We start from the raw sequence: 57,671 nt of genomic DNA, 5'->3' as shown, positions 1-57,671 counted from the left end.
AATGCCGATGGGATTAGCAGATTGTTCGGCTTGGCCAAAGGAAAAACTCCAGCTTGAAATAGAACGCTTGACACCACAGATAGCGAAATGGGAACACCTTTATCGTCAACAGGGAATCAGTGAAATAGATGATGAGATTTATGATCAACTATTGGAAACCTTAACGCACTGGCAGGATTGTTTGAAGCAGAAACAAGACAATACCCTTGCTGTACCAGCCTTATCAAATAAGACAGTATCGGACAAGGCTTCTGTGATAGATAAATCATTCTCACCGGTGGTGCCACATAAGGAGGGTCTAACTAGCGAAAGACAGTTTCACCCCGTCCAGCATACAGGCTTGCATAAACTAAAAGGAATAGAGGAAGTTCGCCGATGGTTACAAGGACGCTCAGCCGTTTGGGTACAGCCCAAAATTGATGGAGTTGCAGTTACGTTGGTTTATCAAAATGGTCTCTTGGTCGGATTAATCAGCAGGGGGAATGGTGCAGAAGGAACAGATTGGTTGGATAAAAGTGAATTTATTTCCAGTATTCCTAAACAGATAGAAAATGCACCGGATCATATGGTGTTACAGGGAGAACTCTTTTGGCAACAGAATAACCATCGTCAATCTATTGCAGGTAGTCAGAATGCACGCAGCAAGGTAGCAGGGTTGATGATGCGTAAAACTCCTTCATCGGAACTCAGCCAAATAGGGATATTTATATGGAGCTGGCCGGATGGGCCAGATGAGATGGCAGTTAAACTAGAGAAACTGACATCAATGGGATTTCCCGTTACACAGCAATATAGCCATCAAATTTTCAGTGCAGAAGATGTGGAGAAAAAGTGGAAAATGTATTTTACCCATCCTCTCCCTTTTGCCACAGACGGTGTTGTTTTAAGGCAGGAAACTGAACCTGCTGGCAGACAATGGCGTGCTGGTTCAAACAGTTGGTCGATTGCGTGGAAGTATCCTTTGCAACAGAAAATGACAACAGTAAAAGATGTTCAGTTCAAGATAGGTCGGACAGGAAAAATATCTGTTTTACTAGAGCTGGAAAAAGTGCAATTAGACGATAGACAGATTAATCGTGTTCATATTGGTTCAGTAAGACGTTGGCAGCAATGGGATGTTTATCCGGGAGATAAAGTGACTGTAACACTGGCGGGGCATGGCATACCAAAACTCGATAAAGTGGTATGGCGCATTGCGGAACGTCAAAATATTCAGCCTCCTAATATGCAGCAGTTTCATTCGCTCAGTTGTTTTGTATTGAATAACCAAGATTGCCAACAACAGTTTATTGCTCGTCTGACATGGATGGGAAAAAAGTTGAAAATGAAGGGTGTTGGACAAGGTATATGGGCTGCTTTAGTAAGGGATGGACGGGTAACACATCTGGCGGGCTGGTTGGCATTGAATAAGAAGCAACTTGCTGAAATACCTAATATTGGCTCTAAACGTGCGGCGCTAATTTTCACCCAATTCCAGCAGGCACAAAGACAGTCAGTCTCATTATGGCGTGAAGCGATAGGGATGCCTTATGCCAATAGATTTATGGATGAAGTAAATCAGTACAGGGATGTACAATTATCAGAAACAAGAATCGGCAGTACTTTAACAGCAAAACAAAGAACAAAAATTGAGGAGTTTTTACAATACCCTGAAGTTAAAGAACTGGTTGAAGCATTAACGTTACAAGGAATTAATATTAATGTGCATGGAATGGCTTTGCATGACGTTGATTTACATGCAGTACCTTCACAGGAAGCGGTTTTTTTGCCGTAGTTCTCTTTGTCGGGAAGTTGGGAAATGTAGAACGGGAAAATGCAGAAAAGAAATCGGTAGACAGGTAAACATGCAAGAGCGAAGGAGCAAGCACTTGCTCCAAACGCCCAGATTAATATCAATGGTCAGCACCATCATAATTGAAGATAGGTAATCCAAGACGATAGCGAATAGCAATCAAACGGGCGGTTAGGCCTGTGATAAGGGTGATGATAATTACGCTGTTTGGATGCAGTGGCGTCTGTAGTAACGCGATATATAACCAAGCAGCCGCAAAAGAGACACCAGCGTAGATCTCTTTCTGGAACACTAATGGAATGGTGTTACAAAACATATCGCGCAGTACTCCACCAAAAACACCGGTAATAACAGCGGCAATGGCGGCAATGATTGGGCTGTAGTGCATATCCAATGCGATTTGTGCGCCAATAATTGAAAAAACAATTAAACCAATCGCATCAAGAATAAGAAATAAACGTCGAAGGTGTTTCATCATTGGGGCAACCCAAATGGTGACTACTGCGGCGCAGGCAACAGTCACAATGTATTCTGGGTTTTTAACCCAACCAAGCGGATAGTGGCCCAGAATAATATCACGAACGGAACCACCACCAATGGCTGTTACAGAAGCAATAATAATTACGCCGAACACATCCATTTTTCGACGACCTGCGGCTAAGGCACCTGTCATGGCTTCAGCCGTGATACCAATGATATAAAGGACACTGAGTAGCATAAATTTTAATTAAATGGAATATAACGTGAAGTAAAGAATAATGCTGAAATAATAACGTCTCGATTGAAATTTTTTAGTTAAATTTTAATAGCATTAGTTTTTATTATCCGAAACCTCAATTATTAAGGTAGGAAAATGATTTTTAAGGAACGTCAGATTACATTCGACAACCGTAGCCATCAGATAACTAATATAAATATCTGGACCCCTGATAGCCAGTGGTTAGTCTATGATGTACGTCCTAACGGGGCAGACTTTACTGGCTTAACGATAGAAAAAATTCATATAATTAATGGGCAAACAGAGATTATTTATCAGGCAAAAGACGGTGCGCATGTTGGTGTTGTAACAGTTAGTCCGCAGGAACCTACTCGTTATGCGTTTATTCATGGCCCGGAAAATCCCGATGCTCACTGGCAATACGATTTTCATCATCGCCGTGGTGTCATTGTTTCCGATATTCAGCCAAATGTTACTGTTAATATTGATGCGTTGGACATTACCTCACCTTATACAGCCGGAGCCTTGCGTGGTGGTACACACGTGCATGTTTTTAGTCCTGATGGCAGCCGTTTAAGCTTTACCTATAACGACCATGTTATGCATGAGTTGGATCCTGCACTTGATTTACGCAATGTAGCGGTCGCTATTCCACTAAGAGCGGTGATATCAGCCAAAAAACATCCAAGAGAATATGATGGAAGCTATTTTTCGGTGGTAGTGAGCCGCACTACAGCATATCCACACCCTGGTAGTGATGAGATCAATCGTGCATATGAAGAAGGGTGGATTGGGCAGCAGGGTTATCTTAAAAAGAATGGGCAATGGCAGCGTTGGGCTCTGGCTTTTATTGGTGATACATGCGCTGAAAATGGTGAAAAGATCCCTGAAATTTACCTTGTTGACCTACCTGAGCATGATGAAGATTATGCGGTTGAAGGTAACCAGCCATTAACCGGAACGGAAACGACCTTACCTGCACCACCTGCGGGAGTGAAACAGCAACGTTTAACATTTACCCACCGTAATCGTTGGCCGGGAGTGGTCAGTACTCCCCGTCATTGGTTAAGAACATCTCCAGATGGCAATAAAATTTGTTTTCTGATGAAAGATGATAAGGGAACTATCCAGTTATGGTATGTATCCCCAAAAGGGGGAGAACCAATACAGGTCACGCATAATGCATATGACATACAATCTGCATTTAACTGGGATAGCCGGGGCCGATTTATTGCTTTTGTCTGTGATAACAGTGTCATGCTTTGTGATAGCCAAAATGGTGAAGTTCAGCGGCTAACGGCACGTACTGACCTTGCTCCATGTGCAGATGCAATAGTGATCTCACCTGATGATCGACATGTTGCTTTTATGCGCGACATTAATGGCTATCGTCAGATCTTTATTGTCGAGACAGGCATCGCTGCACCATCTTTGTGCAGTAACGATGCCTGAAAAAACATATGAAGACGATTTTCAGCACAATGGATACTGGTAGAGTTGGGATTGATAGAGCAATGAAGAATCAGTCCGCACCATTTATGGGCTCATCTGATATCTGTTGTGTATGAGTTGAATTTTTTTCCAGTTTTTCAACACGAAGCTTAGGTGATTTTCTTGTTTGATCCTGATTTGAGAAAGCATAATCATAAGGGAGCAAAAGAGTATCTAACAGGGCTGATAAGGGTAGATCTACTGCGAGCAAAGGTTTCAGAAACCATCCCGTTTTATCATCTTTTAACATGTTAATATTAGCCTGTGCCCCAGAATAATATCCTTGATTGGGGCCACTATGTGTCATGATACTGGAACAGCCTGTAAGCAGAGACCATCCAAGTATAGTAGCGGATAATAGAAGCAGTTTACTGTTTTTCATCATTTCTATTCCATGAACCCAATGAGTTAATTTGCCGATATCCAAGTTCTTATATCTACTTTAGCGTTACTTTTCCTAATCATAAAGATAACTCTATATGATTATTTACTATAGTCAGGTTATATTCAGTTTGCTATAGCGCTTATTGTTAAATGCAATAATTTTTTTCGTCAGAAGATTTTTAAATTTTTTTATATTTTTATTTTTTTTAATAAAAAGTTAATAAAAAGTAAGAACATATATAAATTATTACTTGTAAATCTATCAACATTATAAGCAATTACTCAAATGAATATTTTTCATTGCTTAAATTAGTCACTGAGTTTGAGGAAATAAGGTTTGGGCATTAGGTGTAGATGACTACTTTCTGTGAGATGTGAGGGATTAAAGACAATGTTAAATAATTAGGCATATGTGTTTCATTCATTAAATGTGCTTTAGATCACATAATACGTGGCAATCATCTTAATTTCACCTAGTAGAGGCAATTTAAAGTTAAAAAATCTTATCTATTCAGGCCATTAGATTTTTTATTTTCTGGTTAAATATGCCGAGTTCAGGGAAAGTGTATAAACAAGGATTGTTTTCCTTTCCTGCTATGTGTGAAGAATTCTTTTGGGATTCTAATAACTACTGTCCTGTTCTCAGGTAAAAAGTCCTCGTTATCATTTTACTCCCTCACCTTAAATGAGGGAGCTTTTTTATTATTTTGATTAGCGATCTGTTTCTTTATGAGCGATTTCAATTTCTTCGGATAAAATTCGAACACCTTCTTCGATTTTCTCTAAATCAGGTACATAGTTCATACGCATACATTGATGGGCGTGAGGCCAGTTGTGTTCCAAGCCAGGGAAAAAGTAGTGTCCCGGCACCATCAACACTTTTCGTTTTTTTAATCGCTGATAAAGGACTTCTGTCGTAATAGGCAGATTTTTAAACCATAACCAGAGGAATATTGCTCCTTCTGGTTTATGAATAAGGCAGTGTTCTTCTGACATATAACGGCGGATGATCTCAATTACGCGATCTACCCGTTTCTTATAAAATGGCTGAATAACATTCTGGGATAAACGGAACAGATCATTACGGCGGATCATTTCCAGCGTAATAGCAGAGCCAACCCCGCCTGGTGCCAGACTAATAACGCCATTCATGTTACTGACAGCATGGATAATTTTCTCAGTAGCAATGATGATTCCACAGCGAGTACCCGGTAGCCCCAGTTTGGATAGGCTCATGCATAAGATAATATTCGGATTCCAAAGAGGCGTTGCATTACTGAATACAATACCTGGGAACGGTACACCGTAGGCATTATCGATCAGCAGAGGGATTTGGTGTTGCTGTGCCAACGCATCCAGGCGCAGTAATTCTTCATCAGTGATGACATTACCTGTTGGATTAGTTGGACGGGAAACACAGATCAAGTTGATATCTTCAGAAATATTCAGATGATCAAAATCAACCCGATATTTAAATTGGCCATTGGGTAGTAATTCAATATTGGGTTTATTGGCAACAAATAAACCTTCATCCAGGCCAGAATCAGAATAGCCAATATATTCGGGTGCAAGAGGAAACAGAACCCGTTTCATTGAACCATCTTCAGCACGTCCCGCTAATAAATTGAACAGGTAGAAGAAGGCGCTTTGGCTGCCATTAGTCAGGGCAATATTTTGTGGGTGGATTTCCCAACCAAGTTTTTCTTGTAATTCTTGAGCCAATGCTGCGATTAAGGTGTTTTTTCCCTGTGGCCCATCATAGTTGCACAGTGTTTCGGTCAATTGACCGTTTAACGCTAGATCTGTCAATAGTTGTTGGAAATAGTCATCCATTTCAGGAATATGAGCAGGATTACCACCACCTAGCATAATCGCGCCGGGTGTTCTCAAACCTTTGTTGAGATCATTCATCAGGAGAGTAATTCCTGAATCTTGCGTGAACTTGTTTCCGAATTGAGAGAATTTCATAACAGCAGCTATGTCTTTTTTGTAGGATAAGAGGACACCATACCCCGCACCTTATTACATTGTCACCTGTTTTTATGCATTGATTTTCAGTTTTTCGGTTTTCAATTTTTCGACATTTTTAATTTTCCGACATAGACAGTTTGCGATGTGATCATCGACTAAACCCGCAGCCTGCATAAAGGCATAACAGGTAGTGCTGCCGATAAATTTAAATCCGCGTTTTTTCAGTGCTTTTGAGAGTGCATCAGAATGGTCGGTTTTGACAGGCACTTCTGCCCGTGTTTTCCAGTGGTTAACTTGCGGATCGTTATCAACAAATTGCCAGATAAACTCACAGAAATCTTCTTTCTGTTCGGCCATTTTCAGGTACGCACGAGCATTATGAATAATGGCATTGATTTTAGCGCGGTTGCGGACAATAGCAGGATCTTGCATCAGTTTCTCGACATCATCTTCATCCATTTCAGCAATTTTGACAGGATCAAATTGATGGAAACATTTTCGATAACCCTCTCGTTTTTTCAGAATGGTGAGCCACGATAAACCTGCTTGTTGCCCTTCAAGGCAAATCAATTCGAAAAGCTGTAGGCTGTCTTTTAGCGGTTTACCCCATTCATTGTCGTGATAAGCCAGATAATCAGGATCAGATGTAACCCAGCCACAGCGAGTTATTTCCTTATTCATGAATTGCACGTCTCCACAGATAATGGTGAATAATTACGCTAATTTTAGCTGTATAAATATACAAATAAAGTGGCAAGGGTAAGATTTTTTTATACTGTGACAAAATTGGGCGTGATCAATGCTGTATATCTTACAGTCAGAAGGTATACTGAACGCTTTCGTTTAAATTTATATGTATCGCGTGCGAATTCAACATGCAAAAGTTTGATACCAAAACCTTTCAGGGGATCATCCTGACATTACAGGATTACTGGGCGCGTCAAGGCTGTACCATTGTCCAACCATTGGATATGGAAGTCGGCGCAGGAACTTCTCACCCTATAACCTGCTTGCGTGCTTTGGGGCCGGAGCCTATTGCCGCAGCTTATGTGCAACCATCCCGTCGTCCAACTGATGGGCGTTATGGTGAAAACCCAAACCGGCTCCAGCACTACTACCAGTTTCAGGTTATCATCAAGCCATCTCCAGATAACATCCAGGAGCTTTACCTGGGTTCCCTGAAAGAGTTAGGGCTTGATCCTACCGTTCATGATATCCGCTTTGTTGAAGATAACTGGGAAAACCCGACATTAGGTGCTTGGGGACTGGGATGGGAAGTTTGGCTGAACGGCATGGAAGTGACCCAGTTCACTTACTTCCAACAGGTCGGTGGTCTTGAATGTAAACCAGTCACTGGCGAGATTACTTATGGTTTGGAACGTCTGGCAATGTATATTCAGGGCGTAGACAGTGTGTACGATCTGGTGTGGAGTGATGGTCCGTTGGGTAAAACCACGTATGGCGACATTTACCACCAGAACGAGGTTGAGCAGTCTACTTACAATTTTGAACACGCTGATGTCGATTTCCTGTTTACCTGCTTTGAGCAATACGAAAAAGAAGCGCAGGAATTACTGGCGTTGGAAACTCCACTGCCACTTCCTGCTTATGAGCGCATTCTAAAAGCGGGTCACACCTTCAACTTGCTGGATGCCCGTAAAGCGATTTCCGTGACTGAGCGTCAGCGTTATATTCTGCGCATCCGTACTCTGACCAAAGCAGTTGCTGAAGCTTACTATGCCTCCCGTGAGGCGCTTGGCTTCCCTATGTGTAACAGAAAATAAGAGGCCATCATGACTCAACAGACTTTCCTTGTGGAAATCGGCACCGAAGAGTTGCCACCAAAGGCACTGCGTTCATTGGCTGAATCCTTTGCGGCCAATTTTGAAGTAGAACTGCAAAACGCCAATCTGGGTCATGGTGAAGTTAGCTGGTTTGCTGCTCCTCGTCGTCTGGCGTTGAAAGTGGCAAATCTGGCGGCGGCACAGGCTGATCGTGAAATAGAAAAACGTGGCCCTGCTATTGCTCAGGCGTTTGATACGGAAGGAAAACCAACCAAAGCAGCGGAAGGTTGGGCACGCGGTTGCGGTATTACCGTTGATCAGGCTGAGCGTATGGTAACTGATAAAGGTGAATGGTTACTTTATCGTGCTCAGGTTAAAGGCCATGAAGCGAAAGAATTGCTGGCGGATATGGTAAGCAGTGCGTTGAGTAAATTACCGATCCCTAAACTAATGCGCTGGGGAGATAAAGAAACCCAATTTGTCCGTCCAGTACATACCATCACTATGCTTCTGGGTAGTGAAGTGATTGAAGGCGAAATTCTGGGTATCAAATCTGATCGTATTATTCGTGGTCACCGTTTTATGGGAGAGGCGGAGTTTTCCATTGATAACGCAGAGCAGTATCCGGCAATTTTGCAGGAGCGTGGTCGGGTCATTGCGGATTATGAAACGCGTAAGGCTTTGATCAAGCGTGATGCAGAACAAGCAGCGACACAGCTTGGTGGTGTGGCAGATTTGACTGACAGTTTGCTGGAAGAAGTCACTTCATTAGTGGAATGGCCTGTTGTTCTGACAGCAAAATTTGAAGAAAAATTTCTTGAAGTGCCTGCCGAAGCGCTGGTTTATACCATGAAAGGCGACCAGAAATATTTTCCGGTTTACGATAAATCCGGCAAGTTGATGGCGAACTTTATTTTTGTTACCAATATTGAATCTTCTGATCCTCAGCAGATCATCACAGGCAACGAAAAAGTAGTGCGTCCACGTCTGGCAGATGCTGAATTTTTCTTCAATACTGACCGTAAACAACGTCTGGAAGATAACCTGCCACGTCTGGAGACCGTTCTGTTCCAGAAACAACTGGGTACACTGCGCGATAAAACAGACCGTATTCAGGCTCTGGCTGGCTGGATTGCTGAAAAGATCGGGGCAGATGTTACTCATGCGACCCGCGCAGGTTTACTGTCTAAGTGTGACTTAATGACTAACATGGTTTTTGAGTTCACCGATACGCAGGGTGTGATGGGAATGCACTATGCTCGTCATGATGGCGAAGCTGAAGATGTGGCTCTGGCACTGAATGAACAGTATCAGCCGCGTTTTTCTGGTGATGATCTGCCATCTACCGGAGTTTCCTGTGCCATAGCGATCGCCGATAAGATGGATACGCTGGCAGGAATTTTCGGCATCGGTCAACATCCTAAAGGGGATAAAGACCCCTTTGCACTGCGTCGGGCCGCGTTGGGTGTGCTGCGTATTATTGTTGAGAAAAAACTGCCTCTCGACCTCCAGACTTTGTCTGAGGAAGCTGTGCGTCTGTATGGTGACAAACTGACCAATGAAAACGTTGTCGATGATGTGGTTGAGTTTATGCTCGGTCGTTTCCGCACCTGGTATCAGGAGCAGGGCTACAGCGTTGATACTATCCAGGCCGTACTGGCACGTCGTCCGACTCAACCGGCAGACTTTGATGCCCGTATGAAAGCGGTCACGCATTTCCGTACATTAGATGAAGCAGTTTCTCTGGCGGCAGCGAATAAGCGTGTTTCCAACATTCTGGCAAAATCAGAAGAGAAGCTGAATGACACTGTTCAGGCTTCAGTGTTGAAAGCAGCGGAAGAGATCCAACTGGCGACTCACCTTGTTGTATTGAAAGAGAAGCTGGTACCTCTGTTTGCAGAAGGTAACTATCAGGATGCGCTGGTTGAACTGGCTTCTTTGCGTGAAGCTGTGGATGCATTCTTCGATAATGTAATGGTGATGGATGAAGATCTGCAAGTAAGAGCAAATCGCCTGACGCTATTGAGTGAACTGCGCGAGTTGTTCCTGCGGGTAGCGGATATTTCACTGCTCCAGTAATTGCTGATAAGTTTTATTGAGTTAGTGTAAGTACCTTTAAAGCTAATTACTATTAAGACAGAGCCTCGCGGATCATAGCGGGGCTTTTTGCTATCTGAAGATATTACAATGTGTAAACTTTGGACGGAATATCATCAAATAACCACTTATCTTTAAAAAGATATTGACGATCCGTGATGTCGGCAGTAAGATGCGCTTCGTTTTCGGCGAGTAGCGCAGCTTGGTAGCGCAACTGGTTTGGGACCAGTGGGTCGGAGGTTCGAATCCTCTCTCGCCGACCAGCATTCTGAAACCCCGCTCTTTGAGCGGGGTTTTTTCATATGTAACAAATGAAAAATAAACCGCATTCTTACTTTTAAACAGGCTCAAATGTGTTTTTGCCTCGTGCATATTTACTTGAATAGTCATGCCTTTTTACTTTTACTTAGCCACTAATTTACTTAGCCACCCAGTATGAACTATGCCCAATTTGGGCAAAATAGCACCATGAAATTCCATCGTTTTCATAAATAGAATTTTCATATTAAATGACTAATTTAATTGATGATGTTATTAATTTCATCTGAATTGAATAAATTTAAAACATTTATTTCTCTTGATTCGATTCGGCACCTTGTTCCACGTCACCCTTCTGATAATTTTTTCTGTTCATTATTTAAGTATCCGGTCACAAATTTAAAATTATAATTTATAGAAATTAATTCTTTCAATAAGGGATATTTCCAGTTTTTTTATCTATATCTGTGTCTGGTGTCATGTTTTTTAACCAGAGTTGTTAGCGTTTTTTTTCTTTTATGTTTTTTTGTTGTTGCATGTGGCATGGTGATTATATTGACGTCAGGAATAACAATTGATTAATTGATAAGCGACAAAAATAACACAAGCCGGGGCAGTGATATTCAGGCAGGAAACTCTGGACTTGGCTAAGGCACAATAAACATCACAAACGGAGTTTAAGTAATGATTATCTCCAAAAAGAAAAAGCCCGGTTTATTGAAATTGGGTATTGGTCTTGTTTCATTGGCTGTAGCAGCCAGTGTGCAGGCAAAAACACTGGTTTATTGCTCTGAAGGTTCACCTGAAGGCTTTAACCCGCAGTTATTCACTTCTGGTACAACTTTTGATGCAACTGCCAGACAAATTTATAATCGTCTGGTGGACTTCAAATCAGGTACAACAGAGATTATTCCAAGTTTGTCTGAACGGTGGGAAATCAGTGACGATGGCAAAACCTACACATTCTATTTGCGCAAGGGCGTAAAATGGCAGAGCAGTAAAAATTTCAAATCCACACGTGATTTCAACGCCGATGACGTTATCTTTACCTTTATGCGCCAAAAGGATAAAAATCACCCGTACCATAAAGTATCCGGTGGCAGCTATGAATACTTTATCGGCATGGATATGGGGAATATCATCAGCAAAATAGAGAAAGTGGATGACTATACTGTCCGCTTTGTGCTGTCCCGTCCTGAAGCGCCTTTTCTGGCTAATATAGCTATGGATTTTGCCTCAATTCTCTCCAAAGAATATGCTGATGCCATGATGAAGGCTGGTACGCCGGAAAAAGTGGATCTGAATCCGGTGGGTACAGGGCCGTTCCAGTTAGTGCAATACCAGAAAGACTCCCGCATTCTCTATAAAGCGTTCAAAGATTATTGGCAAGGGCCGGCGAAAATTGATCGGTTGGTCTTCTCCATTACCCCTGATGCTTCTGTACGTTATGCAAAATTGCAGAAAAATGAATGTCAGGTCATGCCATACCCGAACCCGGCTGATATTGCGAGTATGAAGCAGAATAAGGATATTGTACTGAAAGAACAAGCAGGGCTGAATGTGGGTTATCTCTCTTATAACGTCTCCAAGAAGCCAATGGACAACCTCAAAGTTCGTCAAGCGTTGACGATGGCGGTGAACAAAGATGCCATCATCGCGGCTGTGTATCAAGGCGCCGGTCAGAAAGCGAAAAACCTGATCCCTCCTACGATGTGGGGCTATAACGATGACATCAAAGATTACTCCTATGATTCGGTGAAGGCTAAAGAACTGCTGAAAGAAGCGGGTTTCCCGAATGGTTTTGAAACTGATCTTTGGGCAATGCCGGTACAGCGTCCTTATAACCCGAATGCCCGCCGTATGGCGGAAATGATTCAGGCTGACTGGGCTAAAATTGGTGTAAAAGCCAAGATTGTCAGTTATGAATGGGGCGAATACCTGAAACGAGCCAAAGATGGCGAACCTCAAAACGTCATGATGGGATGGACGGGGGATAACGGTGATCCTGATAACTTCTTTGGAACTCTGTTTAGTTGCGCAGCCAAAGAACGAGGTTCCAATTATTCAAAATGGTGCGACCAACAGTTTGAGGACATTATTCAGCCAGCACGTACAACGGCTGATATTGTCAAACGCACAGAGCTTTATAAGCAGGCTCAGGTAGTAATGCATGAGCAAGTCCCTGCATTGATTATTGCCCACTCTACGGTTTACGAACCTATTCGTAAAGAAGTGAAGGGTTATGAGGTCGATCCACTCGGCAGGCACCTCTTTTACAATGTAGATCTCGAATAATCCTGTTCTTGATTTGTTTTGATTGAAATTTGTTGTGATTGACCATCCCCCCGAATATTTCCGGGGGGATGGTTGCGTTTCTCTGGTGGGCAAGCAGGTCTGTGTATGACATAAACAGCCTGAGAGCTGTAACTGATAACTAAAAAGAGAATTCAGGATATGCTGCAATTTATCCTCCGGCGTCTGGGGCTGGTGATCCCGACGTTTATTGGTATTACCCTGCTGACTTTCGCCTTTGTGCATATGATCCCCGGTGATCCGGTACTGATTATGGCGGGAGAAAGAGGTGTCTCTGCCGAGCGCCATGCTGAACTGATGGCAGCAATGGGGTTAGATAAACCTCTTTGGGAGCAATATCTTCATTATGTCAATGGCATACTGCATGGTGATTTAGGCATCTCCCTGAAAAGCCGTATTCCGGTGTGGGATGAATTTGTTCCCCGATTTAAAGCAACATTGGAATTAGGCATTTGTGCCATGTTATTTGCCATCTCTGTCGGTATTCCTGTTGGCGTGCTGGCAGCGGTCAAGCGTGGTTCTGTCTTTGATCATACCGCTGTAGGCCTATCACTGACGGGTTATTCAATGCCTATTTTCTGGTGGGGCATTATGCTTATCATGCTGGTTTCCGTTCACTGGAACCTGACCCCGGTTTCCGGCCGAATAAGCGACAGTGTATTTCTTGATGATAGCTATCCCCTGACCGGCTTTATGCTGATTGATACCCTGATTTGGGGGGAAGATGGTGACTTCATTGATGCTGTGATGCACATGATCCTGCCTGCTGTTGTATTGGGTACGATCCCATTAGCCGTGATTGTACGTATGACTCGTTCTTCCATGCTGGAAATATTGGGTGAAGACTATATCCGTACTGCACGGGCAAAAGGCCTGAGTCGTATGCGTGTCATTATTGTCCATGCATTGCGTAATGCGTTGCTGCCTGTGGTCACCGTGATTGGCCTGCAAGTGGGTATTATGTTGGCGGGCGCTATTCTGACTGAAACCATTTTTTCATGGCCGGGATTAGGGCGTTGGTTGATCGACGCTCTCCAGCGCCGTGATTATCCAGTGGTGCAAGGTGGCGTATTGCTGGTGGCAACAATGATCATTCTGGTCAATTTTGTGGTTGATCTGCTGTATGGCATTGTCAATCCACGTATTCGGCACAAGAGATAAGGAGCGCATGATGACTCAACTAACAGAGCCACAAGCAACTGAGCAAATAACATCAAGTGCACCTAAGCTGATGACGCCGATGCAGGAGTTCTGGCATTACTTTAAACGTAACAAAGGTGCCGTCATTGGTCTGGTCTATATTGTTTTGATGCTGTTGATCGCGTTGCTTGCAGGGGTATTGGCACCACATGGACCGGCGGAACAGTTCCGTGATTCCCTGTTGAACCCGCCGGTATGGCAGGAAGGGGGAAGTTGGCAATTTATTCTCGGTACTGACGATGTTGGGCGCGACATCCTTTCTCGCTTGATGTACGGAGCACGTCTCTCCTTACTGGTTGGTTGTTTGGTTGTTGTAATGTCGCTGGTGATGGGGATTATTCTGGGATTGCTGTCGGGCTATTTTGGTGGAATTGTTGATACTGCCATTATGCGAATAGTCGATATCATGCTGGCCTTGCCAAGCCTGTTATTAGCATTGGTATTGGTGGCTATCTTCGGCCCATCTATTGTCAATGCGTCACTGGCGCTGACATTTGTTGCACTGCCTCATTATATTCGACTGACAAGGGCGGCAGTATTAGTTGAAGTGAATCGTGACTATGTGACCGCTTCTCAGGTTGCTGGTGCGGGGGCAATGCGTCAGATGTTCATCAATATTTTGCCAAACTGCCTTGCTCCCCTGATTGTACAGGCCTCATTAGGGTTCTCGAATGCGATTCTCGACATGGCTGCCCTGGGTTTTCTGGGAATGGGGGCACAGCCACCAACACCAGAGTGGGGAACTATGTTGTCAGATGTCTTGCAGTTTGCCCAGAGTGCGTGGTGGGTCGTGACTTTCCCTGGGTTAGCTATCCTTTTGACGGTACTGGCATTTAACCTGATGGGGGATGGGTTGCGTGACGCGCTCGATCCTAAGCTCAAGCAGTAGGGGTATGAAATGGCATTGTTAAATATAGACCAATTATCGGTGCACTTCGGTGATGAAGATACACCATTCCACGCCGTTGACCGTATCAGCTACAGCGTTGAGCAGGGCCAGGTTGTCGGTATTGTTGGGGAGTCTGGTTCGGGCAAATCTGTCAGCTCACTGGCGATTATGGGGTTGATAGATTATCCGGGCAAAGTCATGGCAAAGAAGTTGGAGTTTGATGGCTGTGATCTGACAAAAATTTCCGAAAAAGAGCGCCGCCAATTGGTTGGTGCAGAAATTTCGATGATTTTTCAGGACCCAATGACCAGCCTTAACCCTTGTTACACTGTGGGATATCAGATCATGGAAGCGCTGAAAGTCCATCAGGGAGGAAACCGGAAAACCCGTTATCAACGAGCCATTGATCTGCTGACTCAGGTAGGAATTCCTGATCCAGCCTCTCGCTTAGATGTATATCCGCATCAATTATCAGGTGGAATGAGCCAGCGTGTGATGATCGCGATGGCGATTGCTTGTCGTCCGAAGCTGTTGATTGCTGATGAACCGACAACAGCATTGGATGTGACTATTCAGGCACAAATCGTCGAATTGTTACTGGAGTTACAGCAGCAGGAAAACATGGCACTGGTCTTGATCACCCATGATTTGGCTCTGGTTGCGGAAGCTGCTCAGCATATTATTGTGATGTATGCAGGGCAGATAGTGGAAATTGGTAAGTCGGATGAAATATTCAGAGCACCACGTCATCCTTATACACAGGCATTGTTGCGGGCATTGCCAGAATTTGCGGTAGATAAATCCCGTCTGGCTTCGTTGCCGGGCGTTGTGCCGGGTAAATATGACCGTCCGACAGGATGTCTGCTCAATCCTCGCTGCCCTTATGTCAATGAGCATTGCTGCCAAGTAGAGCCGGAATTGAAAGTTGTTGGAGAACGTCAGGTTAAATGTCATATGCCACTGGATGATGAGGGGAGGCCGACAGTATGAGTGCTCAAGAAGTAGTTATTCAACAACAAAACGGGCAGAAAAAAGACACGGTTCCTTTGCTAAAAGCCACTGAACTGAAAAAATATTATTCGGTTAAAACAGGCATATTTTCACCGGAGAGGATAGTAAAGGCACTGGATGGTGTCTCATTTGAACTGGAGAAAGGTAAGACACTGGCAGTTGTTGGAGAATCAGGTTGTGGGAAATCCACCTTAGGGCGTTTGCTGACCATGATAGAAAAACCAACAGAAGGCGAACTTTATTATTTGGGGCAAGACTTACTATTACCAGATAAGGCAGCACCAGATAAAAAAGCAGAAAAACTCCGACGCCAGAAAATCCAGATCGTATTTCAGAATCCTTACGCATCCTTGAATCCGCGTAAAAAAGTGGGTCAGATTCTGGAAGAACCTTTGCTTATCAATACATCACTGGCACCGACTGAACGCAAGGGAAAAGTTCTGGAAATGATGGAAAAGGTGGGATTAAAGCCTGAACATTACCAGCGTTATCCTCATATGTTTTCTGGCGGCCAGCGTCAGCGCATTGCGATTGCTCGTGGGTTGATGTTAAATCCTGATGTGGTGATTGCGGATGAGCCAGTTTCTGCTCTGGACGTTTCCGTACGGGCGCAGGTTTTGAACCTGATGATGGACTTACAGCAGGAATTGGGGCTGTCATATGTATTTATTTCCCATGACCTCTCAGTGGTTGAACATATTGCCGATGAAGTCATGGTTATGTATTTGGGACGTTGTGTTGAAAAAGGTGCGAAGGAAGCGATTTTCAATAACCCACGTCATCCTTATACGCAGGCATTGTTGTCTGCAACGCCGCGATTGAATCCGGCACTGCGGCGTGAACGTATCAAACTGACAGGGGAATTGCCAAGCCCGATGAATCCACCTCCGGGGTGTGCTTTTGCAGCCCGTTGCCGTCATGCATTTGGCCCATGCACTCAATTCCACCCTAAACTAAAGCAATATGGTGAGCGACTTGTTGCCTGCTTTGCCGTTGAGCAAAATACAAATCCACCTGCATAATTGTGTCAGATCGTAGTATAACGTTATCTGATTCATATCGAATGGACTTCAAGTGACTGTACAACGTTAAATGAGTCACTCCCCGGAAGCTGAAGGTTATAGGATAAGGTTACAGTCATAAAACCTATGTGACCGGGGAGAATGAATATAGTTAATAAAGCAGTAACTTGAAGATGAAAGGGATGAACGTCACAAAAAGCAAATACTATATTGCAGTCATTTATCTCACTTGCATTTATCAAGACAAGACGATAGCAAGAAAAATCAAGTATACTCAGTCGCATTATTAAGGTGTGGTAGCCAGTCTTTGGTCAAGTATTGGTTTGGATAAAATGAAATTGCGAGTCAAACGTTCGTTAACCATTAAACAAATGGCGGCAGTGACAGGAGTCACTTTGGTCACTCTTGCTATTTTCATTACTATCCAATTATCGCATTTGTTGCAGCAACGAAAAGATGATTATATTAACCAGCTCAATAATGCAGCAGTTCAGATCCAGGCTCCTTTGACAGATGCTTTGCTGAGATCTGATCTCAATAAAGCGAAAACGCTACTGATTGGGTTAAAAACGTCGGGCATCTTAGGGCGAGCTGAACTGATATCGCAGAATAACTCCCGGATTATGAGTTTGGACTTCGCGACTCATCGGCCTATACCTGAACTGGCAAAGCGGGTTTTTGGTATTCCGGTTGAGTTAAATATTCCTTTACATGTTTATGGTATTTCATCAAAAGACATAGCATCGCAGGGGCATCTTATCTTGCAGGTTGATTCCAACCGTGTGTACCGATTTGCTTTGAACACACTGGCATTAATGTTAACCACTTATTTATTGCTTGCACTTATTCTTACCGTGTCGATAAGTTGGTGTGTAAATCGTATCGTCATACATCCGTTGCGTGACATCGCACGAGAACTGAATGAAGAGCATGTTCCTGCCCCTATGCCTTGTCCCAAAAATCACCAAGATGATGAATTGGGGTTGTTGATGAAAGGTTATAATCGTCAAGTTAATAAGCAAAAACCTCCATCAAAATGAAACCTTATAAGGTGAATAAAGGTCTAATTTTCGGTGATAATATCCAGAGGCCTTTTATTGGTTCAAACAAGGATAAAACTAAATAGGTAGGGGTAAGTAAGAATGCAAGGCAAGAAAATCGGATATCTTATTGGTGGCACCATTCTGGCTACGACTTACTTTGCTCAGGCGGAAACCTTACAGCCTGATCCAGCCTGGCAACAAGGCAAACTGGAAAATGGGTTCAGTTGGCAAATCCTGCAAACTCCACAACGTCCCAATGACAAAATACAGTTGCGTTTAATGGTGAAAACGGGCTCTTTGGCAGAGAAAAATCAGCAGCAAGGTTACACCTACCTTATTCCCAAGATCGTCTTATCTTCCAGTAAAGATTTATCTTCACAAAAATTAGAAAATCTGTGGTACAACGCAGTAGATAGCAAAAACCCCCTTCCCCCTGCCATAGTTTCATATGATTTTACTCTCTATAGCCTGAGCTTACCCAATAACCGCCCTGAATTATTACAGGATGCGCTGATCTGGTTATCCGATATTGCGGGAGGGGCAGTATTTACGCCACAGACTTTGGCTCAGGCTATGAAAACGTCTGAACATCTGGTATCGACTTTGCCAGCAGATGTCCAGGATCCGGCATGGCGTATGCGCCTGCAAGGTTCGACCCTGCTTGGTCATGATCCCGGAGTGCATGTATCAACATCTGTAGATGTGAAAAAAGTCGAAGAATTCTATCGGCAGTGGTATACGCCGGATGCAATGACATTATATGTTGCCGGCAACGTTGATAGTCGGGTATTGCCAGAACGGCTTAATCAGATATTTTCATCATTAGAAGGCAAACGTCAGACACCTGTTGTTGTTCCCAGTCTGTTGCCAGTAAAAGCAGAAGTATTGGGAGTGAAAAGTGATAAAGCTAAACAAGATCGGCTTTCTTTAGTTTGGGATTTGAACTGGCAACCGATTAATAACTCTCAGGCATTACTTCAGCATTGGTCAAACGAACTTGCCCGCGAAGCTTTTTACCGTTACTTACAATTGTGGCTGAAAGAAAAGCAAAATGACGCAAAATTAGATCTGGATTGTCGGGTCGTTTACCAGCGGGCGAATTGCTATCTGAATCTGGACACATCATCGGATAAATTGACGGAATCCACACTTTACCTGGCCTCCGCGCTGGTGTCATTACGTGAAAACGGATTGCCACAAAAACAATTCGATGAACTGTATAATCAGAAACGCCTTCAGCTTCAGCACCTCTTTGCAGCATATGCGCGTACAGACACGGATATATTGATTAACCAGCGTCTGCTTTCCCAACAAAATAATGTGATAGATATTGCCCCTGAGCAATATCGCAGATTGCGGCAGATGTTTTTGTCTTCCCTTACGCCACAGGTTTTGAACAAAAAACTGAAAGAGATGTTATCTCAGGAAACGGCATTTATTCTGGTGCAACCTAAAGGTGAAGCGGCTGTTGATGTGAATCAGCTCAGGAACAGTTTTAATCAGATTATGAGACCAGGACCGCTGCCGGAAGAGCCGAAGACTGGGGTAGCTGAGGCCCAAAAAACTGAAGGTTAGTCATTATAATGATAGTTAATTTGGACAGTTTTTTGGCAATCCTTGCAATAATAGCGAGGTAAATAAAGCTGCTAAAACAGAACGTTATTATACCGTGGGATACGTGCCGCAGAATGACAAGGCCACAGCCCCGCCCGCAATACACCTTAAAGGCCAGTGGCTTAAGGCGGCAGGGTTTGATAAGGGCTGTACCCTCACGGTCAAAATTATGGACGGCTGTCTGGTGCTCATCCCTGACAGTGATGACACCCGCGCTATCCGGCAACAGTACCCGCGTCAGCAAGACCAGCTCAGTGAGATCAAGCTGAGAATGCGGGAACTGCTTGGCCGTCATGCGGCCCGCATCATCATATTCAAATAAATGCTGGCCGAGTTGGCCTAACCGGTGGCACCAAAAATTCTCCCTGGTTTATCCGCCACCGACTTATTTGGCAGCACGGTCACGCTGTTCAATCGCATGACGCAGGCGGTCATAACGGCCGAGCAGAGCGTTAAAACGGTCATCGATTCCTTTCATCAGTACAGGCGGAACAGCTTCACCTTTTTCCGCATGGGTGCTCAACTGGCGCAACAGCTCTTCCAGCGGTACTTCGCTGCCGTGGCTGCGCTGGATGTCGTAAATAGCAGTCTTAAGATAAGAGAGGGTAAAACTGCCACGGGTGCGTTCCTGCAACAGAATTTTGTCCGCCAGTTGCTGGAGTTGATCACGAGTGGTGTACCAACTGCCTTTCAACGGTACGCTGTCGATACGGGCAGTCATTTGTTGTTGCCAGTGACGGGTGGCGTTAACCTGCTCTGCCGATTGGGGCCACTGTTTCTCAGCGGTTGTTGTTACTGTCCGGGCAGCCTCCCATGTGGCGAGTGGAGATGTCTCTGCCAAACGATCAAGTTGGAATGAGTAGTCTGTTAAGGCCGGCTGGTAAAGCCACGCCAACCGTGAGCCTGCGGGTTGTTCTGTAATGGCATTCAGTTGCTGTTGTAACGGTTTGTAGAGCAGCAACCAGCACCCTATCAGTACCAATATCCCCAACAATGCCCCAAGCCCAAAGCCCTGCCATGCTGTCAGGCCGCGCGGCGGTTGTTCAGGAAACTGCACTTTGACCCTCTGTTGGTTATCCGTCGGAATACTTTCAGGATGCGTCGGTAGAGAAGATGGTGATGTTTCCGGCTCTGATTCGGATTTAGACAAGTAGACCAGTGGTGGCATCTGTACCGGTTGTTGTACCGGTTTCGCGGCCTGGCGTGGTTTTTCCAGTTTTTTCGCCGCGTTCTGGAAGAACCACAGTAAGTTCTCCACCCTCGGTAGGCGTTTCAGATCGGATTGCTGTAATCGGTCAACAATAAGCTGGAGTGCACGCTCGGCACGATAAATCATCCGCAGGTCACTGGCGGCAAAGTCCAGTTGACGCAGTATGCTACCGGTACGGTTGTGGAACCATTCCAGCAAATCAGTACGTACCTGCGGTTGCGGCGGCCACAAAGCATCCCATTCACTGACGATAACACCCGCCAGCAATTCACAGCCCTCGGTGAATCCCGCCAGTCCGTTTAGCTGCATTCTGGCTAATGTGTAATAAATTGCCGTCTGTAAATCGACGCCATTGGTTTTGAACAAGGTCAGTGACAGCGATTCCACCAGCATCCAGTTCACTTCCGGTTGTGACGGATGACTGGTTTTATTGATTTCGTCGCGGATAACCGCGAATTCCGGCAAGTTCAGTGGACTGCCACCCGCCCGGATAATGAGATTTTCAGGGTGCCCGCTCATGTCTGTTTTTTCTCCTTAAAAAACCCCTGCCCGAAGGCAGGGGGAATTTTGCTTTCAAGACTGACCCACACTTTCACCTCAATAGAGGGTGTCCGGCAGTTTGAACTGGCTGAACAACCCACCGGCAAACGGATTGTCCGATTCATCCACGTAGATGCGGTAGGTCACCTCACCCCCCTCTACGCTAAAGCGTACGTCGAAGGAACCCGGTTGAACGTTGGTCAGCTTGCCGCTGTTAATCAACCGTAATTGCGCCCACGGCCCCACATAGCTGACAGAACGCGGTGCCTGGTTGCTTCTGTCCGGCATCAGAGTCAGCTTACTTTCTGTACCCGCACGCATGGTGTTCGGCCATATCAGACGCGCAACATTACTGCGGCCGTGGGTATAATCCACCAACTGACCATCAAGGTTCAGCAGAGCTCGGCGTTTGTTGCCGGTCAGATTCACTGGCTCAATGGCAAACTGGGTTCCCAATCCGTTTTGTGGTGAGAAGAAAGTGGTGCGAATGCGGTTCGCATTCTCCAATTGTTTCAACACGTCAGGGCGGATCAATTCACGACCATCCGTACCCGTAGTGAGGTTGTTCGCCACAAACGGTTTCAGGCTCTGCTTGTAGAAAGTATCCAGTGTGCCGTCTGGCCGGAAGAAGCGCTCAAATTCGCTTAACGGTACTTCTTCTTTAGCATCTGGATTGAACGGGTAACGGCCAGCCAGATAGGTGTTGTACTGTTTGACGACAGTATTTTGCCATTCCACTTCCAGTGAGCGTACCGCCTCCATCATCACCACACGCCACGCCTGATTAGCTAGCTCCCCAACCCAACGATCCAATGGCTCAGGCAGATTTTTCGCCATTTGCTGTACTTCAAAAATCGCATCACTGTTGTTCTTATCCAAACGCATCTGAACTGCTTGCAGTGCCGCTTTACCGGGAGTTGGTGAATTCTGGATAGCCAGCAGATAACGATGCAATGCCATCAATTTCTGGTAGACGCTTTGCAATGTACTGCCCTTATCACCATGCTCAATCAATACACCGGTTTCCTGTGCAAAACCACGGCTGATATCTGTCAATAAGCTGTAATCCTTCTTCTCCAACAACGCATTTCTTTCCGTGTTGCCCAATGAGCTGTCGATCATCGGCGGATTGGTGTTATCGCTCAGGATTTGTAACGCCCGTTTGATCGGCTGTTCACCACTAATCACCTGTTCAATCGCACTGATAGCCTGTGGCAAATCCTCAAAATCACGGACTTCGAGGTTGTTCATTGCTGCCCGCCATGTTGCGGTGTAATCTGCCAGATACAGTTCAGTGATTTCACTCTCGATCCTTTCTCGATCTGCTTTACTGTAATTGTCCTTACGCTGTGACGGCTCCGACTCTTTGTATTGTTCTTTATTCTTCGATAAGTTCAGCACCCAACTATCCATCTCGGTCAGCTCTACCAACTTATCACTCTGCTGGACGAAGTAATCCATAAGGCCATGACGGGTCAGGAACTGAGGTATCACCAACCGTTTTTCGTTACTGGCGACAAACACGCTGTCAAAACTTGGGCCAATCTGATCACGCAGATTGATAGGCGCTGACAGAGTATCCTGAGCCTTGATACGCAGGTTCTGATAAACCCGTTGTTTGACGGAGAGCGTACTCAGTTCCTGCTGAGCCTGTCGGATTGGTTTCGCAAACGGAACGAAGCTATCAATGGCCTCCCTATCGCCTGCATCACGTTTCTCTTTCCATTTAGAAAGATCCAACGCGTAATTCAGGTGGGTCAGCAGGGCATCCTGCACATCACGCTGGCCATAGAACGCTTTACTCCAGCGCTCACGCATATACTGTGCCACCAACCCTTTATTACGTTTACTCTCATCTTCCATCATGCGCATGACACGCAGAATTTCGAGTTTTTCCTCACTGCCTGTCGGTGCCTTATTCAGGTCATCCAACAGAACACGCATCAGGGATGGCAGGAAATGCTGCTCCAGCAGATTCAGATACGTGTTTTCCACTTTCTTCCCTACACGGCTGCCCTGATACAACCCCATATCCGTCAGGAAAGATTTGTTCTCATAATAGTTGCCGTAAGCCAGTGTTGCGTCACGGATCGGGTTCAGCAATGGTAGTTGGAGACTACCGTAGTTGTCATCGCCTTTCGGAGCAGGTACAGAGAGGAATTTTTTCGCCTCTGCCAGTACCTCTTCCCCGGCCCGATAGTTTTTCTGGTAGAAGTAATGCCAGCCCCCCCACATTGTCAGTATGACCAGTGCACTAACCGTGGAGAAGGTGTACAACTGGCGGCGATTGCGACTCAGCCAGATACGGTTTTCTGCCGCCAGATTCGGTTCTGCCAGCAATACGTCTTCAAACAGGGATTGAGTGAAGTATGGCAAAGTGTCACCCGTCGGCCATGTCGGAAACGCCTGCGTACCGAGGTGATACTGCGCCGAGGCCGATTGAGTAAATATATCGTCCATCTGTCCCACCTGATGGGCGGAAGTCAGGTAAACTCCGCGCAGCTTCGGACGATGGTTTTCGTCGTTGTACAGGATGTCTTCCAGCATCTGCACGATATAACTGTGCAGGCCCTGAATCTGACGGGTGAAACTGAACAATGCGCTGCGCTGGTTGGCATCAACACTGTTCAGCATCATGTCCGGCATTGCACCGTTCAGGTTGTTCATCCACTGTTGCCAGAATTGTTCCAGCTCACTGCGCCATGCTTTTTCATCACGGCTGCTAAGGTGATTGTTGAGACTGAAAGTCACACCGAGGATCTGATCACGCTGTTTGCGATCCAGTGACTGGTACATTGCCTCAAAGCCGTGCAACAGGTCAATCTTGGTCATTACCAGATAGAGCGGCAACTGACTGTGGAAAGTCAGACGGATTTCTTGCAAACGTTGGTGGATTTCCCGTACGTAACGATCCCGTTGTTCGCGGTTATCCGTCAGTAAACGCAAGGTATCTACGGTCAGAATAATCCCGTTAAGCGGCTGACGCTGGCGGTTTTCCGATAACCAGTTCAGCAGGGCTTCCCACAAGCGACTGTTGATCTGCGGTTTGTCACTGTTCAGCGGAATAGGCTGGTCAATCAGACGGCCTCTGGGGTCAATGATGACGGCTTTTTCCCCCAACCAGCAACGCAGCAACAGAGGGATTTCCCCGTCCTGACGCAGATATTCTGGTGCAGCAATTTCAGACAGTTTGTAACCTTCCTTAATCAGGGAGGTTTTACCGCTCTGTTGGCTACCGATCACCATGTACCACGGACGTTCATACAGGTAGTTGTAAGAATCCAGGTGGCGCTGTAACTGAGATTTCCAGTGATCAAGGTAACGGTCTTGGTATTCAATATCTACACGTACCGGATCAACCACTTTCAGTTCAACGTCAAGGTTCAGTTTTTCAAGCTGACGCAAGCGACGCCATGCTTTCATGCCGATCCAACCTAGCACAGCCATAATGATAATGGCCGTCGCCAACCAACGGGCAGCAAGGCTTTCCAGCGGGTAATCTTCACGTATTTTCCATTCCGGTCCCCACCACCAGACCGCTATCAGAAGCAGACAGGGAATAAGCGCCAGAATAAGTGCTGTTGTTGCCTTAAGGCGTGGCATGGATTTAAATTTCCCTAGCGCCGGCAAAACCGATTTCAATTGAGAGATTGATGACAAAGAGGGCCATTTCATGGGTTAACGCTCCTGTTTGAAGCAGTATCCTTATCAAGCGAAGGGATTTTTTCAGCCAGTAAAGTTAGCAAGCCGGGTTCCCATTGAGTCAATAACATGTGTTGTCCAGTGTGTAACAAATTCCGGTAATGTTGCTGTGCCAGTGCCGTCATGCCGGCTTCTTCAAGAAGTTGAGCATTGAGCAACTGACCATAGAATTGATCACGGGGTTCCGTGAGTTGTTGCTGGTGCTCTTCCAGCATCTTTAGGGCGGCTTCCAGCCCTTGTTGCTGGAAACATTGCCAGATAGCCTCCTGATCAGCGGACATCGAACCGCCTCCGGTTGATGCAGTCGGTTCAGGTGCCAGCCAATTCAGGGTCTCTGTAGAAATGAACGGACTCATATCGGAAAAATTTAAGGTTTTTAATATGGGTAACCGTTCTAAAAACGCATTCAGTTCGTTACGAATGGCCTGTGCAACATTTTTATAGCCCAGTTGTAACGCTGCCTGAGCTGCAATGGCGTGCCCATCCAGCCAGTAAGGTGCAAGCGTCAGGCTCTGCTCAATCTGAGTCAGCAGCTTGTTATCCGCTGTTGGCAACCTTGACAAATAATCAGCAGTGCGATCAGCAGAAGTTGGTGCCAACGGTGTTTTGCCCGTGGTATTCGCCATGGGTGCCGTCGTGATGGTATGCCAGACGGCATGTCGGCGCAGACAATAACCGATAGGTGATTCTGGATATCGTTCACAAAGCAAATCAGAAACCGTCATCAGAGTCTGCTTCCACGCTTTTTCGCTGGAGCTATTGACGTCCACTTCCGGCATCGGTGCAATTTCATTTACCGGATGTGAATCTGTCTGATGTGAACCTGTCTGATATGAATGTGCTCCAGTCTCCGCTTTGGGTGCCGTTGATACCGCAGAAACAGGCTGTAATGGTGCTGTGTCTGTTTCTGGCTGACGGTTATAACGGGTACGCAGTTGATCAATTTCTTTTGCCAGATCAGGTTCACTGGCGTGCCAGCACTGTGCAAGATGAGCTAATACTCCTTGAGCATCATTCCGTTGATTTTTGCTGGATTGCTCTGTAAAGACTGTCTGAGCAGAATCAAATCGTTTGATCACCTGCTGTGCAAGACGGCGCTTTAACAACGGCTTGCTTGGCCATGCTTTTTCCCAGTAGTTTTTCACGTATTCAGTCAGCAGCTCCATCGCCAAGAGCAATTCAGCAGGATGCCCTGCGTGTTGCAGCGTTCGCAGCAAGTGCACCATCAACCGAAAATCTTTGCTGGTTTCGCTGAAAAGTTGCAGAGCCTGTCGCTGGATTTCTCCAATATCCAGCGAGCCATGCGATAGCGAGCCGAATTTAATCATTTCACCATCAATAAATTCCCATGCGGGCTCATTGTCATCCAGAGCTTTGCCAATTTGTTCGTCGGACAGTGGGGCCAGCAGGGAGCCGAACCAGTCGAATTGTGTTCTGATATCCATGTCGATTACCAACGACAGGCTTCGCGCAATGGTTTCGCGGCCTGCTCCAACTGAGAAATGTTAAAGGTTATCTGGCTACCTTGATTTGGTGTGATAGTCATCTGGTCGCTGCCCATTAAGCGTTTGATTTCATCAATCCCCGGCAAGCCACGGCTGGATTCCCATAAGTAACCACGTTCCCGCAGGAACCATTCGGTTTTAAACTGGGTTTTGTTTGTCATGATAGTGACCTCCCCCGACTCTGCCGGTTTAGGCAGAGCTACCTGCAAACGGGTGATGCGATCAATACAGCTCAACATCAAGACAGGACGCGGTGGCGGAACCCCGATTGCAGGGGTAGTCAGGACTATCCGGGTTGTACCGTTTTCCCCCTGCGTGACGATGAAACCAGTGGAATAATCGGTACGTTGCATTTCCTGCTCCATCGCTTGCCGCCACAAAGGTCCCATGTTTTCCAGTGTCACTGGCAAGGCATTGACCTTAAGGTTATCCAACTCCTTGTCATAACATGCCAGCCGGATAAGAGGAGATGGCTCGAAACGGCATTGTTGCAGTGCATCTAATTGTTTTTCCTGTTGTACAACCACTTCTTGTACAACCACTTCCTGTGGCTTGGACTCTGCGATTTCTTTTTCCCCTGCCATTTCCGCAAGTTTGGGATCGCCTGCCAATGACGCAAGTAATGAACTGATAATTAAAACAATATTCATAATCTACACCCGTATTTTGCCAGTTTGTAAACCAACGTGCGCTGAGCAATGCCCAGACTTTGAGCAATCAGTCTGGTGTCATTGCCGTACTGACGCTGACGTTGAACCAACACGGCACTTTCAAATTCTTCTATGGCCTTTGGCAGATTATCGATGTGACTGTAATCCACGGAGATACTGCCTGCCCTTGAGTTTTTCGATTCACTCAGGGAGGCAAGCAGTTCATCCAATTGTTTTTCTTTTTGGCGCTGGACCTGAAATACCTGACGGATCTGGCGTAACTGCCCACGCAGTTGTTCAAGCTCCTGCAACTTTTTCAGACGGTGCTGCATAACATGGCAATAGATGCCGAACATGTTTTCATTGTTGGTAAAATGGCTGACATTTTCGGCAAAAATGGCAATCACACCGCAAGCTTGTTCGTTGTGGTCAAACAGAGGAATACCATACAACCCGCAGTTATGCGGCAGCTCTGCAATGAATGTGCGGAAGTGAATATCGTCAATACGTGCCCCGTGGTTAAGGGAATCCCATAACGTTGGGGTTCCCTTACGCAACACTTGTATCAATGGGTTATTAACATCATCAATATCCACATGCAGCTTGCGAGAGTTGGTTTGCTGATGTTCTGGTAAGTTCAGATCTGGCAGACTAATGTTTGGCAGATTGATGTTTGGCAAATTACAGCATTCCAGCCTGTTTTCATTGATGTTAAGCAGGAAAACCAAAAGGGCATCAAAACGCGAGCTTTGGCTCACCAGCAAAAAATGGTCAACCAGTTGTTCAATGGTGTTATGTTCCAATAACGCTAACGCGCTTTTCAGCCTCTGTTTCATTATTCTGCCTCCTCAACCTCTGCGTGGAACTCATGCTCTGCCACGGTTAACCGAATGGCACTGATTGGGGTGCCTGTTGCCATTTTCTGCAATAGCAATAGTGAAACCGGTGGCAACAGTGCGCCATCAATGATGGATTCCAGCATACGGGCACCGTTTTCCGCACGGGTAGCGCGTTGCAGGATCTCTTCTGCCACATCATCGCTGATGGTGACTTCCGCGTTGAAGCGCTGTGACAACAGGTTGTCCAGTCTGTCCAACTTGGCCCGAATGATAGTCTTCAGCGTTTCATGGCCAAGCGGCAAGTAAGGGATCACTTCCATACGAGCCAGCAGGGCAGGTTTGAAGAATGCCGCCAGTTCCGGGTAAAGCTGATCATTGATCTGCTCTGGTTGCTCGGCGTAATCAACAATGGTTTGGTAACCCAGATTGGAGGTCAGGAAGAACACAACGTTTTTACAGTCGATGATACGGCCTTCACCATCTGCCAGTTCACCTTTATCGAATGCCTGATAGAACAGATTCAAGACATCAGGGTGAGCTTTTTCCACTTCATCCAACAAGACAACGGAATAAGGTTTCTGACGGATAGCTTCGGTCAACACGCCGCCTTCTCCGTATCCCACATAACCCGGAGGAGAACCGATCAGACGTGAAACCGTGTGTTTCTCCTGAAACTCAGACATATTGATTGTCGTGAGGTACTGACGGCCACCAAACATCAGTTCGGCAAGTTGCAATACTGTTTCGGTTTTGCCGACACCACTTGGCCCTACCAACAGGAATGCTCCCAGAGGACGCCCCGGACGACGCAGATCAGCACGCGCGGTCAACAGGTGTTTATGCAGGTATTGAATAGCAATCTCCTGCCCTTTGATGCTTTGGCCCAAATGGATAGGTAATTCAGTCACAATTGATAATTCGCTCTGTGACAGACGGTTCAACGGAACCCCTGTCCATTCCGCGATAACAGCGGCAATCTGGGTTTTGTCCACATGCGGAGAAACCAGTGTTTGTTGCTGCTGAAGTTCAGCCAATTGTGCGTTGAGTTGAGCCAGTTTTTCGATCAAAGCTGGTTCATCGGCGGGTTCTGTCGCAGGTTTTTCTGCTTCATCACCAGATAACAGTTGGCGGCGCAATTCGATGATCTGCTTCACCAGTTCTTGCTGTTGCTGCCAATGGCTTTCCAGTGTGGTCAGTTGTTCCTGGATCTCTTGTTGCTGGTTTTGCAGCTCTTCCAGTCTTTCTGCATGTTCGTTCAGCCCCATCCGTTGTTCTCTTTCCAGCACATCGATTTCCATCTGCATTTGATGAAGTTCGGTCGTCAGGGAAGAAATCTGACGCGGTGGCGATGTCAGGTTAATCGCTACGCGGGCGCAAGCGGTATCCAGAACATCAATCGCTTTATCTGGCAATTGACGACCAGAGAGATAACGGTCACTTAATATGGCTGATGCTTTCAGTGCTTCATCGTCGATCAGAACACCATGTGCCTGCTCGTAGATGGCTCTCAGGCCACGCATAATGATGGTTGCTTCTGCTGCACTAGGCTCAGAGACTTTCACCAACTGAAAACGACGAGACAATGCCGCATCTTTCTCAAAGTATTTTTTGTACTCGCCCCATGTCGTTGCAGCAATGGTTTTCAGTTCACCACGCGCCAGTGCAGGTTTCAGTAGGTTGGAGATATCCAGCCCGCCGGCCTGATTACCTGCCCCAATCAAGGTATGGGCTTCATCGATAAACAGGATGATCGGTACAGATGATTGATGGATTTCAGTCATGATGCCTTTGAAACGTTTTTCAAACTCACCTTTGACTGCGGCCCCTGCCTGCAACGCACCGAGATCCAGAGTCAGCAATTCGCTGTTGCGCAGTTTATCCGGTACACGATCATTGATAATCCGCAGCGCCAAACCTTCAATCAGGGCACTTTTACCTACACCCGCCTCACCCACAACGATGGGATTGTTTTTACGGCGGCGGCAAAGAATGTCGATCATCAGGTCAATTTCATTATCACGGCACAGTACCGGATCGAGTTTGCCCTGACGCGCCTGCTCAGTCATGTTCTGGGTAAAACGCGCCAACAGGCTGTCACTGTTTGCCGGGTGTACACCTTGCCCCTCTTTATCGCTGACACTGAAAGGCTGTTCGGCAGAACCATTTGTCCATTCAGTAAAGTTCTGGCGCAGCAGTTCACGGTTAATGCCCGCCAGCAGACGCGCAGACTGCGGAGCCAGATAGCGCAGAGGGCTAAACAACAGGGCAATCAGCATTACGCCACTGCGCAGTTCGGTATGCTGCATCTCAGTAGAAGCCAGCAGCCAGCTATCCTGTAACCATTCCACCAGCATTGGAGAAAAGTTCGGATAAGTTTGTACAATCGCCTGATGATGTGTGACCACCTGATCGAGTTGCTCTTTCAGCAGATCTTTATCGACGTCTGCTTTATTAAGGATCAAACGCACATCACTGAGTGGTGTATCGATCATTTGAAGCAGTAGCTGAGCAACCGTGATCTCAGGTTGCTGCTGACTGACGCAGGATGCCGCCGCCGCTTCCAGTGCATGACGGGTCATCGGATTTAAACGGTTTACAAGAGTGGGCAGATCAATCTGAATCATGGCGACTTCCTATCTTAATAAGTTATTTAGCTGCTTTAATATGTCTTGAGTCTGATCACCGAGGCGGATGGCATAAAAACTATAAATCGCAATCAGCAGACCGACGCTTATCACAAGCAGGTGTTTGATTTTCAAACGCCTGCTCAGGCGATAGCGTGTATCTTGCTCGTTGATATTGACATACAGCGTAGTCGGCGGTACTTCTCCACGCAGTGAGTGAAGCTGTTGCTGCAAGCGGCGGAACAAGCGATCAAAGTCATCATTTTTCTGGGTACTGACTTTGTAACGTCCGCGATAACCAAGACAGAGGCAGAGGTAAATGAACTCCAGCAGATGCTGGTAGCGCTGAGCCTCTCCCATCAGGCGTTCGAGCAACACAAAGACTTTCTCACCGCCCCAAGTTTCATTGTGGAAGTGCACCAACAGTGATTGCTTCAACCATCCATTCTGGCTGTTCCAACCGTGCCCCAATGCGGTTTCATCAATGAAGGTACACAGTACGTAACGGAATGAAACAATCGCACCGGGTTCATAACCTTTAGTTTGCAGAAGCTGCTCAATAGCGCGAATGTCAGTAACAACCTGTTGGTAAAGCTTATCTGGCAGTGCCTGATCACTCATGTCCTGCAAACGCAGTACCATCCCCAGTAAAGGCGTGGCTGCGTCGATCATCGGGTTAAGGCTTTCACCACGTAACGGTAGCTGGTACTGGCGCTGAAACGTTCTCAGCGTTTCAGCCTGTTTTTCAAATTTTTCCAGTGACGGACTGTCAACATTGATATCACTCATGACTAATCCTCATAACTAATCCTTACCGCCCCTGATAGCCCAGAGCTGCATATCTAAGTCAGGGAAATCCCCTGATACGTGGAACGCGATGGAATTGCCCTGCTGGATCTCTTTCCATGCCGGACTCTTCTGATCCAGACGGAAATAGGTATATCCAGAGTGATATGGCAACTGACGAGGTGCTGCGGACAACGCAATCAGTGGTACGCCGGGCAACTGGACGCTGACCAGATCACGGATACGTTCCATAGACGTGACTTTGGTTTGCTGTACGAACTGACGACGCAACTGTTCCTGTGGTGTGCTGGCACTGATAGCCAGAACAAATTCGGCTTTGCGCAACAAGTCGTTGTCGTGGAGTGTTGCGACACGAATGCCCCCTTCGTTCTGTTTCAGGGCAATTGATGTTGCACGTGGTGTCAGAACAACGTTCAGTGCATCGCGGATGGCGTGCATGGCGTCTTGGAAAGTATCTGTCAGATTATTGTGGTCATAGGCCAGAATATTTCCCGGCAGACGGCTTGCGTCCGTGAAGGTTCTCAGTTCACCACAGGTTTGGATCAATTGGGTATACAGATGCAACGGGTGCAGGACGGTTTGTTTAGCATAATGATTGAACAAAGGTTGAACGCGGTTCAACAGTTGAAGCATCATGAATTCTGCCACATCTGCAACCCCCTGCTGACCTGGAGAACCGATGCGTTTCGCCAATGTTCTTGAACGTTCTGTCAGTAACCCGTCAATTTCCACCATGAAGCGCTTTAGTTTATCAGCGACAAAAATGGACAGGCAGGTTGGGATAAATTCGTTATCCAAAACGATTGTGCCATCTTTCTGCTTTTCTTTAATGCGGCACAGCGGAATGGCAGTGTAGGCACTCATATCTTCAGAACCCTGCATCAATACCGGAGTCAATTGAGCAAGATTAAGAATGGAGGAATCACCGCCTTTAGTATGCAGGTCACGAATATCGCTCGGCAATTCGCGATAACGTACCGCGCTTTGAATCTCAGCATCCCGATCAGCCACTTCACGAATGGTATCGCTGGACATCGGTAATGCCAGATAGACGTCTTTACTTTTCAGATCATTGATATTTTCAATATCCAGCGGTTTTGGCAGCAGATCCTGACTCGGTGCTGAAAATACCGTACCGTCCGGCATGATACCGCTGGCTTCGGTGATACCGATGCGTCCTAGTTTGAGCAAATCATCATTGATACTCACGGAGCTGAAACCATGACCGTACGCTGTTAACACGGAGACAAGACTATGAGCCAGATAATCATTGTGTTTTTGTTGTTGTTGGAAATGTTGTGGCTTGATGAATAATCCTTCGTGCCAAATCACCCGATTTTTTCCTGGCATGATTACTCTTCCTCCTCTTTTCTAAGTTCGACGTCGTTATTTCTGACATGCACCAAAATGTTGTAATGGCGACCCATGTCTTTTACCCGGATGATCTTTTTCCATTCAGACTGATTGACGCCTGCATAATGAACGATGACACCGATGTAACGGTTCTTCTTTTCCAATGTGATTGTTTCCAGCGGCTTATATTGCCCCGGTAACAGGGTGTAATCCTGATGATCGATGTAGTTTTTCCCCAGTGCTTTTTCGAGCTTGTCACTTTCAAGCTGGTCATAGTCGGCAGCCAGAAAACGCGAATCTTCACTGAGATAAACCAGATTCATCTCAACAGGCGCTGGTTCACCACTTTCATTGGGGTTGATATCGGGTTCAGCCAGCAATGTGATGTTGGCGATTGAGGCTTGTTCACTCGGCCTTCCCACAGGAGTGGAAGGGTCCCAAATGACCTGCCCAACTTTTTTAGTGGCGTTCCATGCGCTGCTACAGCCGTTCAGTAACATCACTGACAGTAATAAGATCCCTGTGGTCCATATGCGCTGACTACCGGAACGTTTCATCACTGGTGTCCTCTAAGCCCTGACGCAGTGCGCGGTCATAAGCCTGCTCGTACACCTCGCGGAATAACTTTTCAAACCCCTGCTGGCGGCTGGAAGCTAATTCGCGGTAATAGTTGGTGTACATTTCCCACGCCCAGGACGCATCTTTGTTCCTGACCTCATTACTACGGCGATAATGTGAAAATCTGCGGAGTAATTGTTCAGGGGAAAAGGCTTCCAGCATGGTATCCAACGCCGCGGAAATCGCTGTCCGGTTGGCCTGATAATGCAGTTGCAGATTATGCAAGCTTTCTGCTACAGCAGCGGGTGCTGACAGGTGTACCGGACTTTTCTGCTCGGAAAACATCACCTGCATGGTGGTGTCGTAATCCATATTCAGACGTAGTGGGTTATCCTCAATAGGACGAAGCTGTTTATCACGTAATCCGTGCTGTTCACGCTGGAGCGCTAATAGCCCTTCGATTGCCGCTTTCATGGTCTTACCCATCTCTTGCAGAAAATCGTTGGCCTGCTGTGTGTCATGCAGAGGCAACTGCGTATCCAGCCCACGCATCAAAGGGGTAATGGCGACATGATCAACATCCATATCTTCGTACTGCCGCTCGGAAGCGATATCCGGTAAGTCAAGAAACTCCTGATCCATAACACTGCCTCGGTTATCAGAAATAGGGTTAGCAAATGGGGGGGATTGATAATGATCCGGCGGCAAAAGCTGCTCCGTATCATCGGCTTCAACCTGTGGTTGCAACGTAGTCAGACTCTCACTATCAAGTACTCTGAGAGGATCATCGCTGAAACGGTGCATGACGGTTGGCGCAATACTGTCATCTCTGGCAAACGCGGATTTTTGCAGCGATACACCTTCCATCATGGCATCCAGCGGATTTCTGTAACTGGAAACCAGCGCCTCCGGTGATACTGTCGAAGGATCAACCTGATCCGATTCAGAAAAACTGATGTGGATCTTGATGGACAAGTTACCCGCTTTAATCTGATCTCCCTGTTGCAAACGGATCAGACCGGATTGCGGTGTTAATGGGGCATTATTTATCTGTACCGGCTCAGCAAGCACTTGCAGGCAGAATGAACCATCACGCCATTGAATGGAGAATTGTGACGGCTGGATATTGCCCTGGCTGTCCTGAACAGACCACAAGTGACTTTCACTGCTGCCGACCGTACCGCCCTGTGTCGAAAACTGGTAACTGGCGGCTCGACCACTCTCTAGTTGCTCACTGTTGAGCACCCGCAATGAAAGCGTTGGTTGATATTTTTCCATAGTCGTTATTCCATAACTGAAATTGTGACAGAGGGTTTCTTTTCTGGCTCACCAAGAAAGCTGGTCCACCCCAGATGGTTATTCTGCTTCGCCCCCAACACCATGCCACTAACCTGATTTTCCGCCAGGCCAAGACGCAATTCCCAGGCAAACTGGCTGCGCATGACGAAAGAGATAAACATCACTAACGGGAGATAGTTCTTCCCGTCCGGCAGAAATGACAGGAACCGATCACGGGCCAGATTGTTGATACTGAGCAGAAACTTTCCGCTGTAATCCCCGATCCATGATCCGATGGTGAAGTTCTGCCCCAATACGGACAGTTCGGTATCACCAATCTTTTGCCCTTTATTCGTGCCACCCAGTCGATTCTGTTGATCAACGGGGATGATGACTTTTCTGAATTGCCAGCCGTGCAAAGTGACATCCTGCAAATCAAAACAGTGGGAAACCAGGCTGCAGATCACTTCCGGTGAACGACCGGGGCTTGCCAACAACCCGGCATACGCCAGCATTTTGCTGTGGTTGATGTTCAGCATCCGGCGGTTGACATCACTTCCCAATCCCACCAGCGAGAACATGCGCTGAGAGAAGCTATCTTCCCCGCCTTGCTTAAAGCAGATGTAATAGCGGTATTTCCGCCAAATCTGGTGCAAGAGCGTGATTAAGCGGTGATTAAACAGATTGAGGAAATCCGTCAGTCGGTTTTCGCCCTGTGCGTCTTCCCACGCCAGTGAATCCAGGTAATAACCCGGCATAGGAGATTGGCTGCCATGTAGCCCCATGAAAGAGACTTCCAGCTCAAAATACCCTTGCCTGGATTGCTTCAGTGCAATCACATCACGAGTAGGAAATGCCAGACTGGCATTGGATTTAAAACGGACAGATTCACGATCAGGCCGATCCGTCTCCCCGGTTTTTTCCCACGCTACCGCCAACTGATTGAGCAATTCGACCAGTTGATAAAAGTTGTATCGTGAGATGTCCAATGCCAGTGGTGTGGCAGGATCTTGCTCAGTGATTACATCAACGAGTGTTGACCTATCTGTACCGGCCATTCATAACATTCCTGATTATCTAAATTGATTACCTTCAACATATGAAAAGCGTTGACGCTGGCATACAGTGAGAAAAACCGTGACAGAATCGTACTGAACAGATACAGCTCACCTTCCGAACTGAATGCCTGTTGCCGGATATACAAAGTAGAACGCAATCCACGCACAGGATGGCCGCGGAACAGGCGATCTGTTGGCTCTGTCTCAATCTTTTCAATGGCATCAAGCCGTTTCTGTGATGATCGTTTGGACTGTCGGTTGTGAATACTTGGGAAATCGTAAGTACGCAGAACCTGTTTCAGCGCATTCTTATCCAGCAATGACATGTAGTTCAGCGACATATTTGACAGCAACGACCAGTGCAGACCACCATCCAGCAACGGATAAAGCGGTACTGACGGACGCGTGATATTGCGGAATGTCGCAAATGACGGGCTGCCGATAGAGGGGTAATTAATGTCGCCGACACGAAGCTGTAACGGCAATTCACGGTTGGTACACGTCAGGCTGATAGAGACGTTTTCTTTTAATTTGAGCCTGAGCAGGTCTGATTCATCGCCACGTACAAATGAGATGAAATGTTCCAATCCTCTGCGGAAAGGTGACTCTTTCACTCGCAGACGGTAATAGCGCATTGAGTGTTCATTTTCGTTATCAATCTGATGATTGAAACTTTCAAACGGGGTGTAAACCCGTTCACCGATACGTGCCCGACTGCGTTCTCCATTTTCTCCCGTCAGCCAACTTTCAACACCATCTACAGAAAAGATATCGTAGTTATCCGGAAAGCTATAACTGGCCTTCAGTGGGTATTCCGTCTGACTGCCATTCAGTTCAATCGCTTCACTGTCCATCGGAAACAGATTAATAGCCGGCGTACAGTGCAGGCGGAAAGTATCGTGGCGAATCTTAGCTTCTGGGGGTAACGCCTGAGAAAAATATAAATTCAGTTTGAAATCTTTGGTTTTGAGATCTTCAGACAGTTCAGGGAATCCCTTAACGTCAAAAAACAGAAAACTTTCCGCAAAACAGAAATATTCCTGCAAAATGCGATATCCCATATAAGCATTTTTAGGATAAGGCAACAGGGCATCTTCCCGTTCGAATCCGACCGGTACAAAGTCAAAATCTGGCAGAGGAATGACCGTATCACCAATAACCAATTCCGCTTTTCTGAAGTAATAGCAGAGCCAGAAATAGAGTTGAGAAGTGGTATAGTCATCGCCACTCAGATAGAACCGCAATTTACCCAGTTCCAGTTCATGCAGGTTCAGTTCCGTTTTCGACGCAAAATTCAGGCCAATAATCCCTTGCTCATTACTGTTATTAACGGAAATGTCCTGAATGGAGAGAGGAAAAAGCCAGACATCGCGGCACAATGTAAAAGTGCAGCGGCTATGATCGTCTCTTTTGCCACTCGATTGTCCATTCAAAGAATGGTCGTTCGAGTAAATATCATCATGAGTTGACAGCGGATTACTCATAATCTGTGTGCCGCGCTTAACCTGTGTTGCTTTTGTCACAACACTCTCATCAGGAGTATATTCGATGATGGTCATACTGGGCGTCGGACGCAGATAATTAGGCCAGAGCATATTAAGCAAGCCGTGAGTCAGTTCAGGGAACTGATCGTCAATCTTTGCCCGCAGATTGCCTGTCAGAAATGCAAAACCTTCAAGCAAACGTTCAACGTCAGGATCAGAGCCTTGTTCAGACAGAAATGCGGCAAGATGAGGACGCTCAACTGCGGCTTCTTTCCCCAGTTGTCGCAAATAGTTCAGCTCATCTCTGAAATATTTTTCAAATGACATTTATTGAGTTCGCTCCAGGCAATAGCGCCGGTTGTTATCCAACTGGATGCTGAATTCGACAACATCGTTGATATCATCCAGGGAAACCTCAGCACTGATATGAAAGCTCAATAACAACGGATCTGAATCATCATTGATGGCACTGACAGAAACCGCTGATATTCTGGGCTCATAATTTCTGATGCACTCTTCTATCGCCCATTCGATACTTTGCTTGAAATCCACTGACGTTGCGGTTGCATCATTGAGATCAATGACACCCAATTCAATGGCACTCTGGCAGGCACCAGGGCGCGTATTCAGCACTTCGTTCAAATGCTTCTTAATAGAATCAAGCAGTGCACGCATCCTTGACTGACGGGAAGAGCCGAGGCTCTTCCCTTGAATGCGCTCGAACAGACTGGCAGAGCTGCCTCTGTTCCAACTGTACAGCGCAGCCATGATTATTCCTTATCCAAACGTCCGACCAGAGACAGTTCGAAACTTGCACCCATGTATTTGAAGTGTGGGCGAACCTGCATTGCCACCTGATACCAGCCTGGATCGCCTTCAACGTCCAATACCTTGATTTCAGCAGCGCGCAGTGGGCGGCGGCTACGAACGTCAGTCGGTGGGTTTTCCTGATCAGCAATGTACTGTTTCAGCCACATGTTCAGTTCGCGTTCCAGATCCTGGCGCTCTTTCCAGGAACCGATCTGCTCACGTTGCAAGACTTTGATGTAGTGTGCCAGGCGGTTGATGATGAACATGTATGGCAACTGAGTGCCCAACTTGTAGTTGGTTTCCGCAATTTTCCCTTCGCGGGTATTTGGGAAAATTTTTGGTTTCTGAACCGAGTTTGCAGAGAAGAATGCAGCGTTATCACTACCTTTACGCATAGTCAGAGTAATGAAGCCTTCTTCCGCCAGTTCGAATTCACGACGGTCAGTGATCAGTACTTCAGTTGGGATCTTCGCCTGAATCTGGCCCATTGCTTCATACAGATGGACCGGCAGATCGTTTACTGCCCCACCACTTTGTGGACCGATGATGTTCGGACACCAGCGATATTTAGCGAAGCTGTCAGTCAAACAACTTGCCAACAGATACGCAGTGTTCCCCCACAGATAGTGTTCGTGGTCACGGCTGACATTTTCCTGATAGTTGAAGTTTTTGATTGGATTTTCAACGGTGGAATATGGCAGACGCAGCAGGAAACGTGGCGCAGTTAAGCCCAGGTAGCGGGAATCTTCTGACTCACGCAATGAACGCCATTTGGTGTGTGAAGGGCCTTCAAATACAGATTTTAGATCTTTGATAGCCGGCAGATCAGTAAAGCTGTTAACACCAAAGAATTCTGGTGAAACAGAAGACAGGAATGGCGCATGAGCCATTGCACCGACCGAACTGACATACTGCATCAATTTGATGTCAGGCGTGGTGTTGCTGAAAGCATAGTTACCAACAACGGCAGCAACAGGTTCACCACCGAACTGGCCGTAACCCGCAGAATAAACATGTTTATAGAAACCGGATTGGATGATTTCAGGAGAGAATTCAAAGTCTTCCAACAATTCATCTTTAGTCGCATGAATCACGTTGATTTTGATGTTCTCACGAAAATCAGTGCGATCCACCAGCATTTTCAGTGAACGCCAGGAAGATTCCAGCTCCTGCAACGGCTTAGCGTGCATGATTTCATCCATCTGCTCACTCAGCTTTTTATCAAGCTCAACGATCATTTTATCAACGAGAAGTTTGTTGATCGGTTCTTCGTTAGAGCCTGTGTCCAGAATGCTGCCAATAAAAGCTGCTACACCCTGTTTTGCAATGTAATAGCCATCATTTTCAGGAGTCATCCTCGCTTGAGACATGATTTCATCAAGCAGAGAAGTCGTTGCGCCAGAAGCAAGTGCTGTGCTGTTTTCTTCGTGCTGAGCCATTTAAAATTCCTTTAACGAGTTATTTTTTATTGATGATTTCAAGTTCTTTCAGGAGTTGCTCACGAACGGATTCATCATCCAGCAGTGACTGCAAGCGAGCGCGAAATGCAGGGATATTTCCCAGAGGGCCTTTTAATGCAACTAATGCTTCACGCAGTTCCAGCAGTTTATTCAGCTCTGGTACCTTCTTAGCGATATTATCCGGTGAGAAATCACTCAGTGATTTAATTTCCAGATTAACTGGTAGATCTTCTTCACTATTTTCTTCAAGGCGATTAGGGACGTTAAAAGTCAGGTTGATGTTCGCCTCATTCATTACCGCATTAAAATTATTTTTATTAACGGAAACGGTCTGTCGTTCTTCAATTGGCGTATCTTCTTTCTTTCCTTTCAAGTCACCAATAACCAGAAGATTCAGAGGTAATTCAACTTCTGCGGTCTGGTCGCCAGTATTAGGAACATATTTAATATTAATTCTTTCTTTCGGAGCTACGCTACCAGGACTATTCTTACTCATATTTCAACCCTTTGGCTAATACAACCATGAACTGTCTAACAACCCATTATTGGAAAGAGAATAATTACAATGTTTAACCGTATAACAAATGCAGCAGGCTTTCCTAAAGAAATAGGCTGCGGAAGACAACTGTATTTGCAGGAACAAATAGATTTTTATATATCAGCATATAGATAAAGATACAGAGATATTCTATCCAATCATGGAAGTAACATCGATATAAAAAATCGTCAATAGCGAGTTTGACACTTTATTTTTTTGATGTAAAGCCAAAACACTTATTGATAACACCCTCTATTCTGGCTTTTAGTACTTTTATCGTGTTTTCTAGAAACTTATAAATATTTTCCCCTTGCAAAATAGATAAAACTTTGTCTTTACTCTCCATAAGAGTATACAGACCGATTACCTGTCAATTGTATATAAGGTAATATTTTTCATATATTATGAATAAAATATAGTCTGCAAGTTTGTGTCCTATCATTATTATCAAGTATATTTTTTATTTATTTAGATTAATTGTTCTCCATTAAAAATCTTATCCAACTCATATTTTTGACGTACATCACACTTTATAAATGATCATAAAAATCATATGATTTAAAAATTAAAACACATTATTTATCAATTAATTATATAAATCAAAAATATGAAGATTAATTTTTATACAGAAAAACAATCTTGCTTTTTATAAAAACTCAGTCATAAATATCACAACGGCAATGATTATAAAATTTTTATTTGTCATTGAATTTGAACTCGCGTTGCAATTTACAAATAACTTTGCATTAGACAATTTCAGCTTTATTATTCGCCCCGAGTGTTCGGCATCGCTAATTTTATTTCATCAATGAATGGAATAATCACGCAAGGAATGAGCACTTACACTTATATTGGTAAATTTTTATAGGATATTCATATGCCAACTCCATGTTATATTTCCATCAACGGAAAAACTCAGGGTAATATCACTGCTGGCGCATTCACTGCTGAATCAGTAGGCAATATCTTTGTTCAGGGTCACGAAGACGAAATGCTGGTTCAAGAATTTGACCACATTGTTACTGTTCCAACTGATCCACAATCTGGTCAGCCTTCTGGTCAGCGTGCACATAAACCATTCCGCTTCACCGTTGCACTGAATAAAGCAGTTCCTCTGCTTTACAACGCACTGGCTTCCGGCGAAATGTTAACAACTGTAGAACTGAAGTGGTATCGTACTTCTATCGAAGGTAAACAAGAGCATTTCTTTACGACTAAACTGATAGATGCAACTATCGTTGACATCGACTGCAAAATGCCACACTGCCAGGATCCGGCAAAATCTGAATTCACTCAGCTGGTTCGTGTTTCTCTCTCTTACCGTAAGATCGAGTGGGAACACACTACTGCTGGTACTTCTGGTGCTGACGACTGGCGCGCGCCAATTGTTGCTTAATATCTTATTCATCAAGTTTTAGATAATAAGTTTTTAGCAATAAATTTTCAGCCAATGAATATTATTCATTGGCTGAATAATACTCTCCTACATTACCTCCCCCTATTAATTTACTTTAATTCATTTTTTCCTTGTTTATATTTTATTTTTTTGTTTTTTTTAAAAGTGAGATTTTTATATAGTGATTATTTTCTCAATAAATAAGAATATATAAATTAATAATCACATGTACTATTAATAACCAATGTCACATTTTTAAACATGAAGTTAAAAAAAACAAAATTCATGTCTTTCCACCATTTATTTGAAATTTCAATTAAATCTACTTCTCATTTGAGTTAATTCTAAATTATGCGGTAAAACATAACTAAAATGGGTGATAGTAAACGGTTAAGTTAAATATATAACTATAAATAATCATATAAGACAGACTGCTCCCGTTAATCAGAGCCAAATAAAATAATTTCTATGCTTTAATGATTAATTAGTGAACCATTATAACTATATCTGATCGATCTCAGGTTACATTTCAACTTAACCATTGTCATTTGGGTGTTACGATGTTTAAAAAAACAGCAATCCTCATCTTATTATCTACCTCTATTCAGGTAATCGCTTTGCCTGAAACACCCGACTTTGCACTATCTATGACTGAATCCGCTATGGCTGAATCCGCTATGGTTGAATCCACCATGGATGAAGCCAGAAGAACCTTACAGGACAGTTCACGAGAAATAGGTCGGTTAATTGAACAACGCCGACACCAAGGATTCATTGATCGTACTGATACCACTGCGCCACAAACTGTATCACCCGTATTGGTTGAAGCCTCACCCTGTCTGAATATCAATGGTGTTTATCTTCAGGGGATGACTCTGCTCTCTCTGACAGATTTAGATACACTCAGTGCATTACCCGATCATTGCATTACTAACAATGACATCAACAAACTGACAGCAGAAATCACTAATCTCTATCTTGCCAAAGGCTATATTACGGCACGGGTACAATTTATTCCCCCCAATCATCGTGGAGAATTGGGACTCAATGTTGTTGAAGGATTCGTCGAAGCCATTGAAGGCGGTGATCACTGGGTCAACAGCCGGATGTTATTCCCCGGATTGATCAATCAACCTTTGAATCTTAATCAGTTGGATCAAGGGCTGGATCAGTCGAATCGTCTGCAATCAAACAAAACAACGCTTGATATTCTGCCCGGTTCAGTTAATGGTGGTTCTATCATCAGGCTGCATAATCAGCATTCCACTCCGTGGCGGATCACCACAATAACTGATAACTATGGGCAAAAAAGTACCGGCGAATGGATTGGCCGACTGAATACCAGTATAGACAGCCCTCTGGGATTATCAGATTTCATCAGCTTCAGCGGTGTCAGTACTCTCGATAAACCCAATACCCAATATAACCGCGCCGCCACCCTATTCTATTCGCTCCCTTACGGTGCTGTGACTTTCAGCGGCTTTACCAGCTATTCCCGCTATACAAGCCATCCAAAATTGCCGAAACACTCAATCAAACTGCACGGTAATTCACAACAGTCGGGCGTACGTATGGATTGGATATTCCACCGTAATCAATCGCAACTCTCGACGGTCAACAGTCAATTTGTCTATAAGAATTACAACAACTATTTCGGTATCGAGAAACTTAGGCACAGTAGCCAGACATTAACTGTGTTTTCACTGGGAATAAGCCACTTGCAAATTATTCCCAGTGGTCTTATCACTTTTGATGCTGGTATTGAGCAAGGAACACCGTGGTTCGGTGCCCAAACCTCCACAGACAACCTGAATAAACAATTTACCAAAGGGAAGCTATCGGTAAATTTACAGCAGCACGTCAAACTACTTGCCATGCCGTACCGATTTAACAGCCAGTTTTACGCTCAGTACAGTCCAAAAGGCTTACCCAGTGTTGAGTGGCTCAATATTACCGACCGTAATACGGTGCGGGGGGTCAGTAATAACGTCCTTTCCGCAGATAACGGCTGGTATCTGAGAAATACCTTATCCCACTCAATACCATTGTCTGAAAGTTCACTTACCCTGCGTATCGGCGCAGATATCGGCCAGATCAAAAGCCACAACCGACAGGAATCATGGAAGAGCAATGCGGGATTAAGTGTTGGTATGACTTTGCGCTATCAACATTTTTTCGCCGATGTTGAGATGAGCCGTGGCAAAACGCTGGCCCATAAAAATAAAGGTAAGGATGAACCCATGCAACTATTAACCCGTTTTTCTTACACTTTTTAGTTTATTAAATCATCAGTTTTTTAACCGTAGCCAACTTGGAAGCCTTCTTCCAAGGTAGCTGCACACTCACAAGAAAGAAAGTAAACAGAGGTAATAATATGAAGAGAAAAAAGTTCAGATTATCTCCTGCGGGGAAACTTGCTGCATCAATGGCAATTATTCTGACAACTTGTTCAACCAGTTTTGCCAACGGCATTACACCTGGTGGTGATGCAGATCATCGCCCGGATGTCACCATTGCAGAAACAGGCGCTACAGTCGTCAATATCGTCGCCCCTACCGATTCGGGTTTATCTCATAACCAGTATCAGGACTTTAACGTCAACCAAATGGGTGCTGTATTAAATAACTCATTGGTTAATGGACAATCGGAACTGGCCGGGCAGTTATCCGCTAATAATAATTTGAATGGGCAAGCCGCCAGTATCATTCTGAATGAAGTGGTCAGCCGTAACCCTTCATTCCTGCTCGGTAAACAAGAGATCTTCGGCATGGCCGCCGATTATGTGCTGGCAAACCCCAATGGCATCACCTGTAACGGTTGTGGCTTTATCAACACGAATCAGGCATCTCTGGTTGTCGGTAACCCGTTAGTTGAAAATGGTATCCTGCAAGGATTCAAGAATTTCGATAACCAAAATGCTCTAAATATCAAAAACAATGGCTTGTCCCATAATGATGTTCTGAACCTGATTGCCCCCAGAGTTGATATCAACGGCAAAGTCATCACCCCAAAAATGCTCAATATCACAATGGGAAATAACCAAATTGCAGCGGATGGCCAAATCCTGACATCACAGCAATCTGTCATGGACGCACTTGATAGTTACTATCTCGGTAGTATGCAAGCGGGACGTATTCGTCTGTTGAATACTGCGGAGGGAAGCGGAGTCAATCTGCAAGGTAAGATGAGTGCCGATGATGGTATTTACCTGACCTCCCACGGTGACGTGAAATTGGAGGCGGCTAACCTGCAAGGCGGAGATATTATATTGCAGGGTAAAAACCTGCTGTCTCAAGGGCGCCTTAACCGGAATTCATCACATGAAACAGGCGAAGATAACTATGATAGCCGTTTTAGTGGTGTTCATACCTCGCAAAAGCAAATTAACGAATCCATTGCCCGCACTCAACTGACCGGTAAGAACATCACGCTGGTCGCCCACCAGAATAATCAGGTGATGGCAACCGATATTGAAGGGGATAATATCAAACTGACTGGCGCTAATCTGAAACTGGATGGTCAACAACTTCACCAGCTTAACCGTAACGTCGATAACAAATGGCGATTATCCTGGCAGTATGATGTCACCAATGAGAATGAAAAATATCAATATGAAGGAAATTCCCTCAACGCACGGGAAAATGTTCATCTGACCGCCAACGAAGGCAATGCAGAAGTGCTTGGCAGTAAAATTATCGCCGGAAACCAACTTTCCATATCCGCTAAACAAGATGTAAAACTGGCTGGTTTAGTGGAATCAGAAATGACCGTTGAAACAGGCTATAAAAAAAATCACTCCCTGGCACTGCAAACCGGTAACTGGACAACGGTCAATACTACTCAGCGCAGTGTCAACAGTGAGTTGAACGCAGGGGGAGATATTGGGATCAACGCAGGAGCTAATGCCGAAATTATCGGCTCTCAGGTACATTCAGGCAAAAACCTGATTGTTTCAGCGGGGCAACAGGTAAAAGTCACTACGCAATCTCTCGTCAATGATCTTCACGTTGAGAAAAATAAACACTATTGGGGTGGCATTGCAGGTGGCAGTAATAAAGACAACCAGGATAAAGTGGAAACACACCATGCTTCTGACATCAAGGCAGATGGGCATTTACTACTGAATGGAATAAATGGTGTCACGATTACCGGCAGTAAGGTAAAAGCGCAACAAGGAGCGTATGTTGAAGCTAATGATGGGCAGTTAGTCATCGATAATGCCGTTAATCATGCCTATAAAAAGATTGATGAGAGAAAGGGAACAATCTTTAATATCACCAAAAATTCCAATCAGGAACAAACAAACCAGCAAACCAGTTCCGGTAGCCAGTTAATTTCTGATACTGACCTGAAGTTACTCAGTAACAAAGATATCAATGTTATTGGCAGTCTGGCGAAAAGCGCAGGTGAACTTAATCTGAACACATCAGGCAATATCAATGTACTTGCCTTTGATGCACAAAATAAGTATCAGCAGGAAAAAACCAATCTTGGCTGGAACTATTACGCTAATGAGACGAAAGATAAGCAATACCGCGCTGGTGTAGGTTTTGAGCATACCTCCGATAACCAGAACACCCATTCCACTGCACAACATCAAGCCGAGTTGCAGGGTGGTCACCTTTCCATTAACTCAGGAAAAAATGTCACTATCACAAGCACAAAGCTAGTCACAACACAGGGTGATGCCAAAATTACAGGCGATAATATCGCATTGCTGGCAGCAGAAGATCATGCAACAACCGAAAATTCACAAGCCAAAGTCCGTGGCGGTGTATTCGCTACTGGTGGCATGGATAGGATCGGGGGTGGAGCCGAAGGGGGGTATTCCAATAATGTTTATTCCCAGAACCGTACTACTGCGGTAGTGTCAAACGCTCAAGTCAATGGCAACCTTGAACTGAACGCAATGGGAGAACTGAAACAACAAGGCACTCAGTATCAGGTACAAGGAACTTATCAGGCGAATGCGGGCAGCATTAAAAATGTTGCGACGGCCAATACAGAATCAGCGTCTACAAGCCAATTACAGGTAGGTGGTGAAATCAGTGGTTCAGCCGATTACAGTGCAACGTCCCGCCCGGTGGAAAAAACGGCTAAAGCGGCAACAGACGGGAAATTGGATACCGCGATCTCAAAAACCGGATTGCCAAATGCGGGTCTTGAGCTTGCCATGAATGGCAAAAGCAATAACACCAATACTTATCAATCAAATGCTGTAGTAACTACTGTTAAAGCTGATGATATCAAAGTAACCACCAATGGAGATATTTACGATCAAGGAACCCAGTATCAGGCGAATAAAGGCGGCGTGTCACTAACTGCGGGCAGCCATACCAGTGAAGCAGCCTACAATCGTCAGAACAGCAATTCATCTAATACTGTTGGCGACGCTCGTCTGCGCATTTACACCAGCACAGGCAGTGACCTTTCTGTCAATGGCAAAGGTAACGGCAGCTATCAGGCAACATCCACCAGCGATAATCATGCCGTTACCAGTGGTATTAATGCCCAAAATGGTATTCACGTTCAGGTGACCAGAGACGCACGTTATCAGGGAACATCCATGAATGCGGGCAATGGCGGAACAAACGTTAATTCTGGCGGAAATATTCAGTTCAATCAGGCTACCAACCACAGGGAACAAAACAATTACGGCTATAATGGAGAACTTTCCCTAACTGTAGGCACTAATCCAGATGGTAAAAACTTCAGTGGCAGTGCAGGCGCAGGCTATAACACCAGCCAACAGAACAGTACTACAGCCCAGACCAGTGCTATCACCGGCGGGCAAGGTATCAATCTGAATGCGGGCAATAATTTGACACTACAAGGTGCGAATGTCTCTGGTAAACAAGTGGATTTAACTGCGCAACGTGGTGGAATTGAACTGGCTGCTGCTCAGGATACAGTTAACAGTAATGGCTGGAACTTTGACGTTAAAGGCAAAGGTGGCGTATCCAGTAAAGTCCGTAACAATGAAGGCAGTGATAGTACGGGAGATAATGGAGAAACAAATAACAGCATCATCGACAGCAAATACGATATTGGTGGTGGAGTTAAATTCGGTGTCGATCACCTGAACAAAGTCACTCACCATAACAGCCAGGTTTCTGGTGGTCATGTTGTATTGACCAGTGCCCAGGACACATCCCTCAAGGGAACTAATATTACCGCAGATCAAGTGACGGGTAATATCGGTGGCAACCTTAATGTTGAAAGTCTCAAAAATAGAACTGATAGCCTGAATGTCGGTCTGGATGCAGGATTAGGGTATAGCAAAACCGTCAAAGGAGATAATTCTCATAAAACAACACTACCGATTGCTGACAGCAACTTACCCGAAAACTCACCTGAAACAGCGGCAACCAATGATGAAAAAACCAATGCGGAAGCCCCAAGTCTGACTGATCGCCTGACCGCGGCCTTCAAAGGATACAATGGGAAACTCAAGAGTAATTACGATACTCTCGATCAGGAAACCATTGGTGAGCAATCAACCATCAACGGTGCTAATGGAGTGAATCTGGACGTCGCGGGTAAAACCCAATTAATCGGCAGCCGGATTGACAGCACACAAGGGCAGGTATCCGTTAATACCCGGCAAATCGAGCATCAATCTGTAACAGGCTACGATAGAAGTAAAAATATGGGAGTTAACTTGCCGGATTCCATCGCAGGTCTTGCTAACGAAGCTCAGAAAAATGTCTTCTCCGGCAAAATGCCTTTCGTGAAAAATGAGAATCACAATACAGAAATACCCGCTACACATAGTTGGATCAAGGATCACCCGTTGGATTAATTGACCTCTCTTTAATTCACTCACATCGCACATAATACATAGTACGGTAGCCGGCAGCGTAGCTACCGTACTTTTCCCCTATTCGGCCAACCAATTATCCTCACCCCTTTCCCCTCTCTGGCAATAGGATTGGGATAAGTAAACATGATAAAGCTGTAACTTGGAAGAGGGCGGCTATAATGGGCTACATTACAGTCATATCAGGTACAGTCATATCAGGCAAAGCCAAGGGGATGTAATGCCAAATGATTTCGAAAAAAGGGAACATTCCAGCAAAGGAACAACCAACACACCATTACAGAAAGGGCTAGATGGCAGCAAAAAAGCGCTTTCGGTGACGATCCGCATTGGCAACGATATCCGCCACATACCATTTATTGCCCATCTTATCCGGGCAGCTCAACGTTTCAATGATCGAATGGGAAGTCAGTTTGGTGCAGCGATTACCTATTTCTCCTTTCTGTCACTGATCCCAATACTGATGCTCTCTTTTGCTATCGCAGGTTTTGTACTGGCTTCCAATCCTGATTTGCTGGCAAAACTCATCAACGGTATTGCCAATAGCATCAGCGACCCAACGCTGGCAAATACATTGAAAAACAGTGTGGATACTGCCATAAAACAGAGGACAACCGTTGGATTGACAGGCTTGGCGATCGCGCTCTACTCAGGCGTGAATTGGGTCGGCAATCTGCGGGAAGCGATCCGAGCTCAGTCCCGTGATGTCTGGGAACGTAACCACGAAGATAAAGAAGAAATCTACTCTCAATATATCCGGGATGTTTTCTCTCTGTTTGGCCTGCTATTCGCATTAGTGATAACACTTTCCCTAAACTCCATCGCTGGCTCTGCTCAGGCAACCATAGTCCATGCGCTTGGCTTAGAAAGTATCGAATGGCTACGCCCCGTATGGACATCCATTGGCATGACGATTTCCATTTCCGCCAATTATTTATTATTTCTATGGATATTGTGGATCTTACCTCGTCATCGGCCTGAGCGGAAAGCCCTGCTTCAGGGAACATTAATGGCCGCCATTGGGTTTGAGATCATCAAATCGATTATGACCATGATGCTGCCACGCCTTGCCAGTTCACCTTCTGGCGCAGCCTTTGGCTCAGTAATTGGCCTGATGGCATTTTTCTATTTCTTTGCCCGACTGACCCTGTTTTGCGCTGCCTGGATCGCCACGGCAGAGAAAAAAGAGTAACAAAACAAAACCGCATCATAAGAATCATTTTATAACAAACCTAAAAAGGAGTTATTTATGCCATTTGTGAACATCAAAATCACCCGCGAAGGGGCAACTGCTGAACAGAAGAAACAACTGATTGAAGGTGCAACCCAGTTGCTGGTGGATGTACTTGGCAAGAATCCGGCAACAACATTTGTCATTATTGATGAAGTGGAAACGGATAACTGGGGAATTGGTGGCAATAGTGTGACGGAAGTACGGGCTGCTGCAAAGAAGTAATGCATATTTAAAAAATGAACGATTAGGGCGAATATATCGCCCTTTTATTTTTTTAATATCAACAAAACCCTAATCAATATGGTTATTATTTTTATTGAATATAATAAGAACATTAATGATAAATAAACAAAGTAAGTTATTTAAAATAAAATACTATCGCGAAATAACATGGATATTCATCTACCAAATAGCCTTTTTTCGAATGATAGAAAATAAAACATACAAGATATCATTCTATTAATTACCAAATTAATCTTTATAAGAGCAACAAACTGGTATTGCGCCATGGGGATAAGTTTTGGATGAACGGGACATAAGGAGGGAAACCATGTCAGATAAGATGCTCGTCACACCCGATAGCAACGATGTCAGAGCCGAAGAATATTGTAAAGAATTTAACATTCGCACACAGGCTGAGGCGGAGAAAGCGCTCAGCAATGCAGAGACATTATACCGGCAAAGCGCCCGCTTTTACGGCAATGACGGAGACGACCCAGAATTAGACATTCACTATAATCCGGCAGACGCTGACTTTGAAGCTCAGGCTTTTAAGAAAACGGCTCAGGATACCGTTGAAAAATTCAAAAGGGGTGAATTTCCAAAGGAAGAATGGGAAGAAGAGAAAGAAGACGACAATCATCCCAAACCCAATGATGCATTGCCGCAAAAGCCACGAGACGATAGCCCGACCGGAGAAGGTAATACAATTGGTAGCATTGTCGGACAGGCCCCCCAGTCCGCCTTTCCTCCGCATGCAGCTAATCCGGCCATTCAGCCAGAGGTACCGGCGGAAAAAGGGATGTGGGATAAAACCGTTGACTGGTTTCAGGAAACCGCCGATGACTTCAATAAATGGGTTGATGAGAGTAAACATAATCTGCAAGCCGCCTGGGACAGTCCGGGCGAAGCGGCTGTCGGGGCAGGAAAAGCGCTCTGGAATACCGTTCCTGAAATGGGGGAATTGCTTGGCAAGGGAGCCGTAATCATGACAACGGCACCGGCCGTTGCTGCCGAAAAAGCCTGGGAATATATGGGAGGCTCTCCTGTCGGTGTGTCTGAATTGCAGCAAAAGGCCGTGGCAGCGGTCAATGCTGATGCGATTAAGATGGAAATGAAAAGCGATGCCGAGAAAGGGGGTAATTTAATATACGAAGGAGCTTCTTTAGCGACAGGTCTTCTTGGACTTGCCAAAGCTGTTGCCAAAAAAGGTGCCAAAATCAAAGGCCAGTCGCCAGAAACCGCCAACCCCGCGCCGGCCAAACCCAAAAACACCGAAAAAGACCCTGTTGACAACAAATCCACCGATAAAGATGGTAGCTGCAACGGGACTTGTAGCACAAAAAGTGAACCTGTCGATATGGCCACCGGCGACTTCCTGCAAGTCTGGCCGGTTATCTCTATCCCCGGATTGTTGCCGATTACCCTGACCCGCACCTATCGCTCCACCGCCAACCTAAACGGCCTGTTTGGCCCGAAATGGGCGGATGACTGGTCACGCCAGCTAGTACTGACTGACGGCAAAATCAATTTCACCGATGCAGACGGCGTCATCTATGATTTCAATACGCCGGATAATCAGGTACTCGCCCGTAATCAGCATATTCCCTATTACCTGCTGACCGGCGAATTAACGGGTGAACTACAACTGACCGACCGCCAGTCCCAACTCAGCTATCATTTCAATCATATCGTTGGAAATATTCGCAAGCTATCCGCGATCACTGACCGCCGTCAGAACGCGATCCGGTTTATTTACGATAAACACTCACAACTGATCGAAGTCACGCGCACGGATGGCTTCCGGCTGATTCTGGGTTATCAGGATCAGCAACTCCAGACAGTGGATTACCTCAAGCAACAAACACACCAACGGCTGGTGACCTGTCACTATGATTCACAGGGTTACCTGCATCAATGTGAAGCGTTCCAGCACAACCATTTGTAGCATGAATATGACGCTCAGGGGCGGATGACTCGCTGGCACGATACCGACCAGACTGATCTGCATCTCACTTATGATAAGCAGGGGCGGGTAGTGAGCATGATGTCCCCCAGCGGCTACTGGAGTGACCGTTTCCATTATGACGACCAGGCGCGTATCACCACTGACCGGGATGCTGAAGGCGGTGAAACCCAGCACCATTACGATCACAACGGGCTGGTGATCCGTGAAGTCGATCCGCTGGGGCGCGTCACACGCCGCCAGTGGCGCTACAGTCAAATCGTCTGGGAAGCCGATGCTGCAGGTGGGATCACGACTTTCGATTACAACCCTGACGGTGCCCTGACTGAAATGGTCCTGCCGACCGGAGAAACCTTTGCTTACGGCTATGACGAACACGGACAGCTCATTGAAAGTGTCCTGCCAACCGGTGAGTGCTGGCAATTTCACTATGACGAACAGGGTAACCTGACAGCGCTGACTAATCCATTGGGGCACAAAGAAGAATACCAATACGGCACGCACGGTGAATTGCGTCAGCGCCTGCTACCGGACGGACGCCAGTGGCACTATGCTTATGACGAGCAACAGCGACTAGCCGCAGTGATGACACCGGACGGTCAAACCACCGGACTGCAACTGGATGAACTGGGCCTGCGCCAACTCACCGATACCCTGAAACAACAAACCCGCTACCGCTACAGTGACGACCATGCCAGTCTCAACGGCAGCCTGACGGAAGTCGAACTGCCGGATGGCACCACGCAACAACTGGCCTATGACAGTGAACGGCGAGTCGTGGCCGTGACTGACGGCGAAGGCCGTACCACCCGTTATACTTACGGCGCGTTTGACCTGCTGACTCAGGTTACCCGGCCCGATGGCACGGTATTACATTTTGGCTATGACCGGCTGACCCGGTTGAACTCAGTGACCGCCTCCACCGGCGAAACCTATCGTTATGAGCGGGATGCCGCCGGGCAGATTATCCGGGAAACTGATTTTACCGGGCGTACTCTTGAATATCAGTACGATAAACTGGGACGCCGCACACTGACGCAATATCCCGACGGACAACAGCTCCGCTGGCATTATTCCACTACGGGTTTGTTGATCAAACAGGAAAGCTGGCAACCGGAAGAAAACCAATGGGTACTGAAAGCCACAACGCGTTACGAATACAACAAGCGGTATCAGTTGGTGAAAGCCACTAATGCCGATGCTGTTGTGGAATATGAATATGACAAAATCACTGGTCTGCCGACCTGTGAGCGTATCAATGGGCGGGAAATTACGCGCGAATGGGATAATCTGACCGGACGTCCTGTCAGCGAAAGTGTCGATGGCAATACCCTGCACTTCGGTTATAACCTGTCGGGGAGTCTGAATCACTTTCAGCTTAACCAGCATGCGCCACTGACATTCCAGCATGATGCACTGGGGCGGGAAACGGTGCGCGAAAGTGCCAACGGTTTTATCCTTGCCAGTCGCTACACCGCAACTGGCCTGCTGGCACATCAGTCAGCGGGGCAGGCAACTAAATTTTTCCGGGAAACGCTGGCTCAAAACGATCCGCACTTCCCACCCCAGGCAACCGCCGTCAACCGGAGCTGGCAATACGACCGAGCCCATAACGTCCGTGTGATTGACGACAGCCGCTGGGGGCAAACCCGCTACCGTTATAATTCCAATGACCAGATACTGCATACCCTGTTTGATGGCAACCGTCCGTATGAAGAACAGTTCCGTTATGATGCCAACGGTAACCTGAGCCAGCATATTCCGGTAGATGTCCAGGGCGCAATGATACAAATTACTCAGCGCCAGCAATCCGGGCGGGTGGTGCAACGTGGCAATGTCCGCTATCGCTATGATGATAATGGCCGGCTGGTGGAAAAAACCGAACAGCGTGACGGCTCCGGCCACAAATCTGGCGCTACCGCTGGGATACCCAAAACCAGCTTACCCACTGCGAAACGCCGGACGGCTCGCGCTGGCACTATCGCTACGATGCGTTCGGACGGCGTATTCGTAAGCTGAAAGTACATGATGGCAAACTGGCCACCGCCAATTTACAGCGCTGGCTGGATGGCAAACCGGATTTAACAGTGAAACCCGATGCCATTTTGGGCTATGATTATTTGTGGAGCGGTGACCAGCTCATTGAGGAAACCCTGCTTTATGCCGATGGTACACCGGTGGAAAATCAGCGCATCCGCTGGCTCTACGAGCCGGGCGCACTGACACCTTCGGCACGCGCTGAGCGGGGCAAACTGCACTATATCGTCTGTGACCATCAGGGTACGCCGCGCGAGATGCTCAATGAGGAAGGCGGGCTGGTCTGGGCGCAGCGGCTCACCACCTGGGGCAAAGCAGAACGCTTGCAGGTCATCGCCTCCAATGATGTGGATTATCATGTTAACTGCAACCTGCGTTTTTTAGGCCAATATTTCGATGAGGAGTCGGGGCTTTTTTACAATCGGCACCGCTATTACTCGCCGGAAGCCGCGCAGTACATCAGCCCTGATCCGTTGGGATTATTGGGCGGGTTGAATCCGTACGGGTATGTGCATAATCCATCGAAGTGGGTAGATCCTCTAGGATTAGCCGGTGATGATTGCGATAAGCTGCTTAAGCAGTCTTCCAAAAAACCTGTTCCTCCGATAAATGACGAACATGTTTTCCACGGCGAAGTTAACAGGAGGGGGAATGCGGTTGGTTTTCATCATGAAGGTGATCATCATGGAAAAGCACGAATTGTTCAAATGACAAACCCACCTAATTCACAGGGCATTTATACCGGTAAAGTAGAAATTCGTAATGCTAAAACAGGCCAATGGATACCCAAAGAACGTGAATCATCATTTTATCCAGAATCGTGGAGTCAACAAAAAGTTCTAGATGAGATTAAAGGTGCTTATCAAAATGCCACAATACAGCCAAATGGGAAATGGTCTGGAAAAGCACCTAGCGGAATTAGAATAGAAGGATGGCTTGACGCTTCGGGTAAGATGAATACCGCATATCCTATATATATTAAGTAGAGGAAATATGAGATTTTTTATTGATAAAGATGGATATCCAGCAATCGATATTGATTATAATCGCCATGTATTAGCCGATTTTTTAAGTGGTGATATTCAAGGTAGTATTTATAGTGCGAACGAACTTATTGATTTATGCGAATCTATCAAAAATGGCGTGTTACCCCTATGGGAAGGCACAGGCAATGCCCACACTGTTACCATTAAGCCAGACGGCGTTGAGATTTTTAATGAGTACACAGAAGAAAGCCTAAAGATAGCTACTATCGAAGAATTCAAAGGTTATCTTGAAAAGTGGAAAGAATTACTTTTGAGTAGAGAATAAGCCTCAAACAGCCGGAAAGATCCCCGTGATCTTCCGGCTTTGTTCTTTTTAAGAGCCGCTCACTCCCTGCCCTTAGTTGCTGTTGTAGTCGCCAGGCAGTTCCCGCATCCGCAGCTTAATTTCACTGATTTGCTCTCGCTGGCGCTGGTATTGCTGTTTGAGGCTGTAAGTCTCGTTGCTGTCAGGGATGAGCACTAAACAACCGTCCATAATCTTAACGGTCAGTGTGCCGCCAATTTCAAACCCGGCCTGCTTAAGCCACTGCCCTTTCAGGTGTATCGCAGGCGGGGCATTGGCCTTGTCATTTTGCGGCACGTATCCCATGGTGTAATAACGTTCGGTTTTTGCCGCTTTATTTACGGCACGGTTTTGCCTAGAATGCGCCTTAGCCATCATTCAACTCCTAATCAGTTGGTTGTGGTGAGCAGATTGCCAGTGTTGACGCACTGACAATCTGCGATCGTTTTATCGGCTACTCTTTCTTCTTAGTGGCCTGCCTTGCTGAATCCCAGCGCCGTGATTGATATTTAATGATCAGGCTTTCCAATACTTCCCGCACAATACCTTGCTCATCTTCTGGAAGCTGGCTGATAGCTTCAAACTGCAATGAAAGCTCACCTGTTGGCACACGTTCATGTGTATCAAATAACAAAAAATCCGTGCTGACATTCAACGATGTTGCAATCTTCTTCAATACCTCAAGGGAAGGCTGCGCCTGCCCTGTTTCGTACTTCTTCCAGCTATTAGCATGAATGCCAATCGCATCCGCCATTGCCTGTTGGGATAGGCTGCGTTGTTTACGTAACGCAATGAGTCTTTCAGATAAAGGCATAGGTAAACACCAGTAAATCGAATGACTCATGATTCTACCCCCAAAAAAATAATCGCTTGACGATGGTACATGTATATGTTCCATAATAAAACATATAAATGGTCTTGACAAGGTTTTGAGGGAACAAAGATATGGCTCGCATTCCCGAAGCAGAATTACAGCACCTGAAATCCGCCGTCTCTTTAGTTGCCATCATTGAGCAGCAGGGACGGCAGTTGTTTAAGCGCGGCAAGGACATGACCGTGCTGTGCCCGTTCCATCAGGAGAAAACGCCCTCGATGGTCATTACCCCAGCGAAAAATCTCTATCACTGCTTTGGCTGTGATGCGGGCGGGTCGGTACTGGACTGGGTGATGCAAACCGAAGGGCTGAGCCTGCGCCATGCTGTGGAACGCCTGCGTGCCGTGCTGGGGCACAATCCGGCGGTGGAGCCGCTGGTGCAGCCGGAAGAGCTGGCCAGTGATGCCATCGGGCAACAGGGGTTGCTTGTCACGGGTGGTTGCGTTTTATCACCATACGCTTTTGAATGCGCCGGAGGCACAGGCCTATCTGACCAAACGGCGGCTCAATCATCCTGAACTGGTTGCCCACTTTAAGCTGGGCTTTGCCAACCGCACGCTGGGCTACCGTCTGCCACCGAAAAAAGTCAAAGCGGGCGAGGAGATCCGCCGCCGCCTGCAAGCCATCGGGGTGCTGCGGGAGAACGGGCGGGAGCATCTGCGGGGTTCGCTGGTTGTGCCCGTTATCGGTGCTGAGGGGCAGGTGCACGGGCTGTACGGGCGCAAAATCGGCGACGACCAGCGTCAATCGATTATCCGTCACCTGTACCTGCCGGGGGCACACAAAGGGGTCTGGAATGAAGCGGCGCTGGGTGCCTCCAAAACGCTGATCCTGTGCGAATCGCTGATTGATGCGATGTCGTTCTGGGTGACGGGGCAACGCAATGTCACGGCCGCTTACGGGGTGAACGGCGTCACCACGGATCACTGGCGGGCGTTCGAACAGCACGACATTAAGCAGGTGCTGATCGCTTTCGATAATGATACCGCCGGTAATGATGCCGCGGTGAAACTGGCGGCAGAACTGGTTGCCAAAGGCATCACGCCGCTGCGTGTCGTGTTCCCGCCAGAGAGGGATGCCAACGGCTATGGATTTTCGCATGTCGGTCTGACCGGAAACCAGATAAATGTTGCCCGCTGGGATCATTGCAGGGCCTCAACCCAGTGACGGATCTGCTCGGAAGATAACCCGGCAGGCAACTCCGCCCGAAGTCCGTTGGGCAGGCAAAGCGTGACGGTATGACCAGCATCTGAATGCTCATCAAGTACAAGAGGATGCAGACGTTGAGGCGCGTGCTGTTGCCGACGTTTTTTTGCCCAATAATAAAACGTGGCCAGATTAATTTCATGATGCTGGCAAAATGCGGTTACCGTCAGCCCGCTCTGTTTCTGGGCATCGATGACGGTTATCCAGTGTTGCTGTTTTTCAGTGAGTGTCATGAGGTGTCTCCTGAATAAAAAGAAAACACACTATGACAAAATCTTAATTCGTCAGATAGGTGGGGTTAATTGAGCGGTTACATTGAACGGGAGGCCCGGTTACTCAATCCCGATGAACGACAGCGGTTACGGCAGGAAAAAGCGACCCCGGTACTGAAAGACTTCCACGACTGGCTGACGGAGTCGAGCCGGACGATGTTGCCGAAAAGTGCTATCGGCTCGGCGATCAGCTATACCCTGAACCAGTGGCCGAAACTGTTGGTTTATCTGGAAGACGGGCATATCAGCATAGACAATAATGTCACGGAGCGGGATATCCGTCCGTTCACCACGGGGCGCAAGAATTGGATTTTT

42 protein-coding genes, 1 tRNA gene and 3 pseudogenes (1 of these 46 running past the window's edge) are annotated in these 57,671 nt (G+C 46.2%); 24 read left to right on the top strand and 22 right to left on the bottom strand.

Annotated features, from left to right (window positions below; genetic code table 11):
* A protein-coding gene (gene ligB, locus Xind_RS14405; RefSeq protein ID WP_187650326.1) for an NAD-dependent DNA ligase LigB crosses the window boundary here: on the top strand, positions 1 to 1,774 show its 3' portion. Its footprint begins 41 nt before the window's first position; the window shows 1,774 of its 1,815 coding nt (coding positions 42-1,815); its start codon lies off the left edge, out of view; the stop codon is at positions 1,772 to 1,774.
* A 118-nt stretch (positions 1,775 to 1,892) separates the two neighbouring features.
* Here the strand turns inward: ligB and Xind_RS14400 are convergent, their stop codons facing one another.
* The gene (locus Xind_RS14400; protein ID WP_047683448.1) at positions 1,893 to 2,510 is read right to left on the bottom strand and encodes a trimeric intracellular cation channel family protein; all 618 of its coding nucleotides are present in this window, start codon (positions 2,508 to 2,510) and stop codon (positions 1,893 to 1,895) included.
* A gap of 135 nt (positions 2,511 to 2,645) precedes the next feature.
* On the opposite strand from Xind_RS14400, the gene Xind_RS14395 reads away from it, so the two are divergent.
* Positions 2,646 to 3,962 carry a YidR family protein gene (locus tag Xind_RS14395; protein ID WP_047683445.1) on the top strand — a complete coding sequence of 439 codons (1,317 nt, stop codon included), beginning with the start codon at positions 2,646 to 2,648 and terminating at the stop codon, positions 3,960 to 3,962.
* Positions 3,963 to 4,032: 70 nt separating this feature from the next.
* Here the strand turns inward: Xind_RS14395 and Xind_RS14390 are convergent, their stop codons facing one another.
* From Xind_RS14390 to Xind_RS14380, 3 genes are all read right to left on the bottom strand, one after another.
* Complete coding sequence (locus tag Xind_RS14390) at positions 4,033 to 4,383, bottom strand: YceK/YidQ family lipoprotein (RefSeq protein ID WP_187650336.1); 351 nt, start codon at positions 4,381 to 4,383, stop codon at positions 4,033 to 4,035.
* Positions 4,384 to 5,096: 713 nt separating this feature from the next.
* Positions 5,097 to 6,353, bottom strand: coding sequence for a valine--pyruvate transaminase (locus tag Xind_RS14385; RefSeq protein WP_047683443.1), 1,257 nt, complete (start codon positions 6,351 to 6,353; stop codon positions 5,097 to 5,099).
* Between the two features lie 72 nt (positions 6,354 to 6,425).
* Positions 6,426 to 7,037, bottom strand: coding sequence for a DNA-3-methyladenine glycosylase I (locus Xind_RS14380; RefSeq protein ID WP_047683441.1), 612 nt, complete (start codon positions 7,035 to 7,037; stop codon positions 6,426 to 6,428).
* A 194-nt stretch (positions 7,038 to 7,231) separates the two neighbouring features.
* Between Xind_RS14380 and glyQ the strand changes: the two genes are divergently transcribed.
* The 11 genes and pseudogenes from glyQ to Xind_RS14325 all read left to right on the top strand — a co-directional run.
* Positions 7,232 to 8,140 carry a glycine--tRNA ligase subunit alpha gene (gene glyQ, locus Xind_RS14375; RefSeq protein WP_038259344.1) on the top strand — a complete coding sequence of 303 codons (909 nt, stop codon included), beginning with the start codon at positions 7,232 to 7,234 and terminating at the stop codon, positions 8,138 to 8,140.
* Between the two features lie 9 nt (positions 8,141 to 8,149).
* The gene (gene glyS / locus Xind_RS14370; protein WP_187650325.1) at positions 8,150 to 10,219 is read left to right on the top strand and encodes a glycine--tRNA ligase subunit beta; all 2,070 of its coding nucleotides are present in this window, start codon (positions 8,150 to 8,152) and stop codon (positions 10,217 to 10,219) included.
* Positions 10,220 to 10,423: 204 nt separating this feature from the next.
* Positions 10,424 to 10,500 (top strand) — tRNA-Pro (locus Xind_RS14365).
* 679 nt (positions 10,501 to 11,179) lie between these two features.
* Positions 11,180 to 12,790, top strand: coding sequence for a dipeptide ABC transporter periplasmic-binding protein DppA (dppA, locus tag Xind_RS14360; RefSeq protein WP_187650324.1), 1,611 nt, complete (start codon positions 11,180 to 11,182; stop codon positions 12,788 to 12,790).
* 159 nt (positions 12,791 to 12,949) lie between these two features.
* Positions 12,950 to 13,969 (top strand): dipeptide ABC transporter permease DppB, encoded by a 1,020-nt coding sequence (gene dppB, locus Xind_RS14355; RefSeq protein WP_047685842.1) that lies wholly within the window; start codon positions 12,950 to 12,952, stop codon positions 13,967 to 13,969.
* A 10-nt stretch (positions 13,970 to 13,979) separates the two neighbouring features.
* Complete coding sequence (gene dppC, locus Xind_RS14350) at positions 13,980 to 14,897, top strand: dipeptide ABC transporter permease DppC (protein ID WP_187650335.1); 918 nt, start codon at positions 13,980 to 13,982, stop codon at positions 14,895 to 14,897.
* 9 nt (positions 14,898 to 14,906) lie between these two features.
* On the top strand, positions 14,907 to 15,887 hold the full coding sequence (gene dppD, locus Xind_RS14345; RefSeq protein ID WP_187650323.1) for a dipeptide ABC transporter ATP-binding protein: 981 nt from the start codon (positions 14,907 to 14,909) through the stop codon (positions 15,885 to 15,887).
* Entirely contained in the window at positions 15,884 to 16,930 is a 1,047-nt protein-coding gene (gene dppF / locus Xind_RS14340) for a dipeptide ABC transporter ATP-binding subunit DppF (RefSeq protein WP_047680656.1), read from the top strand. Before dppD ends, dppF begins: the two co-directional genes overlap by 4 nt.
* 332 nt (positions 16,931 to 17,262) lie before the next feature.
* Positions 17,263 to 17,970: a HAMP domain-containing protein gene (locus Xind_RS14335; RefSeq protein ID WP_187650322.1), complete on the top strand. Its 708-nt coding sequence runs from the start codon at positions 17,263 to 17,265 to the stop codon at positions 17,968 to 17,970.
* Positions 17,971 to 18,072: 102 nt separating this feature from the next.
* Positions 18,073 to 19,548: an insulinase family protein gene (locus Xind_RS14330; RefSeq protein ID WP_047680662.1), complete on the top strand. Its 1,476-nt coding sequence runs from the start codon at positions 18,073 to 18,075 to the stop codon at positions 19,546 to 19,548.
* Between the two features lie 91 nt (positions 19,549 to 19,639).
* A pseudogene (locus Xind_RS14325) lies at positions 19,640 to 19,909 on the top strand (SymE family type I addiction module toxin); the annotation flags it as partial.
* A gap of 63 nt (positions 19,910 to 19,972) precedes the next feature.
* On the opposite strand, the gene Xind_RS14320 reads toward Xind_RS14325, so the two are convergent.
* The 15 genes from Xind_RS14320 to tssB form a co-directional block, all read right to left on the bottom strand.
* Positions 19,973 to 21,316, bottom strand: coding sequence for a VasL domain-containing protein (locus tag Xind_RS14320; RefSeq protein WP_047680667.1), 1,344 nt, complete (start codon positions 21,314 to 21,316; stop codon positions 19,973 to 19,975).
* A 78-nt stretch (positions 21,317 to 21,394) separates the two neighbouring features.
* Entirely contained in the window at positions 21,395 to 25,012 is a 3,618-nt protein-coding gene (gene tssM / locus Xind_RS14315) for a type VI secretion system membrane subunit TssM (RefSeq protein WP_047680669.1), read from the bottom strand.
* The gene (gene tssA / locus Xind_RS14310) at positions 25,009 to 26,484 is read right to left on the bottom strand and encodes a type VI secretion system protein TssA (RefSeq protein ID WP_187650321.1); all 1,476 of its coding nucleotides are present in this window, start codon (positions 26,482 to 26,484) and stop codon (positions 25,009 to 25,011) included. Before tssA ends, tssM begins: the two co-directional genes overlap by 4 nt.
* 5 nt (positions 26,485 to 26,489) lie before the next feature.
* Positions 26,490 to 27,194 carry a type VI secretion system-associated protein VasI gene (vasI, locus tag Xind_RS14305; protein ID WP_047680675.1) on the bottom strand — a complete coding sequence of 235 codons (705 nt, stop codon included), beginning with the start codon at positions 27,192 to 27,194 and terminating at the stop codon, positions 26,490 to 26,492.
* Positions 27,191 to 28,030 (bottom strand): Fis family transcriptional regulator, encoded by an 840-nt coding sequence (locus tag Xind_RS14300; RefSeq protein WP_047680678.1) that lies wholly within the window; start codon positions 28,028 to 28,030, stop codon positions 27,191 to 27,193. The genes vasI and Xind_RS14300 overlap by 4 nt, the downstream gene beginning before the upstream one ends.
* Positions 28,030 to 30,657, bottom strand: a complete 2,628-nt coding sequence (gene tssH / locus Xind_RS14295; RefSeq protein ID WP_187650320.1) for a type VI secretion system ATPase TssH — start codon at positions 30,655 to 30,657, stop codon at positions 28,030 to 28,032. Before tssH ends, Xind_RS14300 begins: the two co-directional genes overlap by 1 nt.
* A 9-nt stretch (positions 30,658 to 30,666) precedes the next feature.
* Entirely contained in the window at positions 30,667 to 31,446 is a 780-nt protein-coding gene (gene icmH, locus Xind_RS14290) for a type IVB secretion system protein IcmH/DotU (RefSeq protein WP_246432563.1), read from the bottom strand.
* Positions 31,447 to 31,461: 15 nt separating this feature from the next.
* Positions 31,462 to 32,814 (bottom strand): type VI secretion system baseplate subunit TssK, encoded by a 1,353-nt coding sequence (gene tssK, locus Xind_RS14285; RefSeq protein ID WP_047680687.1) that lies wholly within the window; start codon positions 32,812 to 32,814, stop codon positions 31,462 to 31,464.
* 2 nt (positions 32,815 to 32,816) lie between these two features.
* The gene (tssJ, locus tag Xind_RS14280; protein WP_047680690.1) at positions 32,817 to 33,374 is read right to left on the bottom strand and encodes a type VI secretion system lipoprotein TssJ; all 558 of its coding nucleotides are present in this window, start codon (positions 33,372 to 33,374) and stop codon (positions 32,817 to 32,819) included.
* On the bottom strand, positions 33,358 to 34,653 hold the full coding sequence (gene tagH, locus Xind_RS14275) for a type VI secretion system-associated FHA domain protein TagH (RefSeq protein WP_047680693.1): 1,296 nt from the start codon (positions 34,651 to 34,653) through the stop codon (positions 33,358 to 33,360). Before tagH ends, tssJ begins: the two co-directional genes overlap by 17 nt.
* A gap of 5 nt (positions 34,654 to 34,658) precedes the next feature.
* Positions 34,659 to 35,711 (bottom strand): type VI secretion system baseplate subunit TssG, encoded by a 1,053-nt coding sequence (tssG, locus tag Xind_RS14270; protein WP_038269541.1) that lies wholly within the window; start codon positions 35,709 to 35,711, stop codon positions 34,659 to 34,661.
* Entirely contained in the window at positions 35,675 to 37,522 is a 1,848-nt protein-coding gene (gene tssF / locus Xind_RS14265) for a type VI secretion system baseplate subunit TssF (protein WP_047680696.1), read from the bottom strand. Before tssF ends, tssG begins: the two co-directional genes overlap by 37 nt.
* Positions 37,523 to 37,963: a type VI secretion system baseplate subunit TssE gene (gene tssE / locus Xind_RS14260; RefSeq protein WP_047680699.1), complete on the bottom strand. Its 441-nt coding sequence runs from the start codon at positions 37,961 to 37,963 to the stop codon at positions 37,523 to 37,525.
* A gap of 2 nt (positions 37,964 to 37,965) precedes the next feature.
* Positions 37,966 to 39,444 carry a type VI secretion system contractile sheath large subunit gene (gene tssC, locus Xind_RS14255; protein WP_047680702.1) on the bottom strand — a complete coding sequence of 493 codons (1,479 nt, stop codon included), beginning with the start codon at positions 39,442 to 39,444 and terminating at the stop codon, positions 37,966 to 37,968.
* A gap of 19 nt (positions 39,445 to 39,463) precedes the next feature.
* Positions 39,464 to 39,961: a type VI secretion system contractile sheath small subunit gene (tssB, locus tag Xind_RS14250; protein ID WP_038269549.1), complete on the bottom strand. Its 498-nt coding sequence runs from the start codon at positions 39,959 to 39,961 to the stop codon at positions 39,464 to 39,466.
* A gap of 919 nt (positions 39,962 to 40,880) precedes the next feature.
* Here tssB and Xind_RS14245 point away from each other — a divergent pair.
* The 9 genes from Xind_RS14245 to Xind_RS14215 all read left to right on the top strand — a co-directional run bounded on the left by Xind_RS14245 (position 40,881) and on the right by Xind_RS14215 (position 54,986).
* The gene (locus Xind_RS14245) at positions 40,881 to 41,399 is read left to right on the top strand and encodes an Hcp family type VI secretion system effector (RefSeq protein WP_038269551.1); all 519 of its coding nucleotides are present in this window, start codon (positions 40,881 to 40,883) and stop codon (positions 41,397 to 41,399) included.
* A 560-nt stretch (positions 41,400 to 41,959) separates the two neighbouring features.
* Complete coding sequence (locus Xind_RS14240; RefSeq protein ID WP_187650319.1) at positions 41,960 to 43,675, top strand: ShlB/FhaC/HecB family hemolysin secretion/activation protein; 1,716 nt, start codon at positions 41,960 to 41,962, stop codon at positions 43,673 to 43,675.
* Positions 43,676 to 43,773: 98 nt separating this feature from the next.
* Positions 43,774 to 48,201, top strand: a complete 4,428-nt coding sequence (locus tag Xind_RS14235; protein ID WP_187650318.1) for a hemagglutinin repeat-containing protein — start codon at positions 43,774 to 43,776, stop codon at positions 48,199 to 48,201.
* 238 nt (positions 48,202 to 48,439) lie between these two features.
* Positions 48,440 to 49,411, top strand: coding sequence for an inner membrane protein YhjD (gene yhjD / locus Xind_RS14230; protein WP_187650317.1), 972 nt, complete (start codon positions 48,440 to 48,442; stop codon positions 49,409 to 49,411).
* 57 nt (positions 49,412 to 49,468) lie between these two features.
* A complete protein-coding gene (locus Xind_RS14225) occupies positions 49,469 to 49,675 on the top strand; it encodes a 2-hydroxymuconate tautomerase family protein (protein ID WP_086954680.1) in 207 nt (68 codons plus the stop codon).
* 328 nt (positions 49,676 to 50,003) lie between these two features.
* Entirely contained in the window at positions 50,004 to 51,620 is a 1,617-nt protein-coding gene (locus Xind_RS21745) for a DUF6531 domain-containing protein (RefSeq protein WP_246432562.1), read from the top strand.
* A 24-nt stretch (positions 51,621 to 51,644) separates the two neighbouring features.
* Positions 51,645 to 53,657, top strand: a complete 2,013-nt coding sequence (locus Xind_RS21740) for an RHS repeat domain-containing protein (protein ID WP_246432561.1) — start codon at positions 51,645 to 51,647, stop codon at positions 53,655 to 53,657.
* Between the two features lie 101 nt (positions 53,658 to 53,758).
* Complete coding sequence (locus Xind_RS21735) at positions 53,759 to 54,661, top strand: EndoU domain-containing protein (protein ID WP_246432560.1); 903 nt, start codon at positions 53,759 to 53,761, stop codon at positions 54,659 to 54,661.
* A 7-nt stretch (positions 54,662 to 54,668) separates the two neighbouring features.
* Positions 54,669 to 54,986: a hypothetical protein gene (locus tag Xind_RS14215; protein WP_187650316.1), complete on the top strand. Its 318-nt coding sequence runs from the start codon at positions 54,669 to 54,671 to the stop codon at positions 54,984 to 54,986.
* 72 nt (positions 54,987 to 55,058) lie between these two features.
* Here Xind_RS14215 and Xind_RS14210 read toward each other — a convergent pair whose 3' ends face one another.
* On the bottom strand, positions 55,059 to 55,379 hold the full coding sequence (locus tag Xind_RS14210; RefSeq protein WP_187650333.1) for a SymE family type I addiction module toxin: 321 nt from the start codon (positions 55,377 to 55,379) through the stop codon (positions 55,059 to 55,061).
* Between the two features lie 79 nt (positions 55,380 to 55,458).
* Entirely contained in the window at positions 55,459 to 55,818 is a 360-nt protein-coding gene (locus Xind_RS14205) for a helix-turn-helix domain-containing protein (RefSeq protein WP_338114359.1), read from the bottom strand.
* A 131-nt stretch (positions 55,819 to 55,949) separates the two neighbouring features.
* Here Xind_RS14205 and Xind_RS14200 point away from each other — a divergent pair.
* A pseudogene (locus Xind_RS14200) lies at positions 55,950 to 56,967 on the top strand (CHC2 zinc finger domain-containing protein); the annotation flags it as partial.
* A gap of 53 nt (positions 56,968 to 57,020) precedes the next feature.
* Here Xind_RS14200 and tnpA read toward each other — a convergent pair.
* Positions 57,021 to 57,317: an IS66 family insertion sequence element accessory protein TnpA gene (gene tnpA, locus Xind_RS14195; protein ID WP_187650314.1), complete on the bottom strand. Its 297-nt coding sequence runs from the start codon at positions 57,315 to 57,317 to the stop codon at positions 57,021 to 57,023.
* Between the two features lie 81 nt (positions 57,318 to 57,398).
* Here tnpA and Xind_RS14190 point away from each other — a divergent pair.
* Positions 57,399 to 57,671, top strand: a pseudogene (locus Xind_RS14190) (IS66 family transposase); the annotation flags it as partial.

It is taken from the genome of Xenorhabdus indica (genome assembly GCF_014467235.1).
GTDB classification, from domain to species: domain Bacteria; phylum Pseudomonadota; class Gammaproteobacteria; order Enterobacterales; family Enterobacteriaceae; genus Xenorhabdus; species Xenorhabdus indica.
Note: the sequence above shows the minus strand (reverse complement) of the source record. Positions and strands in the feature narration are given on the sequence as shown.

Excerpts from the sequence above, each read along its gene's own strand:
- tssB (WP_038269549.1), bottom strand. The coding sequence starts at position 39,961 with ATGAGTAAGAATAGTCCTGGTAGCGTAGCTCCGAAAGAAAGAATTAAT.
- Xind_RS14330 (WP_047680662.1), top strand. The coding sequence starts at position 18,073 with ATGCAAGGCAAGAAAATCGGATATCTTATTGGTGGCACCATTCTGGCT.
- Xind_RS14205 (WP_338114359.1), bottom strand. The coding sequence starts at position 55,818 with ATGCCTTTATCTGAAAGACTCATTGCGTTACGTAAACAACGCAGCCTA.
- Xind_RS14235 (WP_187650318.1), top strand. The coding sequence starts at position 43,774 with ATGAAGAGAAAAAAGTTCAGATTATCTCCTGCGGGGAAACTTGCTGCA.
- Xind_RS14335 (WP_187650322.1), top strand. The coding sequence starts at position 17,263 with ATGAAATTGCGAGTCAAACGTTCGTTAACCATTAAACAAATGGCGGCA.
- tssM (WP_047680669.1), bottom strand. The coding sequence starts at position 25,012 with ATGAAATGGCCCTCTTTGTCATCAATCTCTCAATTGAAATCGGTTTTG.
- tssJ (WP_047680690.1), bottom strand. The coding sequence starts at position 33,374 with ATGAAACGTTCCGGTAGTCAGCGCATATGGACCACAGGGATCTTATTA.
- vasI (WP_047680675.1), bottom strand. The coding sequence starts at position 27,194 with ATGAATATTGTTTTAATTATCAGTTCATTACTTGCGTCATTGGCAGGC.
- dppB (WP_047685842.1), top strand. The coding sequence starts at position 12,950 with ATGCTGCAATTTATCCTCCGGCGTCTGGGGCTGGTGATCCCGACGTTT.
- tssK (WP_047680687.1), bottom strand. The coding sequence starts at position 32,814 with ATGCCAGGAAAAAATCGGGTGATTTGGCACGAAGGATTATTCATCAAG.
- tssC (WP_047680702.1), bottom strand. The coding sequence starts at position 39,444 with ATGGCTCAGCACGAAGAAAACAGCACAGCACTTGCTTCTGGCGCAACG.
- Xind_RS21740 (WP_246432561.1), top strand. The coding sequence starts at position 51,645 with ATGACTCGCTGGCACGATACCGACCAGACTGATCTGCATCTCACTTAT.
- Xind_RS14300 (WP_047680678.1), bottom strand. The coding sequence starts at position 28,030 with ATGAAACAGAGGCTGAAAAGCGCGTTAGCGTTATTGGAACATAACACC.
- tssH (WP_187650320.1), bottom strand. The coding sequence starts at position 30,657 with ATGATTCAGATTGATCTGCCCACTCTTGTAAACCGTTTAAATCCGATG.
- dppA (WP_187650324.1), top strand. The coding sequence starts at position 11,180 with ATGATTATCTCCAAAAAGAAAAAGCCCGGTTTATTGAAATTGGGTATT.
- Xind_RS14380 (WP_047683441.1), bottom strand. The coding sequence starts at position 7,037 with ATGAATAAGGAAATAACTCGCTGTGGCTGGGTTACATCTGATCCTGAT.
- tagH (WP_047680693.1), bottom strand. The coding sequence starts at position 34,653 with ATGGAAAAATATCAACCAACGCTTTCATTGCGGGTGCTCAACAGTGAG.
- Xind_RS14245 (WP_038269551.1), top strand. The coding sequence starts at position 40,881 with ATGCCAACTCCATGTTATATTTCCATCAACGGAAAAACTCAGGGTAAT.
- Xind_RS14385 (WP_047683443.1), bottom strand. The coding sequence starts at position 6,353 with ATGAAATTCTCTCAATTCGGAAACAAGTTCACGCAAGATTCAGGAATT.
- Xind_RS14390 (WP_187650336.1), bottom strand. The coding sequence starts at position 4,383 with ATGAAAAACAGTAAACTGCTTCTATTATCCGCTACTATACTTGGATGG.
- tssE (WP_047680699.1), bottom strand. The coding sequence starts at position 37,963 with ATGGCTGCGCTGTACAGTTGGAACAGAGGCAGCTCTGCCAGTCTGTTC.
- glyS (WP_187650325.1), top strand. The coding sequence starts at position 8,150 with ATGACTCAACAGACTTTCCTTGTGGAAATCGGCACCGAAGAGTTGCCA.
- Xind_RS14225 (WP_086954680.1), top strand. The coding sequence starts at position 49,469 with ATGCCATTTGTGAACATCAAAATCACCCGCGAAGGGGCAACTGCTGAA.
- tnpA (WP_187650314.1), bottom strand. The coding sequence starts at position 57,317 with ATGACACTCACTGAAAAACAGCAACACTGGATAACCGTCATCGATGCC.
- tssA (WP_187650321.1), bottom strand. The coding sequence starts at position 26,484 with ATGGATATCAGAACACAATTCGACTGGTTCGGCTCCCTGCTGGCCCCA.
- dppD (WP_187650323.1), top strand. The coding sequence starts at position 14,907 with ATGGCATTGTTAAATATAGACCAATTATCGGTGCACTTCGGTGATGAA.
- yhjD (WP_187650317.1), top strand. The coding sequence starts at position 48,440 with ATGCCAAATGATTTCGAAAAAAGGGAACATTCCAGCAAAGGAACAACC.
- dppC (WP_187650335.1), top strand. The coding sequence starts at position 13,980 with ATGACTCAACTAACAGAGCCACAAGCAACTGAGCAAATAACATCAAGT.
- Xind_RS21745 (WP_246432562.1), top strand. The coding sequence starts at position 50,004 with ATGTCAGATAAGATGCTCGTCACACCCGATAGCAACGATGTCAGAGCC.
- dppF (WP_047680656.1), top strand. The coding sequence starts at position 15,884 with ATGAGTGCTCAAGAAGTAGTTATTCAACAACAAAACGGGCAGAAAAAA.
- Xind_RS14240 (WP_187650319.1), top strand. The coding sequence starts at position 41,960 with ATGTTTAAAAAAACAGCAATCCTCATCTTATTATCTACCTCTATTCAG.
- icmH (WP_246432563.1), bottom strand. The coding sequence starts at position 31,446 with ATGAGTGATATCAATGTTGACAGTCCGTCACTGGAAAAATTTGAAAAA.
- Xind_RS14320 (WP_047680667.1), bottom strand. The coding sequence starts at position 21,316 with ATGAGCGGGCACCCTGAAAATCTCATTATCCGGGCGGGTGGCAGTCCA.
- tssF (WP_047680696.1), bottom strand. The coding sequence starts at position 37,522 with ATGTCATTTGAAAAATATTTCAGAGATGAGCTGAACTATTTGCGACAA.
- glyQ (WP_038259344.1), top strand. The coding sequence starts at position 7,232 with ATGCAAAAGTTTGATACCAAAACCTTTCAGGGGATCATCCTGACATTA.
- Xind_RS14215 (WP_187650316.1), top strand. The coding sequence starts at position 54,669 with ATGAGATTTTTTATTGATAAAGATGGATATCCAGCAATCGATATTGAT.
- Xind_RS14395 (WP_047683445.1), top strand. The coding sequence starts at position 2,646 with ATGATTTTTAAGGAACGTCAGATTACATTCGACAACCGTAGCCATCAG.
- Xind_RS14400 (WP_047683448.1), bottom strand. The coding sequence starts at position 2,510 with ATGCTACTCAGTGTCCTTTATATCATTGGTATCACGGCTGAAGCCATG.
- Xind_RS14210 (WP_187650333.1), bottom strand. The coding sequence starts at position 55,379 with ATGGCTAAGGCGCATTCTAGGCAAAACCGTGCCGTAAATAAAGCGGCA.
- tssG (WP_038269541.1), bottom strand. The coding sequence starts at position 35,711 with ATGGCCGGTACAGATAGGTCAACACTCGTTGATGTAATCACTGAGCAA.